Here is a 57,671-nt window from a genome sequence, read left to right on the forward strand (position 1 = left end):
GATCGGGATGAGCGACTGGCGAGTGGCCGGTGCTGCGGAGCCCCGCCACAGTTCCATTGCTGTCGGGAGCGCGAGCAGGGCGATGCCGGCGGCCAGCGCCGGTCGTACCCGGGGCGCTGCCGGGCCGGCGAGCAGGACGTACCCGATCAGGGCGGCCGATGCGACGAGAGCGCACTGTGCGACGGCGTGGTCGGCGGAGACCGCCGCCGCCAGGACCGACAGCGTGCCGGCGGCGGCGAAGACCATCAACAGGACACGGGTCGAACGCACGGTCAGCGATCATTCCATAGACGAGTCACGACGGGGGGAAGTCCTGCCGTCCGGGCCGGTCCTGAGCCGCCAGGGAACTGTGCACGCTCCATCAAGGACGAGGTGTGGGCTCGCACGCATACTGGAATCAAGCCGGCGGGGGATTCGGCCCACGTCCATCCGGCGATCTCCGCCTTGCAGGGCGGCTGCTGCACAGGAGCGGCTCTACGTGCGCGGACGGTTCCTGCTGGAATGGATGTAGCTATACCAGAGAGGACCTGTCATGTCTCGGACATACCGTCGCATCCTCGTGCGTATCGGCTTGGCCCTTGGCCTTGTACTCGCCTCGATCACGTTCATGGCCTCGCCCGCCTCGGCCCACACCCTGCGCGAAGCCGTCGTTTCGGCGCAAGGGTGCGGTTGGCCGAACGGCCAATACACGCAGCTCACCAGGGAGGATCTCTGGGACGACCGGAACAACATGCCCTTGGGCGAGGTCTATGTGTTGTGGAACGGCAGCTATCAGGAGAACTGTGTCGTCACCCTCAGGGTCGGCCGGGCAGACGGCGTCGCCAGCTACACAGAGGCCGTCTTGGAGCGTCAGGGCATGAGCACTGTAAGGGACGAAGGGAACTACGCCCACTATGCGGCGGCCAGCGGCTACGCCGCCGGCACGTGCATCAGGTGGACGGGATCCATCGGAGCGATCTACGGCGGAGGAATCTACGGCACCACCACCACCCAGTGGAGGTACTGCGACTAAGCGTACTGCCCGGTGGACCCCTTGCTGTTTGTACGAACCGTTCTGCCGCATCTTCCCGAGCGTCCCGGGCGCACCCGCACGGCGCCGTGACTCACGGGGAAACGGCGGCGGATCGGTGCCGCTTCAGCACCACCAGCAGAAAGCCCGCTATTACCAGCCCCACGAGAGAGAGCAAGCTTCCCTTGGCCACAGGCCCGAGCCAGTTGTAGTCGGCCGCGTAGGCGGTCGGTCGGGTGGCTTCGTCGTCCAGGCGCACGTCGTCGATGGTGGCCGGCATCGGGCCGTTCCTTCGGGCCCGTTCGCCCTTCAGCACCACGTCCTCCTCGGTGACCGTGCCGTCAGCGCTGGCGAACGTTCCCACCCAAGCGCAGGAGGAGTCGCCGCATTTTCTGTCGTTGGGGGCGAGCGTGCCTACCGGGCCGTGTGCCAGAGCGCGGCGGCTGCCAACACCCTCGGCGATCAGGGACGAGCTGAGTCCGCAGGACAGCACCAGGACGAACGCGATCCCGGCCCAGACGAACACCTTGTCGCGGGTGGGCAGTGGCTTTGGAGAGGTCATGTGCAGGGGATACTACTGATCGAAGGAGACCCCTGGGTCTCGGCCAGCAACTTGGTCGGCGTCGCGCCAGTTCGAAGGCGGCTTATGCATGATGGTTTACCCGCGCCATTGCTGGTCCCCGCTGCTGACCGGGCCTGTTGGGCGGGATCGCTGGCGAGCTTCCACCGGCCAGATGTGGCTGAGCCGGTAGAGCCGGCAGCGGGTCAGCACCGCGTGCACGGTCGAGGCTGGCATGCCCAGACCGCCGACCTGCACCGGCCCCAGGCGCTGCTTCCACCGCAGATGCACGATCTTACGTACGGCCGGTTGCCAGACTGTCCAGCACTCGGCGGACCAACGCCGGCGAATCAAGCCGCCGCGCTCCGTGCGGCGGGCGGGAGCGGTGGGCCGTCCGGTGGCCTCCGACGGACGCCGCTCCCGCGCCAGGCCAGAGAGATTGATGTACGCCGGCCAACTCGTCGACCACGGCCAGGATGCCGAGCATGGCGGTACGGGAAGCGGGCGCGGCTGGCCGCCGTCGAACTCATGGCTTCCGGCTCCCCCGCAGTCCAACCCCGGGACTGGCTTGCCACCGATCTACGCCCGCACCGCCAGCCTTTCCCGCCGCACCCACACCGGGCACCATGCGCCCCTACGTCCGCCGTACGCCTCGCCGTGGCACCCCGAACCGGCGCACGCCTCAGCCGGGTGCGGACACCGGGACCAAGACAACCCAGACAGCCACGCCGAACCGGCCGTCAAAGGGCTAGGGAGCCAAGACGACCTGCCCACCATCTGCCCACAACTCGCTGTGGCGGGCTGGACTCGGCTGGGCGGGGCGGGACCAAACAAGATCAGCCCCTCACCCGGTTGTCCCAGGTCGGGGGCTGATTTCGCATCTGGTGGGCGGGTAGAGGATTCGAACCTCTGTAGCTTTCGCGACGGATTACAGAGCGCCACGCCCAAGCCTTTGACCAGGGCGAACGCCGATTCACGGGGCTCCGGCGACACAGATGTGACAGGGCCGGCCGCTAAGATCCGGTCACCGACACCGGAGAGGGCCAGATGGAGACGTGGCGTGTCCTGGCGGGCGCCGTCATGAGCCTGGCCATGGGCCTCGTAGGTGTTGCCTTGGCTGCGAACTTTCGCGGTGTGACCGAGTGGCACGTGCGGCGGTCGATGTCCACCGCAAGCGCGCTACGGCGAGTGCCGCCTTGGCGCTGGCTACCAAACGTTCCCTACGAGAAGCGCGTAGCACGGTTCATCCTGCTGGAACGGGTGATCGGCGTAGCGTTCGCCACGACCAGCATCATGGTCCTTATTGGTGTCGGCCTCAGCATCTTGACGGGTCAGCCATTACAGGCAGTGAAGTAGAACTGCGGTCTATCGCCTTTGACGAGGCGCGGGCCTTCCCGACGGCACTCGAAGTCGCTAGGCTTCATGCCGGCTCCTTACTCGTCGATGGGATAGGGCAGCATGACGGCGCCCGAGATGCCACCTCGGGCGCCGCCGTCATTCTTGACTAGCCCTCCATCTGATGGGCCGGACAGATTGTGCGACGTGCTAGTCAGACCGATTTTGGCGTGCGTAATTTTGCCGAGTTTCTTGTCAGTGACGAGGGCGTAGATTGTCGATGACAAGGGGTTTGGGGATAGCTGGCCATAACCGGGATGGCCGCCTAATGCGAGTATGAGACTGATCCCGTGCTCAGAAATGACAAAGCAGGTTGATGAGCTGCAGCCACCTGCACCGGCCTCGACGACGCCGTCTCTACGACTTGACGGCATCGCCCGGTATGCCCGCTGTAAGCGCGGGGAGTCTCGCTCGGCGCGGCGGACTTCCCTGGCAGAGGCAAAACCGGTAGCTCAACGACTCAGCATCCTGCGTCTTGGGGTTCGTTACCCGCCCCACACCGACTGATCACGGAACGAGATGCCGAGACGGGCCCCCGCGAGATGACGTCAGATACCGGCCCTGTTCCCACCCTCGACGGGCCTCCGCCCTGGACTACGTCAGCAGCGACCCTGGATTGGACCAAGGCTGGAGACGGAGCCGCTGACCCCGGTTCGAGGGTCTCCCTCGGTCGCGGCTGAGGGGACCGAGTCGATACAGCCGAGACCCGTGGCCTGAAACCCAGGCAAAGACGCCACGCGGGACGTGCCGATGCCCCCGCCGCTGGAACCCGCAAGACGACCAGGGCAGACCGCCGCCTGAGCGCCCGGAAACTTCTCCGCGCATTCTCCGTTGACGCCCGTTGACGGCCGAACATCGCCGTTGACTGCTGGACAGACAGAAACAGCCCTTGACCGGCGTTTTGCCTGGTCAAGGGCCGTTTCCGCACCTGGTGGCGGGTAGAGGATTCGAACCTCTGTAGCTTTCGCGACGGATTTACAGTCCGCTCCCATTGGCCGCTCGGGCAACCCGCCAGGGCGTGCCGCCACGCGTAACGCGGCAGCGGAAGCAAGGATAGCGGTTACATCGGGCCGCCGTGCAAGCGGGTACCGTCGGCATGTCGTACCGCCGCCCGGCGGGCCCGTACATCTTCATGTCGTCCACAGCAGGAGCGGAATCATGGCAGCCAACCCGTCGTTCGACATCGTCAGCAAGGTCGACCGGCAGGAGATCGACAACGCCCTCCGGCAGACCGAGAAGGAGCTCTCCACCCGGTTCGACTTCCGGGGCACCGGCGCCGACATCTCGTGGTCGGGCGAGGAGGGGGTCAGTCTCCAGGCCGAGACGGAGGAGCGGGTCAAGGCGGCCCTGGAGGTCTTCAAGGAGAAGCTGGTCAAGCGGAACATCTCGCTGAAGTCTCTGGACGCCGGTGAGGCGCGCCCGTCGGGCAAGGTGCACAAGATCGACTGCAAGATCATCCAGGGCATCGACTCGGACAAGGCCAAGGCGATCAGCAAGAAGATCCGCGATGAGGGACCAAAGGGCGTACAGGCGCAGATCCAGGGCGACCAACTCCGGGTGACCGGCAAGAAGAAGGACGACCTGCAGACGGTGATCTCCCTGCTCAAGAGCGAGGACTTCGGCGTCGCCCTCCAGTTCACGAACTACCGGTGACACCCGCCCGATCTGTGCCCGCGACCAGGGCGAAGCACTTCGCCGAGATCGCGGGCACGGATCGGGACCGACCCGGGCCAGCAAGCCACGCACAGCCCCCAGTCAGCGGGGTCCCTGACGGACCCGCCTGTGATCATGGCTCGGGGCCGCTGGGTGGGTCCATGCCGGTGATCTGGGGAGGATGGACTCGCCGAGCGCGATGATCACGAAGAGTCGGGCCCGCTCGGGTAGCTCGGCCCGCTCGGCGCGGATGAATGCCACCAGTGCCCTTTTGGTCGACACGCCCCGAGTGCGCCAGGGTCCGGCCGAGGTCCAACCCGTACGACTGGTGCCGGGCGGAGTCGCAGCGCGGCGCTTTGCTCGACGGCGGTGGCGAGCTGGTCAACATGGCGGCCGGGCGTTCGCCGCTCACCTTCGTCGATCTCCATCAAGGCTGCGCAGATCGCCGGTACCGCGCCGGCCTTGGCCGGGTCAGTTGGATCACCCGGCTGGTCGGGCAGGTCCGCGACGGTCACCGTGAGGGCGGCGGCTGACCAGCGTGGATCGCCGGTCGATGACCCTCCGCCCTGCTTCCACCTGCGAGATGTAGGACTGCGAGGCGCCGGCCAGCCAGGCCAGAACTTGTCTGCGTCATCCCACCACGACGTAGGCGCCAGTAGCGGATGGGCGCACGGTTCCTCACCCCTCCGTGGCGAGCGCCTGCTCCAGGCGTACCTCGGCCAGCGCTTCGGCCCGGGCGATCGAGCCGGTGGGTAGCGCCGCGACCACCGCGGCGGCTGCCACCGCCATCCCGGCGAAGATGAACGCCCACGGTACGCCGACCTGGTCGGCCAGTACCCCGGCCACCGCGCCGCCGGCCGCGCTGGCGCCGACCGCGACGGTGACCACCCAGGTGTACGACTCGTTCAGCATGCTCACCGGGGAGATCCGGCCGACCATGGTGTTCTCCACGGTCAGCGCGGGCGCGATGGTCGCACCGCCGACCACCAGGGCCACGCCGAGCGCGATCGGGCTCGGCATCACCGCGAAGACCGCGAACGTCGCCGCGAGCAGGCCGAGGAGCTGCCCGAACTGGCGGGCGGCGTTCCGCGCCGGCTTGCGGGTGCCGAACCAGAGGCCGCCGAGGGCGCTGCCCGACCCCCACATCGCCAGCAGTACCCCGGCCACGCTCTGCGCGTTGGCCGGATCGTGCGCGGAGGCGTACGCCGGCACGGCCACCCCGGCGGCGCCGAACGCGATGCCGAGCCCGGCCACGCAGAACAGCAGCGCCGGGAAGCCACCGACCCGCAGCGGGCCGAGTCCCTTGGCGTGGCTGTCCCGGGGGTGTGGCCGCCAGCCGCGCATCACCCGGCCGAGCGCCACGATCGTGGTGCCGACCAGGGTCACCACGGCGGCTCCGAGCAGCGCGGCGGCGGCGTCGGCCAGCAGCACGAAAGCGGCGACCAGCAGCGGGCCGACCACGAAGACCACCTCGAAGAGGGTGGTCTCGGCGGCGAGCGCGGTGTTGCGCAGGGCGTACCGGCCGGAGGCGGGGTCGGTGAGGTCGTTCCAGGCGCCCCGGATCGCGGCGGTCAACGGCGGGTACGTCGCGCCGGCCACCGCCGAGGCGGTGAAGATCAGTGCGAGGGCGTCCGGGCCGGCGCGGCTGGCCAGCAGCAGCCCGACCAGCGCCACCGGGTGGGCCACGGCGGTGACCAGCAGCACGGGGCTCGGCCCCACCCGGTCGGCGATCCGGCCGGCGACCGGGCTGAGCGCGGCACCGGCGAGCGCGTACACCCCGCCGGCAACGGCGGCCAGGGCGTACCGGTCGGTGACCTGCGCGACGACCATCAGCAGCGCCAGCGGGGTCATGCCGATGCCGAGCCGGCCGACGATGCCGGCGATCAACAGCATCGGCGCTCCGGGAATCCGCCACACTCCCAGGTACTGACGCAGCGCGGTCACGGGTCCCAACCTCCTCGGGTCGTCGAAGCCAGATCGTCGGATGTAACGAGTGGGCGACCTTCTGACCCTAACGTGACCGGACCTCGCGTTGAACCCGGTTAGCTAGACGTCACGATCTTGACTTTGTCGTATCCGGACGAGCCTGAAGGGACCCGACATGGATCGGCCCCGGCTCCCACTCGGGGAGCCGGGGCCGGTCGACTACTGGCCTGCGGGCCGGACGTCAGCGCTGGTACTGGACCGGGCCCACGTTGGCGTTGGCCATCTGCTCCAGGCGGCGTACCCGCTCTTCCATCTTCGGGTGCGTGGAAAAGAGGTTCGCCACGCCGCCACCCTTGAACGGGTTGTCGATCATCAGGTGGGCGGTGCTGGTCAGCCGGTTGTCGGCCGGCAGCGGCAGGGCCTTCGTACCAGCGTGGATCTTGCGTAGCGCGCTGGCCAGCGCCAGCGGGTCGCGGGTCAGCGCGGCACCCGAGGCGTCCGCCTGGAACTCCCGGTTACGGCTGATGGCGAGCTGGATCACGGTGGCCGCGATCGGGCCCAGGATCAGCGTCAGCAGCAGTACGGCCGGGTTCGGCGAGTCCTCGTCGTCCCCGCCGCCCAGCGGAATGAACCAGGCGAGGTAGGCCAGCATGGTGATGATGCCGGCCAGGCCGGCGGCCACGCTGGAGATCAGAATGTCCCGGTTGTAGACGTGGGACAGCTCGTGCCCGATGACGCCCCGCAACTCCCGGTAGTCCAGGATCTGCGTGATGCCCCGGGTCACGGCGACCGCCGCGTGCTGCGGGTTGCGGCCCGTGGCGAACGCGTTCGGCTGCATCGTCGGGCTGACATAGAGCCGGGGCATTGGCTGCTTCGCCTCGGTCGCCAACTCCCGGACCATCTGATAGAGCGCCGGGAATTCGGCCTCGGTGACCGGTTGTGCCCGCATCGCGCGCAACGCGAGCTTGTCCGACCAGAAGTAGCTGGCGGCGTTCGTGGCCAGCGAGACCAGTACGGCGATCACCAGACCGCCGCTGCCGCCGAACCAGTAACCGACGCCGAGGATCAGAGCGGTGAGCAGGCCAAGAAGCGCGGCTGTCTTGAGCCGGTTGTGATGGCTATGCACGATAACTCCTTCGGTGCGCGGGCCGGTGGACCCGCTGACCGGTACAACACCGGGATACCCCGTCAACAATCCGGGTATGGCTGAGAGTTGCCTGGGAAAGGGAGGTCCCGTCGCGGCCAGGCAGAAGTCGGGACGCAAGGCACCGCGCTGTTCAGGTTGAAAAAGGTTCAGTCACAGTGCGGCGACGTCCAGGATGAGTTGTGGGGCGAACCCGACGACGATCGCGACTCCGGTGGCCAGGGCCAGTGCGGCGACAACCGCCCAGGCCGGCCGAACCGGTTCGGCCACCGGCACCGGGGCGCCGGTGGGTACGGCGGGTGCGCCCGGATCGGCGGGCACGACCGGCGCGGCGGCGGCCTCGCCGGCCCGGTCGGCGGCTGGCTCCGGGGCGTAGAGGGTGGCGGCGACCCGTACGTAGTAGGCGAGCCCGATCACCGCGTTCAGCGCCACCACCACGGCGAGCCAGCCGGCGCCGCCGGCCAGCAGCGACCGTACGACGGTGACCTTGGCGAACAGCCCGGCCAGGCCCGGCGGCAACCCGGCCAGCCCGACCAGAGCCAGCACGAACGCCGCACCGACCCACGGCCGGCGTCGGGCCGCACCCCGGTAGTCCGCGATCTCGCCGCCGTCGGCGACCGCCGGGCGCAGCGCCACCACCGCCCCGAACGCGGCCAGCTCCAGCACCACGAAGAAGACCGTGTACGCCACCGCGGCGGCGACCGCCGTGTCGATCGCCTCCGCACTCCGCCCGGAGGAGAGTGCCAGCGCGCCGAGCGGGGCGACGATGTAGCCCGCCTGGGCCACCGATGACCAGGCCAGCAGCCGGACCATCCGGCGCTGCCGGAGCGCCACCAGGTTGCCGACCGTCATCGTCAGCACCGCCACCGCCGCCAGCAGTGGGCCGGTCATCCGGGCCGGCAGCGCGGTCGCGGTGACCGCGAGCAATGCCACCACCCCGCCGAGCTTGGAGGCGGTCGACAGGTACGCGGCGACCGGCACCGGCGCGCCGTCGTAGGTGGCCGGTGCCCAGGCGTGGAACGGTACCGCCGCCACCTTGAAGGCCAGCCCGAGCACGATCAGGGCCACCGCGACCACGGTCAGCGGCAGGCTCAGCAGTGCCGGCCCGGTCGGGAAGTCGCCGCCGAGCGCCACCGGCCGGTTCGCCTCGGCGGTGAAGACCGCGTCCAGCCGGCTCAGGTGCACCGCACCGGTGACCGCGTAGAGCAGCGCGGCGCCGAGCAGGGTGACCGCGGTGGCCACCACGCTGACCACGAAGAAGGTCAGCGCCGCCTCGGCACCGGCGACGCTGCGGTGCCGCAGCCCGACCAGCACGTAGAGCGGCAGGGTCAGCGTCTCCAGCGCCACGACCAGGGTGATCAGGTCGCCGGCCGCACCGAGTACCACGCCGCCGGTCATCGAGCAGGCGAGCAGGAAGCAGTACTCCCCCGGCGGCACTTGACCGGAGCGCAGCAGCGGGGCGGAGAGTGCCAGCACCCCGAGGGTGAGCAGCGCGAAGAGGCAGCCGACCAGCGCCGCCCGGCCGTTCGCCAGATAGGAGCAGTCGGGGCCGGCGCAGAACGTCCGCCGGGATCCGGCGGCACCGACCAGCACCGCGCCGAGTGCGGTGGCGGCGGCCCCGGCCGCGAAGACCGCCACCGTCGCGCCGCGCCGGGCCACCAGCAGGTCGGCCAGCAGCACGAGTACGGCGGTGCCGGCTGCCAGGTACGCCGGCAGCAGCGCCACGTTGTCCACGGTCTGGATCACGACGTCCTCCGCCCAACCCCGTGAGGGCTCATCGGATCGCCTCCAGCAGTGCCCCGACCGGCACCTCGGCGTAGCCGAGCACCAGGGTCGGGGCGAGCCCGATGGCGAGGGCGAGCAGCACCAGCGGCCCCCAGGCGGCCAACTCGGCCCCGTGTAGTCCCGGCGTCAGGGTCAGCACCGCCGGGCTGGCCGGTCCGTGCGTGACCCGGCGCAGCAGCCGCAGCAGGTACGCCGCCGTCAGCGCGCCGCCCAGCGCCGCCAGCACCGCCAGTGTGGTCCAGAGTGGACCTCCCACCCGCCAGGCGGCCACCACCGCGAAGGCCTCGCCCCAGAAGCCCGCCAGGCCGGGCAGCCCGAGCGAGGCGATCGCGGCGAAGCCGAGCAGTCCGGCCAGCCGGGGCGTACTCTCGCGCAGCCCGCCCAGCTCGGCCAGGACCCCGGTGTGCGCCCGGTCCTTGACCGCCCCGGCGAGGAAGAAGAGCAGGCCGGTGATGACGCCGTGCGCGATGTTGCCGATCAGCGCGGCCTGGATACCGGTGCCGGTCAGCGTGGCGATGCCGAGCAGCACGAACCCCATGTGCCCGACGCTCGAATAGGCGATCAACCGCTTCAGCTCGCTCTGGGCCAGGCAGACCAGCGAGCCGACGATGATCGCCGCCACCGCCAGCACCCCGAGCACTCCGGCGGCTTCCCTCGCCCCCTCCGGCGCCACCCCGACCGCGACCCGGATCAGCCCGTACGTGCCCATCTTCAGCAGCACGCCGGCCAGGATCACGCTGCCGACCGTCGGCGCCTGGGTGTGCGCGTCCGGCAGCCAGGAGTGCAGCGGCCAGAGCGGGCTCTTCACCGCGAACGCGATCGCCAGCAGGATGAACGCGGCGATCTGGGTGCCCCGGGACAGGCCCGCGCCGCCGGTCAGCTCGATCAGGTCGGCGGTGCCGGCGGCGGTCACCACGGTGAAGACGCCGACCAGCAGCAGCACCGAGCCGAAGAGGGTGTAGAGGGCGAACTTCCGCGCCGCGTGCTGCCGGTCCTCGCCGCCCCAGACCGCGATGATCGCGTACATCGGGAGGAGCACGACCTCGAAGAAGAGGAAGAAGAGCACCAGGTCGAGGGCGAGGAAGGTGCCGAGGATGCCGACCTCGACCACCAGCAGCAGCGCGACGAGGCTGCGGCCCCGGCCCGGCGCCGGCACCCGCCACCAGGTGTACGCGCAGCAGAGCAGCGTCAGCAGCGCGGTCAGCACCACCAGCGGATAGGAAACCCCGTCGACCCCGAGCTGGAACCGCAGGTCGAGTCCGGGCACCCAGGTCAGGTCGAGTGCGTGCCAGAGGCGGATGCCGGGTGCCTCGGTGGAGTCCAGGCGGTAGCCGATCCAGGTGTCGGTGGCGCCGACCGCCAGCAGCACGGCCAGCACCAGGGTCACCGCCGCGAAGGCCGTACCGGTGATCCGGGCAGCCCGGTCGAACCGGCCCGGCAGCACGGCGAGCAGCGCCGCGCCGACCGCCGGCACCGCCAGCGTGGCGACCAGGCCGATCCCGCCGAGGGTCACGTCGTCCCCCCGAGGGCCAGTACGGCGGCCAGGCCGAGCAGCAGGGCACCGCCGAGTACCGCCACCACCGCCCGGGGCACCCCGGCCCGGTGCAGCAACTCCATCCCGCCGCCGAGTCCGGCGGTCCCCCGGCCGGTACCCTCGACCGCCCCGTCCACCAGCCCCTCGTCGCCGCGCCGGGCCAGCCGGCCGAGCGCCCGCACCGGACGTACGACCAGGGCATGCTGGGCCTCGTCGAGCCAGAAGGCCCGGGCGAAGGCCGGACGCAGCGGACCCAGTCCGGTCGCCGGGTCGGCGGCCGGGTCGGCCCGCCAGCGCCACCAGGCGAGCCCGGCACCGGCCAGCAGCAGCGCCACCGGGATGATCACGAAGCTGTCCAGGTGTGCCTCGTCCATCATCAGCGCGTCCCGGAACGGGGTGACCAAGACGGCCAGCCCGAGCGCCACGCTCGGCACCGCGAGCAGGATCACCGGCCAGCGCAGCAGCCCGGGTGGATCGTGCGGCGGGCCGGCCGGGGTGTGCGCGGGCGACCCGGCCGGTGCGTCGATCGCGGACGCCGGGCTGGCGTGCGCGGCCGGGGTGTCGACCGGGTGGGTCTGCGCGCGGGAGACGCCGAGGAACGTCCGCAGCAGCAGCCGGGTGGCGTACCAGGCGGTCAGTCCGATCCCGACCAGCCCGGCGATCCAGACCAGCCAGCCCACCCAGGCGGCGGTCGGGCCGGTGTGGTGCCGGGCCGCCTGCTCGGCGACGACCAGGATGCCGTCCTTGCTCCAGAAGCCGGCCAGCGGCGGCACCCCGGCCAGCGCGGCGAGCCCGATCGCGGTGCACCAGAAGGTGACCGGCATCGGCCGGCGCAGCCCGCCCATCGCGGACATCAGGTTGCTGCCGACGGCGTGGATCACCGCACCGGCGGCCAGGAAGAGCAGCGCCTTGAAGGCGGCGTGGCTGAGCAGGTGGAAGAGCGCCGCCGGTGGCGAGCCGACCGCCAGCGCCCCGGCCATGTAGCCGAGCTGCGAGACCGTCGACCAGGCGAGTACCCGTTTGATGTCGTCCTGGGCGGTGGCGGCGAGCGCGCCGAGCAGCAGGGTGACCGCGGCCATCACCCCGAGCACGGCGAGCGCGGCCGGGGCCCGCTCGAAGAGCGGGAAGAGCCGGGTCACCGCGTAGATCCCGGCCGCCACCATGGTCGCGGCATGGATCAGCGCGGAGATCGGGGTCGGGCCGGCCATCGCGTCCGGCAGCCAGGTGTGCAGCGGGAACTGGGCGCTCTTGCCGGCCACCCCGGCGAGCAGCAGCAGGCAGGCGGCGGTCAGCGTACCGGGGCTGAAATCGTGGGCCAGCACGTCGGAGATCCGGAAACTGCCGGCCTGCACGCCGAGGAGCACGATGCCGAGCAGGAAGCCGACGTCGCCGACCCGGGTCACCAGGAACGCCTTCACGGCGGCGCCGGGCGACTCCGGCAGCCGCCGGTCGTGGCCGATGAGGAGATAGGAGCAGATGCCCATCACCTCCCAGCCGACCAGCAGCATGATCAGGTCACCGGCCACCACCACCAACAGCATCGCGGCGGTGAAGAGGCTGACCTGGGCGGCGTAGGGGGCGTACCGGTCGTCGTCGTGCAGGTAGCCGACCGAGTAGACCTGCACGGCCAGCGCCACCGTCGCCACCGCGACCGCGACCAGGGCGGCGGCCGGGTCCAGTCGGAGGGAGAGGGTGACCGACAGCCCGCCGAAGTCGACCCACTCGGCGCTAGCCTCGGTGCCTCGGCCGTCGAGGGCGACGACCAGCCCGATCGCCGCCGCCAGCGCCACCGCCGCGCCACCGATGCCGAGCGCCGCCGCACCGGCCCGGGACCGCTGCGGCAGCAGTAGCCCGACCAGGGCCAGTCCGAAGGGTACGGCCGGCAGCAGCGCGGCGAGCGTGTGGGTCATCGGCCCGCTCCCGGTGCGTGTCCCGTCGTCGGTGCGTGTCCCGTCGTCGGTGCGGTGTTCGCGGCCGGTGTCGTCGCCCCCGACCCGGTGAGTGCCGGAGCCGCCACGATGGCCTGCGGCCCGGTGTCCGGGGTGTGCTCGTCGAGGCGTACGTCGTCGATGGTGACCGTGCCGCGCAGCCGGTAGAGCTGGAGCACGATCGCCAGCCCCACCCCCACCTCGGCGGCGGCGATCACGATGACGAAGAGCGTGAACGACTGCCCGGTGAACGGCAGCGGGGCGGCACCCTGGGCGGCCGGGGGCGGGTGACCCAGGGCTGCGTGCAGCGGGGCGGCGTCGGCGGTGACCAGCAGCAGGTTGACCGCGTTGAGCATCAGCTCGACGGCCATCAGCACCAGTACGGCGTTGCGCCGGCGGAGTACGCCGTAGACGCCCAGGCCGAAGAGCAGGGCGGCGACGACGTACGGGATGGCGGGCCTCACTGGCGCCGCCCCGGAATCCGTACGCTGATCGCGATCGCTCCGACCAGCGCGGAGAGGAGCAGCACCGAGAGCACCTCGAAGGGCAGTACCCAGGAGCGGAAGATCTCAATGCCGAGCCGTTCGGCCGTGCCGGGGTCCGGCAGCTCCACCGTGGACCACCGGTACGCGTCGACGAGCAGGGCGGCCAGGCCCAGCCCGGTCCCGCCGCCGATCAGCGCGGCCGGCCAGCCGGGCCGGTCCAGGTCGTCGGCGGCCCCGATCGGCGCCCGGGTCAGCATCACCGCGAAGAGCAGCAGCACCACCACCGCGCCGACGTAGATCAGCAACTGCACCCAGGCCACCAGTTCGGCGGTGAGCACCAGATAGAGCCCGGCGACCGCGCCCAGGCAGACCACCAGGTAGAGCCCGGCCCGGACCAGGTGCCGGGTGGAGACCACGAGTACGCCGGACCCGACCGCCACCGCACCGAGGGCCAGCATCAGCACGTCGGCGGCGCTCACGGCGGCTCCTCGTCGGCCGGAGAGCCGGAGCTGGGCCGGTCGGCTGCGGGCGGCGCGGAGGCGGGCTGGTCGGCTGCGGGCGGCGCGGAGGTGGGCGCGGCGGAGGCCGGTCGCGCGGTCGCGGGGCGGGCCGGACGGCGGGTGCGTACCGCCGGACCGGCCGGACTCTCCCCGGCGCCGCCCGGGGCGGCGGCCTTGCGCGCGGCGGCCTCCTCCTTGGCCGGCTCACCGTTCGGGTCGTGCGCGGGCGGGGGTGGCACGGTCGCCATCCACTCCCCGAGGTGCTCCTTGTCGTGCAGCAGGTCCCGGATGTCGTACTCGGCGTACTCGAACTCCGGCGACCAGTAGAGCGCGTCGAACGGGCAGACCTCGATGCAGATGCCGCAGTACATGCAGAGCGAGAAGTCGATGTCGAAGCGGTCCAGGACGTTGCGCTGGCGCGGCCGGGCCGCGCCGGGGACCGCCACCTCCTCCTTGTGGGAGTCGATGTAGATGCACCAGTCCGGGCACTCCCGGGCGCAGAGCATGCAGACCGTGCAGTTCTCCTCCAGCAGCGCGATGACGCCCCGGGAGCGCGGCGGCAGCTCGGGGGCGACGTCCGGGTACTGCTGGGTGTGCGAGCGGCGGGTCATCGTCTTGAGGGTGACGGCCAGCCCCTTCGCCAACCCCTCGCCCGGAATGCTCATGCCGGCGCTCCACAGCGTTCCGTGCCGCCGCCATGAGACTCCTCCGCGCTGAGCCCCATGATTCGCTCGCTGCGCTCGCTCATGGGCCCATCCTGCCGTGTCGACGGTTCCGGCGCGACCACCCCTGGCCAGTTGAAGCGCTACGGCGGGGTCGGGTGACCCGAGCCCGCCATCCGCGAGAGGTAGCCCGGGCACCTCCGGCGGGCCGCTGCGCGGCCGGTGTTTCCCGGTCCTGCCGCCGATGACGGACATCGAGGGTGGGGTGGGCGTTGCGGACCGCCGCACACTGCTCGGGAGAGCACTGCGGAAGGAATCCGGGTCAGGCCGGAGTGCGGCGCGGTCGAACCGGCGGACGGGCGGAGCTGCGTGCTTCCGCCCGGTCACCGGTGGGCGCATCGCGACGAGCAGATGAGGGGATGGCGGTGGAACTCGACGCACGAGAGGCACTGATCCTCAGCGGCCACCTGGACGTCGCGGCGAGCGGTCCGCCGCTACCCCACGAGGTCGTCTGGACACGCCTGGTCGAAACAATCCGGCTGCATCGGATGATCGGCGGATTGTGTCAGGCGTGTGGCGAGCGGGCCGGTACGGAGGGCCGGTGCTTCAAAGCCGCGATAGCGGTGGAATGGTGCCGGCAAAACCCGATGACGCTTCTCGATCAGTCCGCTTCCGGAGGTTCCTGATCGGCGCGTCGGGTGGTCGGCTTCCGGGGTCGTGGGGGGGGGGGGGGGGGGGCCCCCCCCCGCCCCCCCCCCCCCCCCCCCCCCCCCCCCCGGGCCCCGACCGGCCCGGGCGGCGAGGGCGGTGACATCGACTCGGCGACTGTCGAGCTGCCCCGCTTGTGCCCCCGAAGGCTGCCACTCTCGCTCCTGCCCGCAGCCGACTCTCTCGCCCGCACCCGACTCTCTCGCCCGCGCACTACGACCGGTCGGGCCGGCGTCAGGCGATCGCCAGTTTCACTCCGGCGGTCAGCACGAGCTGGCCCAGCGCCACCGGGACCAGTACCAGCCAGCAGAGCCGCTGCAACTGGTCCTCGCGCAGCCGCGGGTACGTCACCCGGAACCAGATGATCACGAATGAGACGACGAACACCTTGATCAGGGTCCAGAGCCAGCCGAGGTAGTCGTCACCGAACGGCCCCTGCCAGCCACCGAGGAAGAGCACCGTGGTCAGCGCGGCGATCACCACGATGCCGACGTACTCGGCGAGCAGGAAGAAGGCGAACCGGAGACCGGTGTACTCCGTCATGTACCCGAAGACCAGCTCCGAATCGGCGATCGGCATGTCGAACGGCGGGCGCCGGATCTCGGCGAGCCCGGCGACGAAGAAGACCACCATCGCCGGGGCCTGCCAGAGCAGCCACCACGGCTGCCACGCCTCGACGATGCCGGGCAGGCTCAGCGTGCCGGCCGCCATCGCCACGCTCGCCGCCGCGAGCACCAGCGGCAGTTCGTAGCCGAGCAGCTGTGCGGCGCCCCGGATCCCGCCGAGCAGGCTGTACTTGTTGGCCGAGGCCCACGCCGACATGAGTACCGCGACCACCCCGACGCCGACCACCGCGAGCACGAAGAACAGCCCGATGTCCAGCGGTTGCCCGACCAGGTCGTTCGGGCCCAGCGGGATGACCAGCAGGGCCAGCAGGTACGGCACCAGCGCCACCACCGGGGCGAGCCGGAACACCGCCCGGTCCGCCTCGCGCGGGGTGACGTCCTCCTTCTGCACGAACTTGACGCCGTCGGCGATGAGTTGCGCCCAGCCGTGGAAGCCGCCCGCGTACATCGGGCCGAGCCGGCCCTGCATGTGCGCCATCACCTTGTGCTCGACCTGTCCGACGACCAGCGGCAGGACCAGGAATGCCGCGACCACCCCGACGACCCGGATCAGCAGCTCCAGCCAGAGCGGCATCACGCACCCCCCTCGCTGCCGTCGTCCGCCGCCCCGGCCCCGTCGTCCGCCCGGCGCTCCTCGACCCGAGCTCCGGAGGCGGGCGCGGCCGGCGGACCCGAGGCAGGTCGGGCCGGCGGACCCGAGGCAGGTCGGGTGCGGCCCGGCGGGCCGGAGGCGGGGGCGGCGGAGACGGGTACGGCGGCGGCCACGCCCCACTCGCCCGGCGCCGGTACGCCCGGTGGGCGCACCGCCTGCCGACGGGAGGTACCGGCCTCGGACTCGCCCGGCTCCTTCGCCCCCGGCCAGGCCTTGGCCACCCGGGAGGCGAGCACGAACTCCTTGCGCAGCGGATGTCCCTCGAACTCGGGCGGCAGCAGCAGGGGCGCCAGGTCGGGATGGCCGGCGAAGTCGACGCCGAACATCTCGTGCGTCTCCCGCTCGTGCCAGGTCGCCCCCGGGAACAGGTCCACCACGGACCCGACGGTCGCGGCGTCCCGGGGCACCCGGGTCCGGAGCAGTACGCCGTGCCGGTGCCGGGTCGACCAGAGGTGCGCCACCACGTCGAACCCCTCGGCCAGCTCGTCGACGGCGGAGAGCCAGTCGAAGAAGTCGCAGGCCAGCTCGGTGTCGTCCCGGGCCGCCCGGACGGCGTCCCGCCAACGGCCGGACGGCACGTCCACGGTCGCCCGGGCGTACCCCTGGCCGCCGGACTGCCCGACGGTCACCTCCGCATCCGCGAGCAGCGTACCCAACCGGTCACCGACCTGTTCCGGGGTCATGTCCGCGATCCTAGGGCCATCCCGGACCGCGCCGCCGGGTCGCGCACCGCTTATTCGGCGACTACCGGAGTATCGGACGGTTCGGCGGGGAAGAATGACCAGGTGCGCGCGATTACCGTGACCCCGGGTCGGGCCGACTCGCTGAGGCTGGTTCAGGACTTCCCGGAGCCGAGCCCCGACGAGGGCGCGGTGCTGGTGGAGGCGGTGGCGGTCGGCATCTGCGGAACCGATCGCGAGATCATCGACGGCGAGTACGGCGAGCCGCCGCCCGGCGCGACCGAGCTGGTGCTCGGGCACGAGTCACTGGGTCGGGTGCTGGAGGACCCGAGCGGCTCGCTCGCCCCGGGCGACCTGGTCGCCGGCATCGTCCGCCATCCCGACCCCGTCCCCTGCCCCAACTGCGCCGTCGGCGAGTGGGACATGTGCCGCAACGGTCTCTACACCGAGCACGGCATCAAGTGCCTACAGGGCTTCGCTCGGGATCGCTGGCGGATCCCGCCGAAGTTCGCCGTACGCCTCGATCCGGAGCTGGCCGAGCTGGGCATGCTGCTCGAACCGACAAGTGTGGCGGCGAAGGCCTGGGAGCACATCGAGCGGATCGGCGCCCGGTCCGCCTGGGAGCCGAAGCGGGTACTCGTCGCCGGGGCGGGACCGATCGGCCTGCTGGCCGCCCTGCTCGCCGCGCAGCGCGGCCACGAGCTGCACGTGTTGAACCGGTCGGCGAACGGCGAGAAGCCCGGACTGGTGGAGGCGCTCGGCGGGGAGTTCCACACCGGTACCGTCCCCGAGCTGGGCGTCGAGTTCGACATCGTGCTGGAGTGCACCGGCGCCCCGGCGGTGGTGCTGGACGTGATGTGCCAGGCGGCACCGAACGGGATCGTCTGCCTGACCGGGGTCTCCTCCGGCGGCCGGACGATCGACTTCGACGCGGGCGCGCTCAACCGGGCCCTGGTGCTGGAGAACAACGTGGTCTTCGGCACGGTCAACGCGAACCGGCGGCACTGGGAACTCGCCGCCGAGGCACTCGCCGCCGCCGACAGGGACTGGCTGGCCAGGATGATCACCCGGCGGGTTCCGGTCGACCGGTACGCCGAGGCGTACGACGCGCAGCCCGACGACATCAAGGTGGTCCTGGAGTTCCCGCACTGACCGGCCGGCCGGGGCCGGTTCAGCTCTCGGCCGGGGCGAGCGCGGTGACGGCGGCGGCCATCAGCCGGAGCAGTTCCTCGTCCTCGCCGACCTGTGCGCTGCTCCAGCCGTTGTCCCGGGCGGTGTGCCGGCGCGCCCGTTCCCGCTCGGCCCGGAGCAGCGGCAGTGCGGCGGCGGCCGGCGTACCGATCTCGGCCCAGAGGGTCGCCACCGCCCGCCGGGTGTGCACGTTGCGTTCCCAGACCCGGGACAGCACCGGCAGCACGGTCTCGGCGTCGCCGGCCACCCGCCACACCGCTCCGGCCGCCCGCAGGTGCACCCAGCCGTGCGGGTCCGGCCGCCCGAGCAGGGCCCGGAGCCGGGGCAGCCATTCGGCGGCGGCCGGTCCGATCTCGGCGATTTCCTGGGCCGCGTCGCTGGCGTCGAACTGGTCGCCGTCGAGGAACCGGCCGAGCACCGGGAGCAGCCGGGCCGGGTCACCGGTGATCCGGTGCAGCGCGGCCGCGGCGGCGAGCGCCGGACCGCGCTGCGGGGCGTCGAGCAGCGGCCGCAGCACCGGTACGGCGTCCCGGGCGGCCGGGCCGAGCCGGCCGAGTTGGCGGATCACCCACCCGTCGGTAGCCAGCGGCAGCAGCTCGGGCAGGGCCGGCACGCCGGCCGGGCCGAGGCTGCCCACCGCCCGGGCCAGCCCGCCGCGCCGCTCCGGGAAGTCCCGGTCCGTCGGGGAGAGCCGGCGCAACTGCCGCCGGACCAGCGGCAGCAGCTCGACGGCGGCCGGGCCGAGCCCGCTCAGCGCGGCGCCAGCGTCCTTCGGCGGCTCGTCGCGCTCCAGCGCCCAGCGCAGCGGCGGGAGCGCCCGAGCGTCACCGAGCCGGGCCAGCGCGGCCAGCGTGCCGCCGACGGTTGGCCCGTGGCTCGGCCAGACCATCACCCAGGCCGGCGGGCCGGCGGCACTGTGGTGCGGCTCCTCCCGGGCCGCGCCGGCCACCGCCTCGGCGAGCGCGTCGGCCGCCGGCCGGTTCAGCTCGCCGAGGTGTACGAGGGTCCGGGCGGCCGCCCGGGAGAGCAACGGGTGCGGGTCCGCCAACTGTCGGCCGATCAGCCCGACCAGTTCCCGGTAGTCGCCCCGCCAACCGTCCACGAGCTGACCGGCGGCGGGCAGCGCGTCCAGCCGGCGTTCCCGGTCGGAGCCGTCCAGCAGCGTGCTGACCAGCCGGATCCGGTCGTCGACCCGGTCACCGAGCGCCCGGCTCAGGCTGCCGACGGCGGGCCCCAGCCGTGGACCCCGCCGGCCGGCGTCGGCCTGCTCGTGCAGGGCGCGTATGGCGCCGATCAGGGTGTCGGTGCTGAAGCCGGCCGGCTCGGGTGCGCTCGCGGGCTTCTGGTACGCCCCGTCCAGCAGTGCCAGGGCCCGGGGTACCAGGTCGGCCGGCAGCATGCTCGGCGCTCCCGCGCTGACCGAGGTGAGCGCGGTCAGCCGCAGGGCCGACGCGACGGAGGTGTCGCCGACCAGCTCCAGCAGCCAGGTCGTCGCGGCTCGCAGGCTCGACTCGGGCACGCTGGGCAGGTGGCCGGCGGCGGCCCGGCGTACCAGGCTGCCGGCCGCCTCCACCAGCGCGGTCCGGGCCTCGGCGTCCGGCTCGGCGGGCAGCCGGCGCCGCAGCGTGTCGAGCGTCCGAGGCGCCTCGGCCCGGCACACCAGCAGCGCCTCCGGCACCGCCCGGCGTACCGCCGGATCGGGATCGGTGAGCAGGTCGAGGAAGACCGGCAGCCCGGCGGCGACCACCGCCTCGGCCCGGCGGTAGTTCTCCGCCCAGTTCTCGTCGTCGTCCTCGTCGTCGCGGCCCGCCTCGGCCGACCGGACCAACTCGTCGGGGTCGTCGACCTCGGCACCGCCGATGCTGGCCAGCAGGCTCACCACCGGGCCCCGGCCCGCCCCGCCGGCCCGGGTCACCACCTCGAAGAGGTACGGCACGCAGGCGATCGTGCAGGCGTAGACGTCGCCCTGGTGGTGCACGGCGCCGTACATGCCGTCGAGGGCGATCTCCCGGGTGGCGGGGTCGGCGGAGACCAGTCCGCGGAGCAGTTCGGGCACCTCGGTCGCCGGCCCGTACGCGTGGGACATGCCGGCCCAGTCGATCTCGTCCAGTCCCGCGAACACGCCGCCTCCCGGTCCCGGTCACCGCCCCGCCGACCGTCGCCGGGGCGCGGGCCGGAGCCTATCGGCCCCGCCCGACGGAACAGGCCCCGCTACAGTCCCGGCAGCTCGCCGTTGCGGAACAGGTCCACGAAGATCTGGTGGTCCTGCCGCGCCCTGGCCCCGTACGCGTGGGCGAAGTCGACCAGGTGCCCGACGAACCCGGCCTCGTCGGCGGCGACCGCGGCGACGATCGCCTCCTCGGTGGAGAAGTCGACCAGGTCGTGGCTGGACTCGTCGTCGGCGACCGAGTGCATCCGGGCCACCGCCCGGCCCAGGTCGCCGAGGACCCCGGCCAGCTCCTCCGGCTCGTTCACGTCCGACCAGTCCAGGTCGGCGGCGTACGGGGAGACCTCGGCGACGAGCTGGCCGTGCCCGTCCAGCTCGGTGAAGCCCAGCCATGGATCGGCGTGCGCCTGCAACGCCCGCTGCGACTCGGCCGTCCGGTGTCCCTGGTGCCGGAAGTAGCTCCGGACCCCGTCGTCGGTGACGTACCGGGCCACCGCCGGAACCTGGGCCCGCTTCATGTAGATCACGACGTCGTTCTCCAGCGCCTGGGTGTGTCCCTCCAGCAGCAGGTTGTACGACGGCAGCCCGGCCGACCCGATCCCCACGCCCTTGCGCAGCACCACGTCCTTGACCTGCGCGCTCACCGGACGGTGCTCGGCGGTGGCCGGCGGCAGCGTACCCAGGTAGCGCTCGAACGCCGCCACCACGGCGGCCCGGACGTCCCGGTCGACCTGGTAGACCCCGTCGCCGAGGGAGAACCGCCGCTCGTACTGGTCGATGGTGGTCTGCTGGGCCAGCAGCTCGACCCTGGTCCGCAGCCGGGCCTGCTGGAGCACCCGCCGGAGCGCCCCGTCGGCGTTGTCCAGCCGGATCGAGCCGATCGCGTCGTCGCCGCCCCGGGCGATCGCCCGCAGCTCGGTCAGGTACGCGGTGGCGAACCGGGTGACCAGGTCGCCGATCACGATGTCGGAGAGCGCCTTGCCGTAGCCGAGCAGCGCCACGCTGGCCGCGAAGCGCTTCAGGTCCCAGGAGAACGGCCCGACGTACGCCTCGTCGAAGTCGTTGACGTTGAAGACGAGCTGCCCGGAGCCGTTCATGTAGGTGCCGAAGTTCTCCGCGTGCAGGTCGCCGTGGATCCAGACCCGGCTGGTCCAGTCGTCGAGGAACCGCTCGTCGGCGAAGTCGCCGACCATGTCGGCGTAGAAGACCGAGGCGCTGCCCCGATAGAACGCGAACGGCGAGGCGGCCATCTTCCGGAACTTGCGCCGGAACGCGGCCGGGTCGACGGCCATCGACTCGCCGAACTCGGCGATCAGGACGTCGACCAGCCACTCTGCCCGCCGACCGTAGGTGCTAGTCATGATCGCAGGCTAGTTCCGCCCCGCCACCCGTGGCTGTGGTCCGGCCAACCCGGGGGCTGTGCCGGGGCTTACCGCCGGGCCGGGGCGCCCACCGGTCAGTGCTTCGCGGCCGGCGGGGGCACCGGCGGCGCGGTGAGCGACTCGGCGCTCCGCCCGGCCGGCGGGCCGACCCGGTCGGCCGGCGAGGCCAGCTCGTCGGGGCGGGCCACCCCGCCGATGCCGGAGTTCTCGGCAGCGATCTTGTCCTGCAACCGCAGGATCCCGTGCAGCAGCGCCTCCGGGCGCGGCGGGCAGCCCGGCACGTAGACGTCGACCGGGATGATCTGGTCCACGCCCTTGGTCACCGAGTACGAGTCCCAGTACGGCCCGCCGCAGTTGGAGCAGGCACCGAACGAGATCACGTACTTCGGCTCGGGCATCTGGTCGTAGAGCCGCTTGATCGCCGGGGCCATCTTGTCGGTGACCGTCCCGGAGACCACCATCAGGTCGGCCTGGCGGGGGCCGTGCGCGAACGGGATCACGCCGAGCCGGATGAAGTCGTGCCGGCCCATGCTGGTCGCGATGAACTCGATCGCGCAACAGGCCAGCCCGAAGTTGAAGACCCAGAGCGAATAGCGCCGGCCCCAGTTGAGCACGAACCGGATCGGTTCACCGAGCACCGCGGGTAACTGCACGGCCGGCCTCCTTCCCCGTCGCCCACCCGACAGTGAACCACAGGACCGGCGCCGGCCGGCCGGCGCGCGGTGGGCCGATCCCCGTCCGGCGTGGCCGGTCTGGCTGCCCGGCCCCGCTATCCGGCCTTTCGCAGCATCTTCAGCATCTGGTCGATCTGGGCGGTCCGGGACAGGTCGATCCGCCGGGCCAGCTCGCGTACCTCCGGGTGGACGCCGGACGTCGTCTCCATCCGGGCCAGCTCGACGGCGTTGTGCTGGTGCCCGATCAGCAGGTTGAGGAAGTCCGTCTCGAACTTCGTCCCGCTGCTCCGGGAGAGCGCCGAGAGCTGCGCCGGCCCGAGTACCGGCAGCCCGCCGTGCTCGGCGTGCGCGTTCGCGTCCGGGTCCGCCGACGTGCTCCGGCCCCAGCCGCGCAGCCAGTCCCGCATGGTCCGCTGTTCGGCCTCCTGGGTGACGTCGATCGCGGCGGCCAGGATCTTCAGTTCCTCCCGCTCCGCCCGCTCGGGGGCCAGCCGGACCAACGCCAGCCCCTGGCCGTGCGAGGTCACCATCATCTGTAGGAACATCACGTCGGTCTCGTTGAAGGCGCCGCCGGGCGCGGCCGACGCCGGGGCGGAGCCGGCCGGGGCGGGCGCCGGGACCCCGACCGGGACGCCGGTCCGGGCCGGTGCGGGGGCGCAGCCGCCGAGCAGCAACAGCGTCGCGACGATCAGGGTACGGCGGAAGCGGTTCATGCCCTCTCGTCTCCAGGTACGGTCCCGGGAGCGGACCTGCGCCGGATACGGACCCGCAGGGGGTACGGGTCCGTATCCGCGCCGGGTGCGTCCCGCCGGAACGGCGTCAGACGCGCTGCCAGAGCGCCGGTACGTTCGGCGGTTCCCAGCCGGCGATCGCGGTGTGCGCCTGCAGGCAGCGGTACGTCGCGCCGCCGTAGGTCACCTGGCTGCCGACCTGGTACCCGGTGCCGGCCCGCCAGGTTCCGCCGGCCGGCGGCGGTGCGGTGGTCGGCGGCGGGGTGGGCGGGTTGGTGGTACGCGTGGGGGTGGGGTTCGGGTTGGGGTTGCCTCCACCGCCGCCGATCTGGAGGTCGACGCAGGCGTAGAAGGCGTTCGCGGTGTCGGCGATGTTCCAGATCGCCAGCAGCTTCTGCCGGCCGCTCCGGCCGCCCAGGTTGACGGTGTGCGAGACGGTGGCGCCGGGCTGCCGCCCGCCGTCGTCGAAGACGGCGATCCGGGAGCCGCCGATGTAGTACTCCCAGGTGCTGGTGGCGTGCCGGGCGGTCAGCACCCAGTTGAAGTTCACCGTCTGCCCGACCGAGGTGGCCGGCCAGGGCCGGCTGTCGTCGTTCAGCACCGCGAAGTGCCCGATGTTGGCGTGGCAGTTGCGCAGCCCCTTAGGGCCCTCCACGCTCTGCGGCTCCCACTGGATCTGGCCGCAGTCGAACGACACCGCCCGCTGCGCGCAGAGCGCCTGCCGGCTCGGTGGCGAGGAGATGTAGCCGTGCGCCTGGGCGGCCTGCGGGGCCACGAGGAGGGCGGAGACGACGGCCGCCACCGTCGTGACCGCCAGGACCACGGTTCTTCGCATCGTGGGCTCCTTACTTCATCGGGAAGGTCTCCTCAACATAAAAGAAAGATTGTTAACAGTAAATAGCCAGCGGCGACAATCATCGATGGATTGCCGGCGGCGCGGCGGCGCCGGGGGTGTCAGCCAGCCGACACGATCCGGGTGCAACCGGAGATCCGGTGGCCGACGTGTCTTGGCCGCAACACGGAACGGGCGGACGGACCGCCCTCCGATGTGGACCCGGAGGAACTGGAATGCCCATCATCAACACCCGCCGCCTGACCGTCGGCGCACTCGGTACCGCGATGGCCGTACTCGCGATGGCGCCGGCCGCGCAGGCCGCTCCGCACGGCGGCCTGGGCGAACTCGGCGAACGCAGGGACACCTCGGTCACGGTGGGTCGGCTGGTGCTGGAGCCGACCGAGCGCGGATACCGGGGCAGCGTGCCACTGACGATCTCCTATCGGGGGACGGAGACGGCGGACCTGTCGCTGACCGTCACCGAGCCGGTCGCGGGGGCCTTCGCAGCCGTCGACTCCGACTTCCCCTGCTTCTACGGGCAGCGGGACGGAGAGCTGCGCCGGGACATCAACTGCGGCGCCAACCCGATCCGGGCCGGTGAGCGTCGGGAGTACACCCTCGACTTCGAGGTGCTGACCACGACCCGGGCGTACGCCATGTCGGCCGTCGGCGGCGCGGTGACCGTGCAGACCGCCGACTCCCGGCCGGTCACCGTCACCGACAGCTTCGACACGCTGTTCCGGTCCACCACCGGCTCGCTGCGCAACCCCCGCCCGTACGTGCAGGACACCCAGACCGACGCGACGGTCACCGCCGGGGCCGCCACCCTGGTACGCCAGGACGACGGCAGCTACCTCGGCCGGGTCCCGGTCACCGTCCGGTACGACGGCGACGCCCCGCACGACGGACTCCAGCTCGAGGCGGTACTGCCGGACGGGGTGCAACTGCGGGGCATCAGCCCGGAGGCCGTCTGCCTGTTCCCGTGGTGCGAGGTGCCGGGCGGCGACTTCATGCCGGGCGAGGAGCGGTCGATGGAACTGCTGGTCAGCGCGCCGGCCGGGACGGCTCCCGGCGACCTGGGCACCGGCACCGTCCGGCTGCACACCGTCTTCTTCCTCGACGAGCTGTCCGATGTGGACCCTTCTGACAACGCGGCGGCGTTCTCCATCACCGCCGTTGACGGCGCTGCCTAGCATGACGGTCGTCGGCGCCCGGCCCCTGGCACTCCAGGAGCCGGGCGGCTCCGTCCCCGCTCTGCCGGTCACCCACCCGGCCTGTGTGGCGGGTACACGGATCACCAACGGGGAGATGGATGTGCAGACCGAGGAGTTGGTGCCACGGTTCGACGACGTCTACCGGGCCCACTTCCAGTCCCTGGTCGTCCAGCTCTACGCCTATGTGGGTGACATGACCGAGGCGCAGGACCTGGTGCAGGAGGCGTTCAGCCGCGCCTGGCCCCGCTGGGACAAGATCGCCCGGTACGACGACCCGGTGAGCTGGCTCCGCCGGGTGGCCTGGAACACGGCCACCAGCAGATGGCGCCGGCTGCGTACCGCTCGCAAATATCTGGAACGGCAGCGGCCGGAGAACGTGCCCGGACCCGGCCCGGACCGGGTGGCCCTGGCGGCGGCGCTGGCGACACTGCCGGCGAACCAGCGCCGGGCCGTGGTACTGCACCACATGGCAGACCTGTCGATCAACGAGATCGCCCTGGAGTGCGAGGTGGCGCCGGGCACGGTCAAGTCCTGGCTGCACCGGGCACGGATCGCATTGGCCGCGCGGCTGGGTGACACTGGCCCGGATGCCGCGGCGCCCGGCAGCACCGTCCGGAAGCCGCCGGAGCCGACCAGCCGGATGGAGGTGATCTGACGTGGACGAGCTGGACCCGAGCACGGCCCGCCGGCTCGACGCGGCGTTCGCCGACTTCCGCGCCGACGCACTCGACCGGGTCGTGACACCCGATCCGGATGCCCCCCGGCGGATCGCCTACCGGCGCACCCGCAACCGGATCGCCGCCGTCGGGACGCTCGCCATCGCCGTCGTGGCCGGCAGCGTGGTCGGCGTACTCGGCACCAACGGCACCAATCTGCCCGACCCGCCGGTTGCCAACACGCCCAGCGAAAGCGCCGCTCCGACAGCCACTCCGCCGTCCGCCTCACCGTCGGGCTCGCCCTCGCCCGGCAGCACTCCCACACCGAGCGCGACGCCCACCCCGACGACCCCGCCGAGCACCCCGGCCACCCCGGCGCCGCCCGACCCCGGTGACGAGGGCCGGGCTCCGGATCCCGGACCCGCCAAGCCGGCCCGGCCGACGGACCTGGTGCTGACCGGTCCGTCCGAGGTGACCCTCACTCCGGAGGATGGCCGGTACACGGGGACCCTGCAGATCTCGATCCGCAACCAGGGCCAGCAGCCGTACGACATGAACGGACTCATCCTGGTCGAGCCGCTGGAGGTGCGGACCTGGTTCGACGACGACACGTTCGGCGGCTGTGGCTTCACCGACGTGAACTCGCAGACCCGCACCTCGAACTGCGCCGGCTTCGCCGGGATGACCCCGATCGGCGGCACCCAGACCAGCACCTTCCGGATCACCGTGGACGTGGCACCGGCGCCTGGTACCCGGACGATCGACGGCTACCGGCTGACCGTGCGCAGCAATCTCCAGGGCAACTACCTGACCGACGAGACACCCGCCAACAACAGCATCGCGGTGCGGCTCCGCCTGGCCGGCGGCTGAACCCGGTCGGCCACGCCCTACCGGCGGCCCCGGGCAGTGGTGGGCCGCCGGAGCGTCCGCTCAGTAGCCAGGCCGCTGGAACAGGCCGAGTCAGTAGCCAGGCCGCTGGAGCAGGCCGAGGAACTCGGCCAGCAGCCGTTCCCGGATCGGGATCGGTGCCGCGTCCAGCAGGGTGTTGACCGGCGCCATCCGCTCCGGCGGCCGGCCGGCGGCGGCGCGGTCCAGGCCCAGCCCGGCGGCCACCCCGGCGACCAGTTCCGGGGTGAGCTGTGCCGGGGTCAGCGCGCCGAGCGTCTCCAGCAGCGCGGCGGGAAGCTGCACCGGGCCGGCCGACCGGGCGTCCGCCGCCGCGGCCTGCAGGTCCGCGCCGAACTCCGCCACCCGGGGCGCCACCGAGGCGGTCACCGACAGGTGGATGTTGGCCGGCAGACCGGCGTACGAGAGCTGGGGCTGGGTGTGCCAGCCACGCCGGCTCAGCTCGTCGGCCAGGACGAAGAGGTCCAGCCCCGGGTCGGTACCGGTGAAGCAGACCACCGTCGACTCCGGTTGGGCGAGCAGCCGCAGGCCGTCCACTTCGGAGACGGCGTCGGCGAGCCCGCGTACCGCCGTCAGGGTCCGCTCGGCCAGGGTCAGGTAGCCGGCGTCACCGAGGTGCCGCAGGGTGGCGTACGCGGCGGCGATCGGCCCGCCGGAGCGGGTGGACGAGAGCACCGGGTTGACCAGCGTGTAGCCGGGCCAGCCGGCGAAGGCGAAGTACTGCGACCGGCGCAGCTCCGGATCGCGGTGCAGCAGCACGGAGACGCCCTTCGGGGCGTAGGCGTACTTGTGCAGGTCCACCGAGATCGAGGTGACGCCGGGCAGCGCGAAGTCGAACGCCGGTACCGGTACGCCCAGCCGGCGCAGATAGGGCAGGGTCCAGCCGCCGAAGCAGGCGTCCACATGACAGCGCACCCCGGCCGCGCCGGCGACCTCGGCGATCTCGGCCACCGGATCCACCACCCCGTACGGGTACGACGGCGCCGAGCAGGCGACCAGCACGGTGTCCGGGCCGATCGCGGCGGCGACGTCCCCGGGCGCGGGGCGGAGTGTCCGCGCCGAGACCGGCACCTGGTCGAGAGTGAGCCCGAGGTAGTGCGCCGCCTTGGCGAACGCGGCGTGCCCGCTGGTCGGTACCACCAGCCGGGGCCGGGCCACCTCGGGCCGGGCGTCCCGGGCCGCCTTGACGGCCAGGATCAGCGACTCGGTGCCGCCGCCGGTGACACTGCCGACAACCTCGGGTGCCGCCGTCCCCGGCCCGCCGCCGAGCAGTTGGGCGGCCGCGCCGACGAGGGCGTTCTCCAGGGCCAGCAGGGACGGAAAGGCGGTCGGGTCCAGCCCGTTGACGTGCGCCGCCAGCGCGTACGCCGAGTTCGCCAACTCGTCCAGCCCCGGTACGGCGGGGTCGTAGACGTAGGCGAAGAGCCGGCCGCCGTGCGTCGGCAGGTCTGCGGCGCGCAGGTCGCGGAGTTCGGCCAGCACCTTGTCCGCGGGTACGCCCACCGGCGGCAACGCCTCGATCATGGCGGCCACCGTAACAGTTGTAACGGCGCAGGTGAGCGCGTCAGACACCCGGACCACGGCACGGATTCCTGCCGTGCTCCCACCCCTCCACCCCTCCAACCCCACCCTGCCCCCGAACCGCCCGCCCGCCGCCCGCCCGCCGCGCTCTGCGGTCCGGTGCGCAGATCTTGACGACTTGTTGCTGTTGAGACGACTGTTCAGTCCCATGACAGCTGTTGAGACGACAAGAAGTCGTCAAGATCCGGCTTGGGTCCGCACTTGCCGGTAGGAGGAGGCGGTGCGGGCCAGGTGGGGTGGGTAGGGCGGCGGTGGGGGGCTCAGGTGGGGTGGGAAGGGCGGCGGTGGGGATTCGCGTCGGAGGCGGTCGCCAGCCGTTCCGGGGTGAGGTCGTAGCCGCGCATGGTCAGCAGGGCGAGCCCGACCAGCAGGGCCGGCAGCACGGTGAAACCGACCAGCACCCCGGCCCGGGCTGTGCCGGACTGGGCCGCCGCCTGGCCGGTCGACGAGGAGACGTAGCCGGTCAGTTGCAGTACCAGACCGTAGATGCCCGGCCCGAGGGCCAGCCCGAACGTCTCGCCGGCCGTCCACAGCCCGGTGAAGACCCCGGCCTGGCGGCGGCCGGTGCGCGCGGTGTCGTACGCGATGCAGTCCGGCAGCATCGCCATCCCGAACACCTGCTGACCGGCGTACCCGCAGCCGATCGCCGCGACCACCAGATAGACCGCCGGGGCCGGCAGCACCGGGGCGGCGACCAGGGCCAGCGCGCCGGCCGCGAAGAGCAGCGACGCCACGGTGAACGCCCGGGGCTTGCCCAGCCGGGCACCCGCTCGGCTCCACAGCGGCATCACCAGCAGCGCCGGGCCGACGAAACACCCGAAGAGCAGCGTCGGGCCGGTCTCCGGATCACGCAGCACGTGCGCGGCGAAGTAGTTGACCCCGGCCAGCACGGTCGCGACGCCGGCCGCCTGGACCACGAAGCAGACCAGCAGCAGCCGGAACGGCCGGTTCGCGGCGGCGACCGCGAGCTGGGCCCGCAGGCTCGGTTCGCTCGCCACCGCCACCCCGGTCGGGGCGGCCCGGGTACCGAGGAACGCACCGACCGCACCGACCGCGATCAGCACCGCCACGAAGAGCCCAAGCCAGCGGTGCCCGGGTACGCCGTCGCCACCAGCGGCCACCACCACCGGGGCAAGCGCGCCGGAGACCAGGATGGCCAGCGCGAGTACCGCCACCCGCCAGGTCATCAGCCGGGTCCGCTCGGTGTAGTCGTCGGTCAGCTCGGCCGGCATGGCGACGTACGGGACCTGGAAGAAGGCGAACGCGGTCGCGGTGAGCAGGAACGCCAGCGCGACGTACCCGGCGGCGGCCGGGCCGGGCGGGAACGGCGCCGCGAAGATGGCGGCGAAGAGCACGGCCAGCCCGAGCCCGCCACCGAGCAGGTACGGCCGGCGGGCGCCCCAGCGGGACCGGGTCCGGTCGGAGATCCGCCCGGCGACCGGGTTCACCAGTACGTCCCAGGCCTTCGGCAGCAGCACCAGCAGGGCGGCCAGCCCGGCGGCCACCCCCAGCGTGTCGGTCAGGTACGGCAGCAGCACCAGGCCGGGCACCGTGCCGAAGGCGCCGGTGGCCAGCGAACCGAGGGCGTACCCGGCGTGCACCCGGCGCGGCAGGGTGGTCGGGGACGGGGAGCCGGGGGGAGCGGCACGAGTACCGGGCACGACATCCATGGCCCGGGAACGTACGCGAAGGTGGCCGGTCGACGTATCCGCCGACCGGCCACCGGCCACCCGGGTCAGGTCAGCGCTGACCGCCCAGGTACATCGCGTTGAAGAGCAGTCGGTACGTGCCGTGCGACTGGGCCCGGTGCTGCGGCTTGAAGCCGAGCAGCACCACCTGGCCCTTGCCCACCTTTGCCGTCACCACGGCGGCCTTGCCGCCGATGACGTCCTCGCCGAGCAGGAAACCGCTCTTGAGCAGGTTGCTGGTCGGCCAGGTGGCCGCCACCGATACGCCCTTGGCGCCCTCGGTGACCTCGAACGCCGGGCCATCCGCCACGAATGCCGAGGCGGTCGGGGCGAAGCCGGCCGCGACCGGGTCGCTCGCGTCGACGTTCAGGTTCAGCACCGAGCCGGGGATGTTCAGCTCGGTCTCCTCGACCCCGGCGGTGACGTCCTTCACCGGCACCCCGAACGCCTGGATCGGCAACTGGGCTGCCCGGTTCAGCGTGACGACGGTGCCGCCGGCCTCGACGAACGCCTTGAGGTTGGCGATGCCCGCGTCGGTCATCCCGCCGGTGTACGCCTCCGGCAGCGAGCCGGCCGCCCGGCCGTTGCGCATCGAGCTGTAGGTGGCGTCGGGCAGCACGATGGTGTCGTACTTCGCCCGCAGGTCACCGGCGCGCACCTGCGCGTTGGTCAGCTTGGCGTAGCCGAAGCGGAACTGGTCCAGGATCAGCCGGGTCCAGCCCTCGTCGTAGTTGTTGAAGCCGTCGTACAGGCCGATCCGGGGCGCGGCGAGCGCCTTGGCACCGGCCGGCTTGGCGTCCACCGCCGCGATCGTCAGGCCCAGCTCGGTGGCGAGCGCGCCGATCCGGTCACCGGTCTGCGGGCCGGTGCGTACCAGGAAGGTGCCGGCCGGCAGCTTGCCGGTGCGGGTGGTCACCTCGGCGGTGCTGCGGGAGACCTTCTCCCCCGCCGCCAGCAGCGCGTTCACCGCGGTCGCGCTGTCGTTGACCCGTGGGTCGAGCGCGTACGCGTGCTTCGGCGCCCCGGCCACCACCCCGGTCGGTACCTTCGGCCAGCCGACCTCGGTGGTGCTGACCCGGACGTTGCGGTCGAGCTTGTCGACGGTGACGCCCATCTGGAACGACAGGGTGTAGCCGGTGATGTCGTACGGCGGTTCCAGCGGGCCGCCCGGGTAGAGCCGCCGGTCCGGGTAGACCTGCGGGTTCAGCAGGTCCAGCACGGCCGCCCGGTAGGGCTGTGCCTCCCGGACCAGGTAGCTGCCGGCCGGGTAGGTCCGCTTGCCCACCTTGAACGAACTGAGTGCCTGCTCGACCCGGATGTTGTTCCAGCGCAGCTTGTCGACCAGCTTGGTCGCGGTCGGGAAGTCCGCCTGGTCGGCCGGGATCACGTAGGTGACGCCGGCGCCGTCGCGGGCACCGTCCCGGGCCATCTGGTACGCGCCGTAGAGCCAGCCCTCGCGGTCGTCGCTGGCCAGCCGGAGCATCGCCCAGGAGGCGGTCTTGATGTAGTCGCAGCTCTGCGACAGGTGCCACTCGCCACCCTGCCAGGGGCTCGGGTAGAACACCGACGGCTTGCTGGTCGAGGTGCCGTCGGCGAACGTCGCCGGGAAGTCCTTCGGGTCGTACACCCTCGGGGTCGCCGAGGCGTGCGCGGTCTCGGTCAGGATGCCGACCTGGTTGTGGTAGTACGGCGAGGTCCGGGCGCCGCCGTTCCACCAGATGTCGTACTGCTGCCGGGCCAGCGCGCCGACCTTGTCCTCGCGCTCCAGCCGCTGCCCCATCGCGTCGCCGACGATGTTGACGCCCCGGACCACCTGCGGGTGGATGTTCGGGTTCAGCGGGTCCTCGAACGGCGGGATGCTGATCCGGGCCGGGAAGACCGCCGTCTGGTGCACGTTGTGCATCATCTGCGGCAGCCACTCGTGGAAGAGCTGCCGGCCGACGTTCTGGGTCTCCTGGAGGTTGAACATGTACCAGTCACGGTTGTTGTCGTGCCCGGCGTACTTCTGGTACAGCTCCGGGTAGCCGGCGTCCTGGTAGGGACCGCCCAGGTTCTGCCGGTACCACTCGGCGACCTTGGTGCCGCCGTCCGGGTTGACGTTCGGCACCAGCAGCGTGACGACGTTGTCCCGGATCTCCCGGGCCTCCGGCGTCTCGCTGGTCACCAGGTCGTACGCGAACTGCGGCGCGGTCTGGTGCCCGGCGACCTCGGTGGAGTGGATGCCGAAGTCGACCCAGGCGACCGCCTTGCCGCTCTGCGCCAGCCCCCGGGCCACCGACTCGGAGAGCCCGTCGCCCTGGGAGAGCCGCACCGAGGTCTGCCGGTACCGCTCCAGGTTCTCGGCCCTGAGGTTCTCCTCGGCGGAGACGATGGCCATGAGCTGCGGCCGGCCCTCGCTGGTCTTGCCGATCTCGACCAGCTTCATCCGGTCGCTGGCCTGGTCCAGCTTGTGGTAGTAGTCGGCGATCTGCTCGTAGGTGGCCACCTTGTAGTCGGCGCACGGCACCCAGCCGAGCACCGACTGCGGCTTGGGCACCCGGCCTGCGGCGGTGGCCCCGCCCGCGGTCGCCGTGGTCAGCAACGGCGTGCCCAGCAACGCCACCGCGACCGCGGTCGGCATGGCTATTCCGGAGAGTCTTCGGTTCACCAGCAAACCCCTTCATACGACGATGTACGACGGAAAAGGGTCCGGCAGGGGCGGCCGCGCCAACTCGGATGATGTTGATCTAACGCTTCTCCCCGCAGCTCAGGGAACATCGAAACAGGGAAATTGAGCCAATCTTGAGTGTCCCGGCATTCCGCCACGCTGTGTTCAGCCGCGTCGATGCGGGATGATCGCAGCGGCTGGTACGACAGATTAGGAGCGGCCGGCATGCGCATCCTGTTGGTCGAGGACGACGCCCGGGTGGCCGGCGCGATGGCCTCTGCCCTGTCCCGACGGGGCTACGACGTGGAGCGGGCCGGCACCGCCGCCGCCGCGCTCGCCGCCGCCCCCTGCGACCTGGTGCTGCTCGACCTCACCCTGCCGGACGGCGACGGGGTGGAGGTGTGCCGGGTGCTTCGGCAGCGCAGCGCGCAGCTCGGCATCATCGCGGTGACAGCACGCGGCGAGGAGCGCGACCGGGTGATCGGGCTGCGGATGGGCGCCGACGACTACGTGGTGAAGCCGTTCTCGATGGCCGAGTTGGAGGCCCGGATCGTCGCGGTGCTCCGGCGGGCCCGGGCCGGCGCGCCCCGACCGGAGGTCGTCGAGGTCGGCCCGATCTGGATCGACGTCGCCGCCCGGCTGGTCACGGTACGCAGCGCCGGGGTGGCGCTGACCCGCAAGGAGTTCGACATCCTGGTCTCGCTGGCCCGGCAGCCGGGCGTGGTGGTGCCGCACGAGCGGATCGTCCTCGACGTCTGGCCGACCACCGGCGCCGCCCGGCACACCGTGGAGGTGCACGTCGGCTCGCTGCGCGGCAAGCTCGGCGATCCCGACCTGGTGCAGACCGTGCGCGGTGTCGGCTACCGGCTCCGGGCCGAGTGACCGGAGCCGTTCCGTGCGCCGCCGCCTGGTCTTCAGCTACTCGCTGCTCATGATCCTGGTCCTGCTCGCCCTGGAGACCCCGCTGGCGATCACCCTCGCCAACCGGGAGACCGAACGGATCCGGGCGGACCGGCTCGCCGACGCCAACCGGTTCGCCTCGCTCTCCGGCCCCGCGCTGCGTACCGGTGCGGTCAGCGCGATCGACGACGAATTGCAGCGCTACCAGGAGCTGTACGGGATCAGCGCCGCGGTGATCGACCGGGAACGGCGTCAGGTGGCCGCCCCCGGTGGGCCGCGACTGGACACCGAGCTGACCGACAGGGCGATTTTCGGCGCCCTCGCCGGCCGGCAGATGACCGTGCCGGAGGTGCTCTGGCCCTGGCAGGTCGGCCCGCTGGTGGTAGCCGTACCGGTGAACGACGGCGGTGAGGTGATCGGCGCCGTCATCACGGTCTCCGCCACCGAGCGGGTACGCCGGACCGTCACCGTCTGGTGGGCGGCGCTGGCCGCGGTCGGGCTGCTCGCGGTCTCCGCCGGGGTGATGACGGCGTTCCGGCTGGCCGGCTGGGTGCTGCGCCCGGTGACCGTACTCGACGTGGTGACCCACGACATCGCGGCCGGCGACGGCCTGGCCCGGGTGCCGACCCAGCAGGGTCCGCCCGAGCTGCGCCGGCTCGCCACCAGCTTCAACGAGATGGCCGACGCGGTCGCCGACGCCCTGGAACGGCAGCGGGCCTTCGTCGCGCACGCCAGCCACCAGCTCCGCAACCCGCTGACCGCGCTGCGGCTGCGGGTCGAGGAACTCGGGCCGAGCCTGACCGACGAGTACGGCCGCGACGAGCACAGGCTGGCGCTGGAGGAGACCGACCGGCTGGCCCAGGTACTCGACGGGCTGCTCACCCTCGCCCGCGCCGAACGGGCCCAGCACACCATGGTGGTGGTGGACGCGGCGGCGGTGGCCGCGTCCCGGGTCGCCGCCTGGCAGCCGCTGGCCAACCACCGGGGCATCACCCTCACCCTCGCCCCGGTGACCGGCCCGCTGCCCGCCCGGGCCGTGCGTACCGCCGTCGACCAGGTGCTGGACGCGCTGATCGACAACGCGGTCAAGTTCGGCCACCCGGGTGGCCGGGTCGAGGTCTCGGTGCACCGCGCCGACGACGGGGTGGTGGTCCGGGTCACCGACGACGGTCCGGGGATGACCGGCGCCCAGCTCCAATCCTCCACGGAACGCTTCTGGCGGGCCCCGGACACCCAGAACATCGACGGCGCGGGGCTCGGCCTGACCATCGTGGCGGTACTGGTCGACGCCTCCGGCGGTCGCCTCACCATGCGTCCCGCCGAGCCGACCGGGCTCACCGCCGACGTCTGGTTCCGGCCCGGCGAGGCGTGAACGCGCTGGTCAGGGCTTGTGCGTCTGGTAGTAGCGGGCGGCACCCGGGTGCAGCGCCAGCGGGGTGGTGGTGATCGCCGACTGCACGTTCAGCCGGGCGGCGGCCGGATGGGCGCTGCTCAGCTCGTCCCGGCGCTGCATCAGTAGCCGGGTCACGTCGTAGACGAGCTGCTCCGGCATGCTGGTGGCCACCACCAGATAGTTGGGCACCGCCACCGTGGTCACCGGCGCCGACCCGTACGCCGAGGCGGGGATGTCCCGCTGGACGTACACCTCACGGTAGGACTGGCGCAGCGGCTCGACCCACTGGCCGAGGTCGACGAAGCGGGCCCGGGTCTGGGCGGCGAAGTCCGCCACCGCCTTCACCGGCAGGCCACCGGAGAAGAAGAACGCGTCGATCCTGCCGGCCCGTAGCGCGGCGACCGAGTCGTCGATGCCGAGCCGGAGCGTCTCGGCCAGTTTGTCGCCGACCCTGGCCACGTCGAGCAGGCGTTCGGCGGTGATCGCGGTGCCGGAGCCCGGCGCGCCGATCGCCACCCGCTTGCCGCTCAGGTCCGTCAACTGCCGGATCGGCTCCTGGGTCAGGGTGACCAGGTGCAGCAGGTCGTCGTAGACCCGGGCAACGGCACTCAGTCCGGTGCCCTCGCCCGGCTCGGTGGCCAGGATGTCGGCCTGGGTGAAGCCCAGTTCGGCCCGACCGGTGGAGACCAGCGAGACGTTCTCCGCCGATGCGGCGGTCACCACCACGCTCGCGGTGACGTCCGGCAACTCCCGGTTGAGGATGCCGGCCAGGGACTGGCCGACGGCGTAGTAGACCGCGGTGGCGCTGCCGGTCGCGATGCGCAGCCTGGTCGGCTCGGCGGGCTGCGAGGTGCATCCGGCGGTGGCCGGCAACGCGATGGTGACCACGGCCAGCGTCACGGCGAGCGTGCCGAGCCGCCGGCCGGGCAGTCCCCGGCCGACGCGTCGGTGCCACCGTGCCCCGCCCACCCCACCACCACCCCGGCGATGATCGACACTCAGCGCAAATTTTGCTCAAGCCTTCAACCGATGTCTACCGCCTCGGCGCGGTAACGGCCACCGTTGAACGTAGTTGGTCGTCGCGAATACGGGGGGCGACAGGAATGGTCTGGAGCACCGGGGCGTACGCCTCAACGCGGCCGCCCCTACGGCCGTCCGGCAGAACCAGCCTGCTGGACCGAGCTTCGCTGGCGGACGCCTTCGAGGCGGCGTGCCTGGTCAGGTGCATCCGGGTGGAGGGAGTGCGGCAGCCGACCACAATGGTGGCCGAGTTCAGCTCGGAGGCTGCCGCCACTCGTCTCGCCGAACTGCTGGCCCGGCTCGGCACACCGGCCCGGTCGGAGCGGATCACCGCAGGCGTCCGCCGCCGCTACGAACTGCACCGGCTGCACCTCACCGAGCCCGGGCAGCCCGCCGTACTGTCAATGGGCTGGCGGCAAGGGCGGACGGCCCTGCTCGATCCGGCCGCCGTCGGCGCCTCCGCGCCCCGGAACGCCCGCCGGCAGGCGCTGGCCGCCGCCGCCTGGCGCGCCGCGCTGCTGGCTGCCGGCCGGCACGTCCGGACCACCATCCTCGGGGTACGCATCTGCGACACCGAGCTCGCCGCGGTGCTGGTACGTAGCGCCCAACTGCTCGGCTCGCCGGCCTCGGTCGCGCCCCGCTCGGGTTGCCTGCTGGTGACGGTGCCGGGCGGCCCGGACAAGGAACGCATCCTGCGCCGCAGCGCCCAGTCTGTCCCCCTGGCGGGCTGACCGCCGCACACCCGGTGCCGGTCGCCGCCGCCGCACACCCGGTGCCGGTCGCCGCCGCCGCACACCCGGTGCCGGTCGCCGCCGCCGCGCACCCGGTGCCGGTCGCCGCCGCCGCACCGGGGCGGGGACCGGATCGGCGGCCGGTCGCGGCCCCCTCAGTCGGTCGGCTGCCAGTCGGCCGCCGACATGTCGACTCCGGCGCCGCGCAGCGGTGTCCCCTCGGCACGCAGCCGGGCCCGGGCCTCACGCTCGTGCCCCGGCGGCAGGCGTCCGGCCGAGTTGACCACCCGGTGCCACGGGACCCCGCCACCGTGCCGAGCCATGATCGAGCCGACCAGTCGGGCCGACGCCCGGCCGGACCGCTCGGCCAGGTGGTCGGCGATCGCGCCGTACGACATCACCCGGCCGGGCGGGATCCGCTCGACCAGCGTGAGCACCTCTTCGACGTACTCCTCGGGCGTCATGAGCTGCCACGATATGGGAGTACGGGACGGGCCGGCGGGGCGGGCCGACCCGGGCACCGCAGAATGGGCGGGTGCGGGAAGCAGTTACCACAGCGCGCCGGATCGTGGTCAAGGTCGGCTCGTCCTCGCTGACCACCGCCGCCGGTGGCCTGGACGCGGCGCGGATCGACGCGCTGGCCGACGTACTCGCCGGCTGGCTGGCCGACGGTCCGGCCGGCGCACCGGTCCCGGAGTCCGGTACCCGACCGGCCGGGCCGGGCCGCAAGCGGGTCGGCCCGGCGGACCGGCGGGAGCTGGTGCTGGTCTCGTCCGGGGCGATCGCCGCGGGCCTGGCCCCGCTCGGGCTGGCCGCCCGCCCCCGTGACCTGGCCACCCAGCAGGCCGCAGCCAGCGTCGGGCAGGGCCTGCTGATCGGCCGCTACTCGGCCGGTTTCGCCCGGCACGCCCGTACGGTCGGCCAGGTGCTGCTCACCGTCGACGACGTGACCCGGCGAGCGCACTACCGCAACGCCTATCGCACGCTGCGCAAACTGCTTGACCTCGGCGCGGTGCCGATCGTCAACGAGAACGACACCGTGGCGACCGACGAGATCCGGTTCGGCGACAACGACCGGTTGGCGGCGCTGGTGGCCGCACTGGTCCACGCCGACCTGCTGGTGCTGCTCTCCGACGTGGACGCGCTCTACACCGGCGACCCGGCCCGTCCCGGCACGGTCCGCATCGAGGAGGTCCGCGACGAACAGGATCTGGCCGACGTGGCGATCGGCCGGGCCGGCCGGGCCGGGGTCGGCACCGGCGGCATGGTGACCAAGGTGGAGGCGGCCCGGATCGCGACCGGCTTCGGCATCCCGGTGGTGCTGACCTCCGCGCCGCTGGCGCCCGCGGCGCTGGCCGGCGAGCCGGTCGGCACCTTCTTCCACCGGGTACGCCAGCGCCCGGCGGCCCGGCTCTTCTGGCTGGCCCACGCGACCTCGCCCCGGGGTCGGCTGCATCTGGACCCCGGTGCGGTGCAGGCGGTGGTGGCCCGGCGCAAGTCCCTACTGCCGGCCGGGATCACGGCGGTGGACGGCACCTTCACCGCCGGTGATCCGGTCGACCTCGTGGACGACGCGGGGTCGGCGGTCGCCCGTGGACTGGTCAACTACGACGCGGTGGAGTTGCCCGGCCTGCTCGGCCGCTCCACCTCGGAACTCGCCGCCGCCCTCGGCCCCGGCTACGAGCGTGAGGTCGTGCACCGCGACGACCTGGTGCTGCTGGTCTGATCCGCTGATCGGCGGGTACCCGTACCACCGCTCTCCCCGACCGGCCCGGCCCGGCTCCGAGGTGTCCGCCCGCGACGCTGTCGAGCTGGGTGCACAGACGGGGCAACGGTATCCGCCCGCCCATCGAACCGCGCCCGGCCACCGGCGCCACCCCAGTTTTCCGCACTGTCGAGCTGGGTGCACGGACGGGGCACGCGAGATCGTGGCCGGCTTCAGTGGCGAGAAGACGCTCCTGGGCTGAGTCGGGAGGGCTGGCGATCCAGCCGGCTCCGGTCGATGAATCGCGTGTGCGGGGGCGCCCGGTCCGGTCCGACTGCGCCGTCCCGGTCCGGATGCACCGCCCGGCCCGGAGGGCACCACCCGGCCCGGAGGGCACCACCCGGCCCGGAGGGCACCGAGTGGGTGCACAAGCGGGGCAGCTCGACAGTGCGCGCACGGCAGTGGTGGCGGCAGGCAAACGTCGTCTCTGCAGCGATCCGGCGCGTGGCCTGCGTGGCCGACGAGGACCATCCGCCGCACCGAACCGGCGCTGCACCGGCACCGCCCGGCGGCTGCCGGGTCAGGCCGTGGCGCGTTCGGCGGCGCCGATCCGGGGGAAGGGCTCGGTGGAGAAGACCACCTCCACCGAAACCTCGAAGTACTGCGCGATCCGCAGCGCCAGGTGCAGGCTCGGGTTGTATTCGCCGCGTTCCAGGTAACCGATCGTCTGGTAGTGCACCCCGAGCGCGTCGGCGAGATCCCGTCGGGAGATCCCGCGCTCGGCGCGGAGCACCGCGATGCGGTTGTAGATCGCCTCGCTCATCAGTTGATCCTCTGCATCGCCTTCTCCTTCCGAGCGGCGACGCTCGAACCGGATTCCCGCCGGGCCATCCGGCGCAACACGATCGGCGCCACCACCAGGCCCAGCACGGCCCAGCCGGCGAGCATGCCGAAGGTCTCCAGGTGTCGCCAGGACCCGCCGATCTCCACCGCCGCCAGCTCGGGCGGCAGCAGGGCCGAACGCGTGCCCAAGCCCAGCCAGTAGACCGGGAACGCCTGGCCGATCCACTGCAGCCAGACCGGGAAGGTGGTGATCGGATAGAAGATCCCGGAGGTCGCGACGAGGCCCATGATAGGCAGCATGATGACGCCGACGTTGCGGGGATTGGCGAAGAGCGAGCCGAGGATCGCACCGAGTGGCAGGCAGGCGACCAGGCCGAGTACGAGGACCGAGAGCAGGGTCAGCCAGGCGCCCGGGCCGCGCAGTTCCACCCCGTTCACCAGCAAGACTCCGGGAATCACCAGGATGACGGAGCTGATCAGCGTCATCCCGGAGACCTGCACCACCTTGCCGACCAGATAGCCGAGCATGCCGTTCGGGATCGCCTTGGCCCGCAGCAGGGTGCCGTCCTCGCGTTCGACGGTGAGGGCCATCATCATCGTCACCAGCGCGCCGAACGCCAGCCCGCCGCCGAGCACGCTGGGCAGCGTACGGGCGCCGAGCGAGAAGTTCGTGCCGGGCACCGTGGCGTCCCGCATGAAGAACATGACGACCAGGAACGCCAGATTGGGGAAGAAGTAGTTCCACAGGTCCTGCACGCTCACCAGGCTCTGCCGCACCTCGATCCCGCCGCGCCGTACCCCGGCCCGGAGGGCGATCACCGTCGGGTTCACCGGCCCGCCTCCTCGAACTCGCGCAGCGTGGCGAGGCTCCGGCCGGACTCGAACTCCCGGACCAGCGCCATGTAGGTGTCCTCCAGACTCGCTCGCCGGACCTCCAGGTCGGCGACGCCGTCGCCGTACTGCTGGAACAACTCCCGGACGAACGTGGTGGCATCGGTGGTGGCGTGCACGAACCGCTGCCCGTCCCGGCTCCACTTGACCTCGGCCTCCGAGGACATCCGCCGGGAGAGTTGGTCTGCCGAGCCGTCGGCGATGATCGAGCCGCCGGCCAGGATCAGGATCCGGTCGGCCAGCTTCTCGGCCTCGTCCAGGTCATGCGTGGTGAGCAGGATCGTGGTCTGATCCAGGTCGGTGAGCCGGTGCACCAGGTCGTGGAACTCGCGCCGGGCCTCCGGGTCGAACCCGGCCGTGGGCTCGTCGAGGAAGAGCAGCTCGGGACGGCCGACGATGCCGATCGCGACGTCCAGCCGCCGCCGCTGCCCGCCGGAGAGCTGGCCGACCCGCTTGGTGGCGTGCGGGTTGAGCCCGACGGCGTCGATCAGGTCGTCGACGTCCCACGGCCGCCGGATCTGGTCGGTGGAGTAGGGCAGGTAGTACGAGCCGAGGTGGCCGAGCAGCTCGCGCACCCGCCACTTGGCGTGGTCGCGCCAGGACTGGAGCACCACGCCCAGCCGGGCCCGCCACCGCTCGTCCCCGTGTGCCGGGTCCACACCGAGCACGGCGACCTCGCCGGCCGACCGCATCCGGAACCCCTCCAGGATCTCGATGGTCGTCGTCTTACCGGCACCGTTGGGGCCGAGCAGCACCAGCACCTCGCCGGGCCGGGCCGTGAACGTGACGCCGGTCAGCACGTCGGTGCTGCCGTAGCGCATCCGCAGATCACGGACGTCCAGCACGGGCTGCTCGACCGGCGACCCGGCGGGCTCGGAGGTCCGGCCCGGAGTCTCGGCGATGGTCATAGATCTACACCCCCTCGTCCAACCTCTACGCGAGGAGATAGTACATCTGCTACACAACTGAGCAACCATATTGCCAACGCGAAGCGGGGCAGCTCCGGGAGGGAGCTGCCCCGCTTCGGGGTACCGGGTCGGGCCCGGTGCGAGGTTGGGAAGGTTCAGTAGGCAGGCAGCGAGGGGTCGATCTGCTTGATCCAGGAGAGCACCCCGCCCTGCACGTGCACCGCGTCGCGGAAACCGGCGGCCTTCACCGCGGCCAGCGCCTCGGCGGAGCGTACGCCGGACTTGCAGTGCAGCACGATCTGCTTGTCCTGCGGCAGCGTGGCCAGCGCCGTACCGGAGAGGATGTCGCCCTTCGGGATCAGCGTCGCGCCGGGGATGCGGACGATCTCGTACTCCGCCGGCTCCCGGACGTCGACCAGGAAGATGTCCTTGCCGGCGTCCTGCCACTCCTTCAGCTCCCGGGCCGTGATGGTCGAGTCCGCCACCGCCTCCTCGGCCTCCGGCGAGACCGCGCCGCAGAAGTCCTCGTAGTCCTCCAGCAGCTCGGTGACGGTCGGGTTCTCCCCGCAGAGCGCGCAGTTCGGGTCCTTGCGGACCTTGATCTTCCGGTACGACATCTCCAGCGCGTCGTAGACCGTCAGCCGGCCGACCAGCGGCTCGCCGATCCCGGTCAGCAGCTTGATCGCCTCGGTGACCTGGATCGAGCCGATCGACGCGCAGAGCACGCCGAGCACCCCGCCCTCGGCGCAGGACGGCACCATGCCGGGCGGCGGCGGCTCCGGGTAGAGGCAGCGGTAGCAGGGGCCGTGCTCGGCCCAGAACACCGACGCCTGCCCGTCGAACCGGTAGATCGACCCCCAGACGTACGGCTTGCCGAGCAGTACCGCCGCGTCGTTGACCATGTAGCGGGTGGCGAAGTTGTCCGTACCGTCGACGATCAGGTCGTACTGGCCGAAGATCTCCAGCACGTTGTCCCGGTCCAGTGCGGTGTTGTGGATCTCGACCTGCACCAGCGGGTTGATCTCGCGGATGCTCGCCGCCGCGGACTCGGCCTTCGACCGGCCGACGTCCGACTGACCGTGGATGATCTGCCGCTGGAGGTTCGACTCGTCGACGGTGTCGAAGTCGATGATGCCGAGCGTGCCGACCCCGGCCGCGGCCAGGTACATCAGGGCGGGCGAGCCGAGGCCGCCGGCACCGACGCAGAGCACCCGGGCGTTTTTGAGCCGCTTCTGCCCCTCGACCCCGACGTCCGGGATGATCAGGTGGCGCGAGTAGCGGCGAATCTCGTCAACGGTCAGCTCGGCGGCGGGCTCGACGAGCGGGGGCAGTGACACGGTGGACTCCCCGGTTCGGATCCTCGCTCAGCCGGCGGCTGAGCGCATCGACAGTGGCATGTCCGGCCATTGTTCCTCGCCGGAGTGCGAATAGACCATGAGCTGAAACACCTGCCCGAAATCCGGGAGCGGGGAATACGACCGCCGGTCAGGGGATCGGCGGACCGACGTACCGCCGCCCGTCCACGTACGGCCGGCCGTTCGGCGCGCAGCCGCGCAGCCCGTACGTCTGCTGGAGCATCACCGGCGCCGGTGCACCGGGCCGGGGACAGCCCTGGTGCTCCTCGCCGAGTTCGTGCCCGACCTCGTGGTTCACGGCGAATGCCTGGTAGACCTCAAGTGACGCACCGTAGTCGGGCACCGCGGTCAGCCAGCGCGCGACGTTCAGCACCACCTGCCCCGGCAGCCGGCACGAGCCGTACCGCTCGGTGTGCAGGCCGGCGGTGCCGCACATCCGCTCCGAGGTCCCCGGGGTGGCCAGGAAGACGGTGAACTGGGCCTTCGTCGCCTTGGCCACCCGCTGGAGCCGGAGCTTCCCGGACGCCGTCCAGCCCCGTGGGTCGCCGAGCACCGCGTCGACGGCGGCGGCGAAGGTGGCCACGTCCTGCCCCATGCCCTGCTCCACGGCGACGTGGTACCGACGCAGCGTACCCGCCTTGCCGAGCACCCGGCCGGCGGCGGCGTACCCGAAGGTGCCCGGCCCGGTGGTCGGATAGCCGGCGCCGGGATCGGTGGTCGGACCGCTCCGCCCGGCCGCCGTGCTCGCCGCCCCGGCGACCACCCCACCCCGGCCGGCCGCCGCCACGGTCGACCCGAACCCGCCCGGCCGGGTGTGCACCAGACCGACCGTGAGCAGGCCGGCGGCGACCGCCAGCAGGGCGAGCGCGACGGTACGGCGGCGCCGTCGACGGGCCTAGGCGGCGGCGACCCGCTGCCGTTCGAGCCGGCCGCCGGAGCGCGCGGGAAAACGGCCATGGTCGGGAGGGTTTGCCGGATTCGTCATGGCGGGCCTCAGCCTTCCATGCCGGCGGGTCAGCGTCCAGGGTCGCTTTCTTCATGCCGGCGGGTCAGCGTCCAGGTCGCTTTCCCACCGCCTACAGCGAGGGACCGGCGTACCGTTCGCCCTCCAGGTACGGCCACGGGTTCGGCACGCAGCCGTTGAGGAAGAGCGTCTGCTGCATCATCACCGGGGCGGCCCGACCCCGGCGGGGACAGCGCTCGTGCCCGTGCCCCAGCTCGTGTCCGACCTCGTGGTTGACCACGTACGTCCGATACCGGTCCAGCGGCACACTGGCGGACACGTAGTGCGGGACGGAGCGCATCCAGCGGTCCAGGTTGATGATGACCCGTCCGGTGCCCCGGCAGGAGGTGTACGGCTTGCCGCCGACCCGGATGTCCACTCCGGACGCGGCGCACATCTGCCGGGCCGTACCGGCGGTGACCAGGTACACCGTGAAGTCGTGCCCGGCCTTGTCCGGTACCCGCTGCAACCGCAGCCGCCCGCTGCCGATCCAACTGCGCGGATCGGCCAGCGAGGCGTCCACCTTCGCGGCGAACTCCGCGACGTGCTCGTCGACGTTCCGCTCCACCGCCACCCGGTAGCGCCGCACCGCCCCGGCCCGGCCCAGCACCTCGCCCCGGCCGGTGGCGTAGCTGAAACTGCCCGGCCCGGTCGACGGCACCGGGTCGGTGAGCCGCAGCACCGGCGCGGGCGGCCGGCTCGGTGTGGGCGTCGGGGTGGCGGTCGCGACGGCGGCCGGCGTCGTCGCCGGTACGGCCGGCTGGGCGGCGGCCTGCGGCTCGTCCCCGGTCAACCGGTCGGCCGGTGGCACCAGGACCCCGACCACCCCGACCGCGCCGGCCACAGCCAGCATGAGCACCGCCAGCCTCCGGCCGCGCCGGAACCGCCGGGCCCGGCGCCGGTGCGGCGAGTCGGAAGCCGGCGGTACGGCACCCGGTGCCGGGGGTTGGCGACGCTCGCTCTTCCACACAGTTACTTAGTACGCCCGGCCCGCCCGGTTGGTTGCACCCATGACTCCAGATCACCCGCCGGAGTCGGCCGTGGTCACGGGGCGGCGGTCAGCGGGGGGCGGTCGGCAGCGGGCTGGTCTCGTCCAGCAGCGCCAGCGCCGCCCGGGCGACCGTCCGGGGCACCTCGAGCTGCGGGACGTGCCCGACACCGGCCAGCAGCAGCAGTCGACTGTCCGGGATCACCCGGGCCACCTGCGCCGGTACCCGGACGTCGACCAGCCGGTCCTGCCCACCGCCGATCACCAGCGTCGGGGCGGTGATCATGGTGGCGATCCGCCACAGCGAGCCGGACCCGGGCAGGTACGCCCGGACGAAACTGCCGACCAGGCCGCGCAGCGTACGCAGATAGGCCGCCGCGTAGTGCTCCGTCGTGTACCGGATCCGGATCTCCTCGATCGCCTCCAGCCGGCGCTGGTCGCAGATCCGGGTGGTGTCGGCGACACACGCTTCCATCACCTGCCGGGCCATCTCCTCCGGCGCCAGCTGGGTCAGCCAGCGCGAGGCGAACCGTTCCGCCATGGGCACCGCCAGCAGTGGCAGCACCCGGCCCTGGAGGGACCGGCGCGGGTCCAGGAACGGCATCGCCGGTGAGACCAGGGTGAGCGTACGGACCAGGTCGGGGCGGAGACCGGCGACGCGTACCGAGACCGCACCGCCGAGCGAGTTGCCGAACAGGTGCACCGGCCCCCGACCGGAGTGCTCGATGTACCGGATCACCCGGTCGGCGAAGGCCGGGATGGTGTATTTCCGGGCCGGGTCGCTCCGTCCGAAACCGGGCAGGTCGATGGCGTGCCCGTCGAGCCGGTCGGCGAGCAGACCGGCGAGGTCGGTCCAGTTCTGGGCCGAGCCGCCCAGCCCGTGCACGTAGAGCGCCGGCTCGGCGTCCGACCGGGTGGCCGGGGTTTCCCGGACGTAGGTGATCGAGCCGTCGACCCGTACGCCCCGGCCGGGCCAGGGTGGCGGCACCTCGTCCCGGGCGATCGACTCGTCCGCCGCCAGCAGCGCACGCTTCATCAGTCAAGTGTGCCGGCCGTACGGAGATCACGCGGCGGGCCGGGCCAGGCCGGGCCGGGAACGGGTCCGGGGCGGAGGCCCGTCTGGATGCCTCCGCCCCGGTTCGTTCCGTTTGCCCCGCCGGTCGGGTCAGGTGAGCAACGCCTCAAGCCGGCGGTTCACCGCCGCCAGGGTGGCCCGGACCACCGCCTGCCGCGGGTCGCCGGAGACCAGCGCCGAGCCGGCGAGCTGCTCGACCCAGCCGTCGCAGACCAGCAGCACCACCACGGTGGCGACCTCGCAACTGCCGAACGGCACCACCGCCGCGTGCTCGACGAAGCAGCGGCCCCGCTCGGTGACCCGGGTGGAGGCGCTGAGCAGCTCGTCGATGGCCGCGGCCGCCGCCACGGCGCAGAGCCGCAGCACGTACCCGTCGACGGCGGGACCGGTGGCCAGCCCGGCCGCCGGCTGCCTCCCGGCGGCCAGCCGTACCTCGACGGTGGCGTCCAGGCCGAAGGTGCTCACCTGCACGTGGTCGATGATCACCCGGGGTCCGGGCGGCGAACCCGGGTTCAGCGGCCGGGACGGCGCGGTCTCGGTGGTGGTCACCGGGCTTCCGGAGTAGGAGCTGCCGACGGTGCTGGGGTTGGCGCCGAGCGGCGAACCGCCCCGGCCGGCCTCTCCGGGCGGCGACACCGTCGGCGGCTCGCCGACGGTGGCCCGGCCGCGGTGACCCGGTGCCTGGTGCCGGCGACGCGGCTCCTCGATCACCGGCTCGGCCCGGGGCTCCGGCTCGGCCGGCGGCGCGTGCCGGGGCTGCCCCGCGGGCCGGGTCGGCGCGGCGGTCCCGGTGAAGCCGGGCGGGGTCGGTGCCGGTGCCGGCGCGCCGGGCAGGTTCTGCGGGGCGGCGGCCAGTCCCATCCGCTCCTGGAGCAGCCGTGCCACGTGCCGGCTCACCTCGGCGGGATCGGCACCGTCGGCGAGGTCCAGGCGCAGGCTGTGCGCCCCGGCCGGGGTGGTACGCAGCGAGGCGTCGCGTACCCCGGCGACTCCCCGGACCGCGTCCAGGATCGCGTTGACGTCGAAGCCGTCCGGTCGCTCGCGCAGCTGTGCCGCTCCGTCCTCCCGACGCAGATGGGTGGCGATCCGGGCCAGCTCGGGCGTCTCGGCGGGCGGCTCCACGGCGGGTGGCTCCGGCACGGTGGGCACGTCTGGCTCGGCCGGGACGCGTTGCGGCAACACGTCACCGGGGTCCGCCGGCCGCGCGGCGGGCGCGGGCTCCGCCGGGGCCGACTCCGGATAGCGGTACGGCGCGCCGGGGTAGCTCGGCCCGGTCGGCAACGCCAGGGCCTCCCGCCGGTACGGATATCCGGGTGCCTGCCCGACCGGCGGATAGCCGGCTGGTTCGGCACCCGGCGGCGGGCCGGTCGGCCCGGACGGATAACCGGAAGGCTCGACAGCGGGGGCGGGCCCGGGCGACGGATGGCCCGCCGACTCCGCACCCGGGGCGGGTCCCCGGGGCGGGCCTGGTGGGCCCGACTGCTCCGCGCCCGGCGCCGAGGGGGCCAGCCCGGCCGGGCCGGGCAGGTAGCGGGGCGACTCCGGCCCGGTCGGACCGGACAGCCCGCCGGGACCCGGCAGGTAGCCCGGCGCCTCCGGCCCGAGCGCGGCCGGCCCGGGATAGCCGCCGGGCTCGTTCGGCGCGGACCGCCGGCCCGCGGTCTCCGGCGCCGCCGGGACGTGCCGGGCAGCCGCGGGGTTCGCGAAGCCCGGGTTGGCCGACGGCGGCAGGGCGTGCCCCTCCCGGGGGATCGGCCCGGTCGGCGATTCGGGTACCCGCTGCGCCGGCTGGTCGGCCCAGCTCGGCGACCAGTGCTGCTCCCGCCCGCCGGGGATCTCCGGCTCGTGGGCCGGCTCGGGCTGCGCGACGGCCTCTGCGGCGTGCTGGCTCTCCGGCTGCCGGCCGCCCTCCTGCTCCAGGGGTACGCCGGCCGGGGCCCATGGCGGGGCCCAGCCGGATGACCAGTTCGCCGGCTCCTGAGCACGGACGTCGGCCGGATGGACCGGCGCAGGTCCGCGCTCGTCGATTTCCGCCGGACCCCAGCCCGGTCCCGCCGGCCCGGCCTGCTCCGGAACGGGCGGCGGGGCCGGGGAACGGTCGGGCTGGCGGGGTACGGCGGGCATCAGCGCGGTCATCTCGGTCACCGGCGGATGGTCCTGCTCGGCCGGTGGCCGGAAAGCGCGGCCGCGCTCGAAATCCGCCGCGACCAGGTGCTCGGGCGGCGCCCCGCCGCCCACCTGCCCGGGCTGCGCAAACGGCGGCCCGGAGGTCACGGCCGGCGGTCCGGAGATGGCGGCCGGCGGGCCCGATGTCACCACCGGCGGTGCCTGTGCCGTGCTGGGCGGTCCCGAGACCGCGGCCGGCGGTCCGGAGGTCGGTCCGGGGTAGGCCGGTGCCGCCGGCTCCCCCCAGCGCGGCGGGTGGCCGGTCGGTCCGATGCCGGCGCGTTCCGGCTCTGCGTAGCCGGGCTCGCCGAAGGCGTGCCGGGCGGCACCGGACTGATCCGGCTCGCCCGGCGGGAGTTGCCCCGGCTGCCCGGGATAGTCCGTGACGGCGGCGCCCGGCAGCTCCGGCCCGACTCCCGGCCGGCCGGTCGGATCGGCCGCCTCCACCTCGTACGGATAGCCCGGTCCGCCGCTCCAGCCCCGCTCCGGCTCGGGCACCTCGCCCAGGTGCACGCCGTTGACCGGTTGCCGAAGCTCGCGGATCGGGATGCTGGGCGAGACCGGCAGCGGGCGGGGGCTGTAGGCCGAGTGGTCAGCCCAGCCGCGGCTCACCGCCGGCTCGACCGGCTGGTGCCACTGCCGTCCGTTCGGATCGACGCCGACCTCGGCGCCGGACCAGCCCGTGTCGGCCGCCCAGCCGTTGGCGGGACGGGCCGGGTCACCCTGCGGACCTGCCCCGTTACCGTGTTCTCCCGGTGTGGGGGCTCCGGGTTGCCCTGTTTCGTCCACCGTGCGCTCCTTGGTCGCCCCCGCTGAGGCTACCGTGTGGTGGCAGTGCCGATAAGTTACAGCGGCGGGCCAATTCGGCAGTCGAGTGATGGATCCCTGCTCCGGTCGGAACGAGTCGACGGCGTGCGAGGTGAAGCGGAGGTGACCATGACCCAGGTGGGAAACGGCGCGCACACGGCCGGCCGCCCAACGCGGCTGCCGCGCTCGGCACGGCGTAAGCAACTGCTGGCGGCGGCCCAGGACGTGTTCGTCGCCCAGGGATACCACTCGGCCGCGATGGACGACATCGCCGAGCGGGCCGGGGTCTCCAAGCCCGTTCTCTACCAGCACTTTCCCGGAAAGCTGGAGCTCTATCTGGCGCTGCTGGACACGCACTGCGACGCGATCGTGGCCAAGGTCCGGGAGGCGATGGCGGCGACCACCGACAACAAGGAACGGGTCAGCGGGGCCGTCCGGGCGTACTTCGACTTCGTCGACCACGAGAGCGGCGCGTTCCGGCTGGTGTTCGAGTCGGACCTGCGCAACGAGCCGGCCGTACGCGAGCGGGTCGAACGGGTGGAGCAGGGCTGCATCGCCGCCATCACCGATGCCATCATCTCGGACACCGGGGTGAGCCGGTCCCGGGCCGAACTGCTCGCCTCCGGGCTGGTCGGCGCGGCCGAGACCGCGGCCCAGTTCTGGCTCGCCGGCGGGCGGCAGGTGCCGAAGGCCGAAGCCGAGGCGCTGCTCACCGGGCTGTCCTGGCGCGGGATCGCGAGCTTTCCGTTGCAGGGCGAGTCAGCCTGAACGGTTGCAGGGCGAGTCAGCCTGAACGTAACCGGCGCGGATCGGATAGCCTTTCCGACGGCGGATCTTTCGCCCCGAACGAGGAGGCCACGTGGAGGTCAAGATCGGCGTGCAGTACGCGCCGCGCGAGCTGGTCCTGGAGAGCGCGCAGACGCCGGCCGAGATCGAGCAGATCGTGACCGACGCCCTCAGCAGCAACGACGGCACGCTGTCGCTGACGGACGAGAAGGGCCGTCGGGTCATCGTGCCGGTCAGCAAGGTGGCCTACGTCGAGATCGCCGAGGCATCGCCCCGGGCGGTCGGCTTCGTCGCCCGCTGACCCGCGCTCGCCCCGGCACCGTCCGGGGCGGAACACCGCCTGGTCGCCACCACCGGCAGCACCGGGGCCGGGTCGCCGTGGACGACCTGCGGCCGCGGGTACCGGGGCGCAGCATCCGGGCGGCGGTCGCGGCCAACCCGGGACGGAAGTTGTTCGCCCCGACCGGGCTCAGTTGTTCAGCCCGACCGCCGACATCCTTGCGGTGTGCGCGGCGGTCAGTCGCTTGAACAGCGCCTGCACCCCCGACTGGTCGTCGAAGCCGGTCGCGATCAGGGCGGTCAGCGCCACCCGCTCGCCGGCGGTCCGTCCCGCCTGGGACAGCCCCTCGCCGACCAGCCGCCGGGCCCACATCGAGAGCCGGTTCGCGATCTTCGGGTCGGCCTGGATGGCGAGCCGGATCTCCTGACCGGCGAACTCGTCGTACCGGGAGCCGTGCAGCACGTCGAGCACGAGCTGCCGGTCGGGCTCGGCCAGGAACCCCGCCATCTCCCGGAAGAAGTCGTCGGCGACGGCGTCCCCGACGTACGCCTTGGTCAGCGCCTCCAGCCAGTCCTTCGGCTCGGTCGAGTCGTGGTACGACTGGAGCGCCGGCACGAACGGGGCCATCGCCTCGCCGGGCGGTACACCGAGTTCGGTCAGCCGGTCGGCGAGCCGCCGGTAGTTGGCGATCTCGACGGCGGCCATTTCGCTCAGCACGGCACGTCGACCCAGATCAGGGGCCAACCGGGCGTCGGCGGCCATCCGGTCGAAAGCCACCAGTTCGCCGTACGCGACCAGGCCCAGCAGGTCGACGACGGCGCCCGGGACGGTCGGGCCGGTCGGCTCGGCGGGGGTGCGGGACGGGATCGGGGCGGGCTCTGCGGGGGCGGACACGCCCGCAGGGTACCGCCCGGCCGCCCGGGCCGGGCCCGCCGGAAGAGGACGCCCCGCACCGAGCGGCACGCCCCGCCGGCCCGGCAGTCGCCGGGTACGTGGGCCATCCGCTGGAGCCGATGTGTAACGTATGTCACATCGCCGGACCCCGGTCGGCGGCCGCGTCCCGGGACCGGAGACGTCGTTTGCCGGGCTCAGGTAGCATGGATCAGTTGCCGAAGGAGGCAGAGGCCCGGAAGACCTCGATCGTTTCCGGAAATTCTGCCCTGCGGCGCGCGCGTGCGGCCCGGTCTTCTACTCGGCGTTCAGCCGTCGACCGTGTGGCCCGCGCCATACCGACATCGCGCCCTACGGACGAACGGGGCGCACCACGAGAGGGCACCCCCACAACCACATGAGCGATCACATCGAAAACATCATGGCCGGCCAGGCGCTGGCCGCCGACGCACCGGTCCGACCCGAGGCGCCCACCTTCGCCGAACTCGGCGCCCGTCAGGAGACCGTGGCCGCACTCGAAGCGGTGGGCATCACCCGGGCGTTCGCCATCCAGGAATACGCCGTGCCGATCGCGCTGCGCGGCACCGACCTGATCGGCCAGGCGCCAACCGGCACCGGCAAGACGCTCGGCTTCGGCGTACCGCTGCTGGAGCGGCTCTTCGCGCCCGGCGAGGGCAGCGACGGGCTGCCGCAGGCGCTGGTCGTCGTACCGACCCGGGAGCTGGGGCTCCAGGTCGCGAAGGACCTCGCCGCGGCGGGCAAGACCCGGGGCGTACGGGTGCTGCCGATCTACGGCGGCGTGGCGTACGAGCCGCAGGTCGAGGCGCTGCGCAAGGGCGTCGAGATCCTGGTCGGTACGCCGGGCCGGCTGCTCGACCTGGCCAAGCAGAAGCAGATCCGGCTGGACCGGGTGCACGCGCTCGTCCTGGACGAGGCGGACCGGATGCTCGACCTGGGCTTCCTGGACGACGTCGAGAAGATCCTGGCGATGCTGCCGGAGGACCGGCAGACCATGCTCTTCTCGGCCACCATGCCGGAGCCGATCGTCGCGCTGTCCCGCCGGTTCCTCCGGCACCCGGTGAACATCCACGCCGGGCACACCGCCGAGACCGGTCCGTCGCCGTTGACCGAGCAACTGGTCTACCGCACCCACTCGATGAACAAGATCGAGATCGTCGCCCGGATCATGCAGGCGCGCGGGCGCGGACTGACGATGATCTTCACCCGTACCAAGCGGGCCGCCGACCGGGTCGCCGAAGACCTCGACTTCCGTGGGTTCGCGGTCGCGGCCGTACACGGTGACCTGGGTCAGGGCGCCCGGGAGCGGGCGCTGCGGGCGTTCCGGGCCGGCAAGATCGACATCCTGGTCGCCACCGACGTGGCGGCCCGGGGCCTGGACGTCACCGGGGTCACCCACGTGGTCAACTACGACTGCCCGGAGGACCAGGACACCTACACGCACCGGATCGGCCGCACCGGTCGGGCCGGCGCCACCGGGGTCGCGGTGACCTTCGTCGACTGGGACGACATGCCCCGCTGGCGGATCATCGACAAGACCCTCGGGCTGGAGATGCCGGAGCCGCCGGAGACCTACCACACCTCCGCGCACCTCTACACGGACCTGGACGTCCCGACCGACGTCGCCGGCACCCTGCCGTCCGCCGAGCGGACCCGGGCCGGGCTGTCGGCCGAGGTCGAGGAGGACCTCGGCGGCCGGTCCCGGAGCACCGGTGGCCGGCGCGGGCCGGGTCGCGGCGACGGCGCCGGCCGGTCCCGCGACCGGCGCGCCGGCGGTGGCCGCAGCGCCGGCACGGCCGACCCGGCGGTCCCCGAGGCCGAGGTGACCGGCGAGGACGAGCCGCGCCGCCGGCCGCGCCGCCGGCGCCGGGCGGGCGAGGTCGTCGCCGGCACGCAGGGCGCGCCCGAGCCGGCCGAGGCCGGCGCGACCAGGGCCGAGGCGACCAGGACCGAGGCGACCAGGACCGAGGCGACCGAGGCCGGCAGCGGTGGCGGCGCGTCGACCGCGGTCGAGGCCGACGGGTCCGCCAAGCCGCGCCGCCGGCGCCGCCGCAGTCGCCGGGGTACCGGTGGCGACGCCGCCACCGGCGAGTAGATGCCGCAACAGCTTGACGCAGCGCTCGCGCAGGTGCGGGCGCTGCTGCTCGATCCCGGGTTGACCCGCGCCGTCGCCGCCGGGCGGCGGCGCGGGCAACTTCCCACCGTGGTACGCGCCGAACTGCGCCCGGTCGCCCTCAAGTCGGGCGCCCGGCTCCAGATCGTCACCGACGACGGCGCCCGGCCGTTCACCCGGAACGTGGCACCCGGCCCCGAGGCGGACGCGGCGGTCGACGCGCTGCTGGCCGAGCCGTTCGGCAACTGGCACGTCGAGACCGCGACCGCCACCCTGCAACTGCGGGTCACCAAGCGGGGCGAGGCGCAGTTGCACCAGGTCGCCGCGGAGCGGCCCGCGACACCGGCCACCTCGCACGACCGGGCCCGGGAGCACCTGCTCGACCCCGGTGACCCGCTGTTCGCCGCGATCGGTGGCAGCGCGGCCAAGCGCCGGCAGGTCGACGCGTTCCTGCGCGCCCTCGCGGCCACCCTGCCGGAGGAGCTGACCGGCCCGCTGCGGGTGGTGGACCTCGGCTGCGGCAACGCGTACCTGAGCTTCGCGGCGTACCGCTACCTGGCCGGGCGGGGTATCGAGGTGGAACTGGTCGGCGTGGACGTACGCGAGGACCAGCGACGCCGCAACACCGCGCTCGCCGAGCAGCTCGGCTACGCCGACCGGGTACGCTTCGTCGCCGGCACCATCCTGGAGGCGACGGTCGAACCCGCTCCCGACCTGGTGCTGGCGCTGCACGCCTGCGACACCGCGACCGACGAGGCGCTGGCCCGGGCGGTGCGCTGGGGAGCCCGCTGGATCCTCGCCGCCCCGTGCTGCCACCACGACCTCGCCGCGCAACTGCGGGAACACCCGGCCCCGGGCCCGTACGACCTGCTGGTCCGGCAGGGCATCCTGCGGGAGCGCTTCGCCGACGTACTCACCGACGCGCTGCGGGCGGCGCTGCTCCGGCTGCACGGCTACCGGGTCGAGGTGGTGGAGTTCGTCGACTCCCAGCACACCCCGCGAAACCTGCTGCTCCGGGCCCGGCACACCGGCGCCGAGCCGACCGACCGGCAGCGCGACGACTACCGGGCGCTGATCGGCGACTGGCAGCTCACCCCACGGTTGCAGACCCTGCTCGGTTCGGCCTGACCCGCACCATCTGCCCCGGCAGCGGTCCGGGACCGGCGGGGACCGGTGGCGACGATCGCCCGGACCGGGGCGGCCACCCGGGCTGACCCGCACCGCCGGCCGCCTCGTGCTGCGCGCACGCCCGGCCGCCGTTCGTGCTGCCGCCCGGCCCCGGCCGCCACCCGTGCCGCCGCACGGCCACGGGGGAGGCGGGCCGCAGCGCCCGGGGCCGGGCCACCGACCGGCGGTTCATCGGCCGTACCGGCGGAACTCTTCGGACGATCGGGTAGCCGGGGCCGATGCCGGCCGACCGTTGGTACGGGCGGGGTGGGTGCGATCAGTCGGGTTGCCGGCCACGCTTCCGGATTACTCTCGAAAGACCACCCGAAGTCCGGGCGAAAGGGTTTTCCGCTGAGCATCGGTGCCGCACAGGAATCGCCGCAGGCGGCCTTCGCCCGCTTCGTCCGGCGTGCCATCGACGACGCCAAGAGCGAGCGCGGCTGGACCGTCAGCGACGTCGCCGCGCACACCGGTGTGGGCCGCTCCACCCTGTTCCGCTGGCTCGCCGGGGACTGGCAGGACTATCCGGAGCTGGCCAAGGTACGCGGATTCTGCACCGCCCTGGACGTACCGGTCGGGGTGGCCTTCCGGGCGCTCGGCCTGCCCGACGGCGAGCAGCCCGGCCCGCCCCGGAGGGACCGGATCGAGTCGCCGGTGGACGCCGACCTCCGGGTGATCATGAGTCGGCTCGCCGACCCCGGCGTACCGCCGGAGGAGAAGAAGCTGATCCGGGACATGCTGCGCTATCTGGCACACCGGCCGGTCCGCCGCGCCGGCTGACCGGAGGTGTCATCGCCGCTGGACAGGTTCCCGGGCGGCAGGGTCTCGGGCCGGGCTTCCGGCTCAGGGCACCGTCAGGGTGAACTCGGCCGTGTGCACCGCGCCGGCCACCTGGAAGTCGAAGTACATCCGGTACCGCCCGGAACTCGGCGCGGCGAGCCAGAACTTCACCGCCCCGCCCACCAACTCGGGCTCCGGATGGACGTGCACGTAGCCCAGGTCGCCTTCCCGCAACACCACCAGGTGCCCGTACGCGCCGAGGTAGGGCTCCAGCGCGGCGACCGGGTTGCCGCCGGAGAAGACCCGGAACAGCAGCGGCTGGCTGGCCCCGACCTGCGGGGTGCCCTCGTAGGTGACGGTGAACCCGTCAACCGTCGCCTCCCGGGCCGCCGCCGGCAGCGGTCGGGGGGCGTAGTCGCCCGCGACCACCAGGTCCACCCCGAGGGTCAGCGGCAACTGCCCGCCGCTGCCGTCCAGCGCGGTGAAGTCGGCGTACGCCCGCCAGACGCCGGGGGCGGGCAGGGTCAGCGGCACGCTCCAGGTGCCGTCCATCGCCATCGTCGGATGCAGGTGCTGATAGCCGCCGAGGTCCCGACGGATCACGATCATGTGCAGCGGCTTCTCGTGCACCACCGCGTACCCGGTCACCGGCTGGCGGTCCGGGCCGCGTACCTGGAACCGGAAGTCCTGGGCCCGACCGGCGGTCAGGGTCGTGCCGGTCGGCACCAGGGTGTAGCCGCTCGCGCTCACGCTCAGGCCGCCCGGCTCGGCACCGCCGGCCGGACCGCCGGGCGCCCCGGTGGGATGCTCGTGCGGCCCCGTCCCCGGCGGATGGCTGTGGTCGGTGGCGCCGGCCGCCGGCTGCCCGCCACCGCCGGCCGCCGGAGTGCCGCCGCCGTCCATCCGGCCGAGTCCGAACCCGGCGAGCAGGGCGAGCACCAGGCCACCCACGGTGAGCGCGAGGCGTACCGTGCCCCGGTCCGGCACGGCCGATTCGGCGGATCCGGCAGGGTCGCCGGCCGGTCGACGGTCCCGGGAAGGGCCGTCCGCCGCCCGCCGGGCAGCGCCCGACACCGGCCCGGTCCGGCCGGTCTCCCGCGCCGCTGGCTGCTCACGCGTCACGACCGGCAGGTTACCGTCCCGGTCCGGCGGCTGACCGTCCCGGGCCGGCGGTCCAGGCGCGTCAGGTCGACGACGTCGACCACCGGGATCCTTGCGGCGCCGGCCACCGACGATCTCCGGCGAGCGACAGGCATCACGGTACGAAACCGAACGACTTCTATGCGTGGCCTCCGGTCGGCATCGATCGTTAGATAGATCGTGCCGACCACCGCATTGCCACGTCGCGCCGCAGCACTCGCCGTCGGGATGACCGTGGCGTTGTCGCTCGTCCCCGCACCAGGCCGAGCCGCACCGCCCAGCGACCCCGCCGAGCGGATCGCGGACGCGGCGGAGCAGTTGGAGATCGTCGTCGAGCAGTACAACGACCTGCGGGAGACGTTGCGGGAGACCCGGGCGCGCAGCGCGGCCCTGCACGCCGGGATGGGGCCGCTGGAGCGCGCGATCGAGGCGCACCGTACCGAGGTCAGCCTGATCGCCGCCCGGGCGTACCGCACCGGCGACACCCACGCGCTGGGAGTGGTGGGCAGCCTGCTGGGCGCCGCCACTCCGGAGAACCTGATGGACCCGCTGCTCCTGCTCGACCGGCTGAGCCGGGAGCAGCACCGGGTGATCGCGGCGCTGACCGAGGCGCACGACCGGCTGGCCAGGGCGCGCCGCACCGTCGAGGCGCTCGCCGCCCGGCAGCGGAGCCAGGAACGGCAGCTCGCCGCGCGGAAGCTGGCGATCGAGACCGAACTGGCCCGGCTCGCCCGACTGCCCGGCCCCGACGAGCCGCCCGCCGGGGCCGCGTCCCGGCTGCCCGAGCCGCCGGCCGGGGCCGCCGGCAAGGCCGTCCGGTTCGCGTACGCCCAGCTCGGCAAGCCGTACCGGTGGGCCGGGGACGGTCCGGACGGGTACGACTGCTCCGGGCTCACCTCGGCCGCCTGGGCGGCTGCCGGCGTCCGGCTGCCGCACAACGCGGCTCGGCAGTACCGGGCGGTGACCCGGATCAACCGCGCCGCCCGGCAAGCCGGTGACCTGGTCTTCTACTACCGTGACCTGCACCACGTCGCCATCTACGTCGGCGACGGGAAGATCATCCACGCGCCGCGTACCGGCACCCGGATCCGAATCGACCGGGTCGACTACCAGCCGATCGTCGGATACGGCCGACCTCGCTGAGCCCCACCCCGCACTCGGATCGGTCAGCCGGCGACGGCGAGCGCGAACGGGAGCACGCCTGGGGCACCGGCCTGGCGCAGCAGGCGGGCGACGACCGTCATGGTCCAGCCCGAGTCGACGAGATCATCGACCAGCAGGACCGGGCCGGTCAGCCCGGCCAACGCCCCGACCAGTGGTTCGGGTAGCGGGAAGGCGCCGTGCAGCGCGCGTACCCGCTGGGCGCTGTTGCCGCGCGGGCCGGCACCGGTCGGGCTGTCCCGGGCCGGCACCTCGCCGAGCAGCGGCAGCCGGCCGACCCGGGCGATCCGGTCGGCCAGCCCGTGCACCAGCCGGGGCCGCCGCCGCGAACCGAGCGCGAGTACGGCGACCGGCCGGGCCGGCCACGGGTCGTCGCCGTGCGCCCACGCCTTCAGCACCTCGACCACGGCGGTCGCCACGTCCTCCGGCAACTCCGCGTCCGGCGCCTCCGGCCCGGTCAGCGCGCGCAGCCGGCCACCCCAGCCGAGATCGGAGAGCCGCCCGACCGCCCGCCCCGGGTACGCCTGCTCGGCCGGCCCGATCTTGCCGCGCAGCGGTACGCCGACCGCCTCCAGCCCGGTCGGCCAGAGCTTCTTCGCCGGGATCTGCACCCCGGGGCGGCCGAGGAACGC

The 57,671-nt window shown here is 72.9% G+C and carries 51 protein-coding genes, 1 tRNA gene and 2 pseudogenes (2 of these 54 cut by a window edge); 18 read left to right on the plus strand and 36 right to left on the minus strand.

Features of this window, described 5'->3' with window-relative positions; genetic code table 11:
• Positions 1-270: the start of a hypothetical protein gene (locus R6Y94_RS12560; protein WP_318395974.1), read on the minus strand. The gene continues 609 nt to the left of window position 1, outside the view; the window shows 270 of its 879 coding nt (coding positions 1-270); the start codon lies at positions 268-270; the stop codon falls past the left edge of the window.
• Positions 271-559: 289 nt separating this feature from the next.
• Between R6Y94_RS12560 and R6Y94_RS12565 the strand changes: the two genes are divergently transcribed.
• A complete protein-coding gene (locus R6Y94_RS12565) occupies positions 560-1,012 on the plus strand; it encodes a hypothetical protein (protein WP_318395975.1) in 453 nt (150 codons plus the stop codon).
• 91 nt (positions 1,013-1,103) lie between these two features.
• On the opposite strand, the gene R6Y94_RS12570 is transcribed toward R6Y94_RS12565, so the two are convergent.
• Together R6Y94_RS12570 and R6Y94_RS12575 are read right to left on the minus strand one after the other, a co-directional pair.
• Positions 1,104-1,571: a hypothetical protein gene (locus R6Y94_RS12570; RefSeq protein WP_318395976.1), complete on the minus strand. Its 468-nt coding sequence runs from the start codon at positions 1,569-1,571 to the stop codon at positions 1,104-1,106.
• Between the two features lie 171 nt (positions 1,572-1,742).
• Positions 1,743-1,868, minus strand: a pseudogene (locus tag R6Y94_RS12575) (IS481 family transposase); the annotation flags it as partial.
• Between the two features lie 747 nt (positions 1,869-2,615).
• Between R6Y94_RS12575 and R6Y94_RS12580 the strand changes: the two are divergent.
• Positions 2,616-2,924 (plus strand): hypothetical protein, encoded by a 309-nt coding sequence (locus R6Y94_RS12580; protein ID WP_318395977.1) that lies wholly within the window; start codon positions 2,616-2,618, stop codon positions 2,922-2,924.
• 968 nt (positions 2,925-3,892) lie between these two features.
• On the opposite strand, the gene R6Y94_RS12585 is transcribed toward R6Y94_RS12580, so the two are convergent.
• A tRNA-Tyr gene (locus R6Y94_RS12585) sits at positions 3,893-3,976 on the minus strand.
• 145 nt (positions 3,977-4,121) lie between these two features.
• Between R6Y94_RS12585 and R6Y94_RS12590 the strand changes: the two genes are divergently transcribed.
• Positions 4,122-4,616 carry a YajQ family cyclic di-GMP-binding protein gene (locus R6Y94_RS12590; protein WP_107269378.1) on the plus strand — a complete coding sequence of 165 codons (495 nt, stop codon included), beginning with the start codon at positions 4,122-4,124 and terminating at the stop codon, positions 4,614-4,616.
• Between the two features lie 409 nt (positions 4,617-5,025).
• On the opposite strand, the pseudogene R6Y94_RS12595 reads toward R6Y94_RS12590, so the two are convergent.
• From R6Y94_RS12595 to R6Y94_RS12635, 9 genes and pseudogenes are all read right to left on the minus strand, one after another.
• Positions 5,026-5,250, minus strand: a pseudogene (locus R6Y94_RS12595) (helix-turn-helix domain-containing protein); the annotation flags it as partial.
• Positions 5,251-5,294: 44 nt separating this feature from the next.
• Positions 5,295-6,560, minus strand: coding sequence for an MFS transporter (locus R6Y94_RS12600; protein WP_318395978.1), 1,266 nt, complete (start codon positions 6,558-6,560; stop codon positions 5,295-5,297).
• A 223-nt stretch (positions 6,561-6,783) separates the two neighbouring features.
• Positions 6,784-7,668, minus strand: a complete 885-nt coding sequence (gene htpX, locus R6Y94_RS12605) for a zinc metalloprotease HtpX (RefSeq protein ID WP_318395979.1) — start codon at positions 7,666-7,668, stop codon at positions 6,784-6,786.
• 171 nt (positions 7,669-7,839) lie between these two features.
• Positions 7,840-9,432, minus strand: coding sequence for an NADH-quinone oxidoreductase subunit N (locus tag R6Y94_RS12610; RefSeq protein ID WP_318395980.1), 1,593 nt, complete (start codon positions 9,430-9,432; stop codon positions 7,840-7,842).
• 28 nt (positions 9,433-9,460) lie between these two features.
• Positions 9,461-10,984 (minus strand): NADH-quinone oxidoreductase subunit M, encoded by a 1,524-nt coding sequence (locus R6Y94_RS12615; protein ID WP_318395981.1) that lies wholly within the window; start codon positions 10,982-10,984, stop codon positions 9,461-9,463.
• Positions 10,981-12,915, minus strand: coding sequence for an NADH-quinone oxidoreductase subunit L (locus tag R6Y94_RS12620; RefSeq protein WP_318395982.1), 1,935 nt, complete (start codon positions 12,913-12,915; stop codon positions 10,981-10,983). Before R6Y94_RS12620 ends, R6Y94_RS12615 begins: the two co-directional genes overlap by 4 nt.
• Complete coding sequence (nuoK, locus tag R6Y94_RS12625; RefSeq protein ID WP_318395983.1) at positions 12,912-13,397, minus strand: NADH-quinone oxidoreductase subunit NuoK; 486 nt, start codon at positions 13,395-13,397, stop codon at positions 12,912-12,914. Before nuoK ends, R6Y94_RS12620 begins: the two co-directional genes overlap by 4 nt.
• Complete coding sequence (locus R6Y94_RS12630; protein WP_318395984.1) at positions 13,394-13,897, minus strand: NADH-quinone oxidoreductase subunit J; 504 nt, start codon at positions 13,895-13,897, stop codon at positions 13,394-13,396. The genes nuoK and R6Y94_RS12630 overlap by 4 nt, the downstream gene beginning before the upstream one ends.
• Entirely contained in the window at positions 13,894-14,583 is a 690-nt protein-coding gene (locus R6Y94_RS12635) for an NADH-quinone oxidoreductase subunit I (RefSeq protein WP_318395985.1), read from the minus strand. The genes R6Y94_RS12630 and R6Y94_RS12635 overlap by 4 nt, the downstream gene beginning before the upstream one ends.
• Positions 14,584-14,999: 416 nt before the next feature.
• Here R6Y94_RS12635 and R6Y94_RS12640 point away from each other — a divergent pair, with 416 nt between their 5' ends.
• Positions 15,000-15,266, plus strand: coding sequence for a hypothetical protein (locus R6Y94_RS12640; RefSeq protein WP_318395986.1), 267 nt, complete (start codon positions 15,000-15,002; stop codon positions 15,264-15,266).
• Positions 15,267-15,522: 256 nt separating this feature from the next.
• On the opposite strand, the gene nuoH is transcribed toward R6Y94_RS12640, so the two are convergent.
• Positions 15,523-16,488, minus strand: a complete 966-nt coding sequence (gene nuoH / locus R6Y94_RS12645; RefSeq protein WP_318395987.1) for an NADH-quinone oxidoreductase subunit NuoH — start codon at positions 16,486-16,488, stop codon at positions 15,523-15,525.
• On the minus strand, positions 16,488-17,249 hold the full coding sequence (locus tag R6Y94_RS12650) for an NADH-quinone oxidoreductase subunit C (protein WP_318395988.1): 762 nt from the start codon (positions 17,247-17,249) through the stop codon (positions 16,488-16,490). Before R6Y94_RS12650 ends, nuoH begins: the two co-directional genes overlap by 1 nt.
• A 102-nt stretch (positions 17,250-17,351) precedes the next feature.
• Here R6Y94_RS12650 and R6Y94_RS12655 point away from each other — a divergent pair, with 102 nt between their 5' ends.
• Complete coding sequence (locus R6Y94_RS12655) at positions 17,352-18,398, plus strand: glucose 1-dehydrogenase (RefSeq protein ID WP_318395989.1); 1,047 nt, start codon at positions 17,352-17,354, stop codon at positions 18,396-18,398.
• Between the two features lie 19 nt (positions 18,399-18,417).
• Here R6Y94_RS12655 and R6Y94_RS12660 read toward each other — a convergent pair whose 3' ends face one another.
• The 5 genes from R6Y94_RS12660 to R6Y94_RS12680 form a co-directional block, all read right to left on the minus strand.
• On the minus strand, positions 18,418-20,559 hold the full coding sequence (locus tag R6Y94_RS12660; RefSeq protein ID WP_318395990.1) for a HEAT repeat domain-containing protein: 2,142 nt from the start codon (positions 20,557-20,559) through the stop codon (positions 18,418-18,420).
• An 89-nt stretch (positions 20,560-20,648) separates the two neighbouring features.
• Positions 20,649-21,965, minus strand: coding sequence for a DUF2252 domain-containing protein (locus R6Y94_RS12665; protein WP_318395991.1), 1,317 nt, complete (start codon positions 21,963-21,965; stop codon positions 20,649-20,651).
• A gap of 95 nt (positions 21,966-22,060) precedes the next feature.
• The gene (locus R6Y94_RS12670) at positions 22,061-22,639 is read right to left on the minus strand and encodes an NADH-quinone oxidoreductase subunit B family protein (protein ID WP_318395992.1); all 579 of its coding nucleotides are present in this window, start codon (positions 22,637-22,639) and stop codon (positions 22,061-22,063) included.
• A gap of 116 nt (positions 22,640-22,755) precedes the next feature.
• Positions 22,756-23,373, minus strand: a complete 618-nt coding sequence (locus R6Y94_RS12675) for a DUF305 domain-containing protein (RefSeq protein WP_318395993.1) — start codon at positions 23,371-23,373, stop codon at positions 22,756-22,758.
• A gap of 106 nt (positions 23,374-23,479) precedes the next feature.
• Positions 23,480-24,226 carry a lytic polysaccharide monooxygenase gene (locus R6Y94_RS12680; RefSeq protein ID WP_318395994.1) on the minus strand — a complete coding sequence of 249 codons (747 nt, stop codon included), beginning with the start codon at positions 24,224-24,226 and terminating at the stop codon, positions 23,480-23,482.
• A 233-nt stretch (positions 24,227-24,459) separates the two neighbouring features.
• Here R6Y94_RS12680 and R6Y94_RS12685 point away from each other — a divergent pair, with 233 nt between their 5' ends.
• The 3 genes from R6Y94_RS12685 to R6Y94_RS12695 all read left to right on the plus strand — a co-directional run bounded on the left by R6Y94_RS12685 (position 24,460) and on the right by R6Y94_RS12695 (position 26,966).
• Positions 24,460-25,419, plus strand: coding sequence for a hypothetical protein (locus R6Y94_RS12685; protein ID WP_318395995.1), 960 nt, complete (start codon positions 24,460-24,462; stop codon positions 25,417-25,419).
• A 115-nt stretch (positions 25,420-25,534) separates the two neighbouring features.
• Entirely contained in the window at positions 25,535-26,095 is a 561-nt protein-coding gene (locus R6Y94_RS12690) for a SigE family RNA polymerase sigma factor (protein WP_318396101.1), read from the plus strand.
• 1 nt (position 26,096) lies between these two features.
• Positions 26,097-26,966, plus strand: a complete 870-nt coding sequence (locus R6Y94_RS12695; protein ID WP_318395996.1) for a hypothetical protein — start codon at positions 26,097-26,099, stop codon at positions 26,964-26,966.
• A gap of 90 nt (positions 26,967-27,056) precedes the next feature.
• Here the strand turns inward: R6Y94_RS12695 and R6Y94_RS12700 are convergent, their stop codons facing one another.
• The 3 genes from R6Y94_RS12700 to R6Y94_RS12710 form a co-directional block, all read right to left on the minus strand.
• Positions 27,057-28,526, minus strand: a complete 1,470-nt coding sequence (locus R6Y94_RS12700) for an aspartate aminotransferase family protein (RefSeq protein WP_318395997.1) — start codon at positions 28,524-28,526, stop codon at positions 27,057-27,059.
• Between the two features lie 317 nt (positions 28,527-28,843).
• On the minus strand, positions 28,844-30,184 hold the full coding sequence (locus R6Y94_RS12705) for an MFS transporter (RefSeq protein ID WP_412102756.1): 1,341 nt from the start codon (positions 30,182-30,184) through the stop codon (positions 28,844-28,846).
• 139 nt (positions 30,185-30,323) lie between these two features.
• Entirely contained in the window at positions 30,324-32,918 is a 2,595-nt protein-coding gene (locus tag R6Y94_RS12710; protein ID WP_318395999.1) for a M14 family metallopeptidase, read from the minus strand.
• Positions 32,919-33,143: 225 nt separating this feature from the next.
• Here R6Y94_RS12710 and R6Y94_RS12715 point away from each other — a divergent pair, with 225 nt between their 5' ends.
• Positions 33,144-33,800 carry a response regulator transcription factor gene (locus tag R6Y94_RS12715; protein ID WP_318396000.1) on the plus strand — a complete coding sequence of 219 codons (657 nt, stop codon included), beginning with the start codon at positions 33,144-33,146 and terminating at the stop codon, positions 33,798-33,800.
• A gap of 13 nt (positions 33,801-33,813) precedes the next feature.
• Positions 33,814-35,190 carry a HAMP domain-containing sensor histidine kinase gene (locus R6Y94_RS12720; RefSeq protein WP_318396001.1) on the plus strand — a complete coding sequence of 459 codons (1,377 nt, stop codon included), beginning with the start codon at positions 33,814-33,816 and terminating at the stop codon, positions 35,188-35,190.
• A 9-nt stretch (positions 35,191-35,199) separates the two neighbouring features.
• Here the strand turns inward: R6Y94_RS12720 and R6Y94_RS12725 are convergent, their stop codons facing one another.
• Positions 35,200-36,180, minus strand: coding sequence for a TAXI family TRAP transporter solute-binding subunit (locus R6Y94_RS12725; protein WP_318396002.1), 981 nt, complete (start codon positions 36,178-36,180; stop codon positions 35,200-35,202).
• 134 nt (positions 36,181-36,314) lie between these two features.
• Between R6Y94_RS12725 and R6Y94_RS12730 the strand changes: the two genes are divergently transcribed.
• Complete coding sequence (locus R6Y94_RS12730; RefSeq protein WP_412102746.1) at positions 36,315-36,962, plus strand: hypothetical protein; 648 nt, start codon at positions 36,315-36,317, stop codon at positions 36,960-36,962.
• 155 nt (positions 36,963-37,117) lie between these two features.
• On the opposite strand, the gene R6Y94_RS12735 is transcribed toward R6Y94_RS12730, so the two are convergent.
• The gene (locus R6Y94_RS12735; protein ID WP_318396004.1) at positions 37,118-37,426 is read right to left on the minus strand and encodes an MGMT family protein; all 309 of its coding nucleotides are present in this window, start codon (positions 37,424-37,426) and stop codon (positions 37,118-37,120) included.
• A gap of 71 nt (positions 37,427-37,497) precedes the next feature.
• Here R6Y94_RS12735 and proB point away from each other — a divergent pair, with 71 nt between their 5' ends.
• Positions 37,498-38,688 carry a glutamate 5-kinase gene (gene proB, locus R6Y94_RS12740; protein WP_318396005.1) on the plus strand — a complete coding sequence of 397 codons (1,191 nt, stop codon included), beginning with the start codon at positions 37,498-37,500 and terminating at the stop codon, positions 38,686-38,688.
• 559 nt (positions 38,689-39,247) lie between these two features.
• On the opposite strand, the gene R6Y94_RS12745 is transcribed toward proB, so the two are convergent.
• From R6Y94_RS12745 to R6Y94_RS12780, 8 genes are all read right to left on the minus strand, one after another.
• Complete coding sequence (locus tag R6Y94_RS12745) at positions 39,248-39,490, minus strand: helix-turn-helix transcriptional regulator (RefSeq protein ID WP_318396006.1); 243 nt, start codon at positions 39,488-39,490, stop codon at positions 39,248-39,250.
• The gene (locus R6Y94_RS12750) at positions 39,490-40,341 is read right to left on the minus strand and encodes an ABC transporter permease (protein WP_318396007.1); all 852 of its coding nucleotides are present in this window, start codon (positions 40,339-40,341) and stop codon (positions 39,490-39,492) included. The genes R6Y94_RS12745 and R6Y94_RS12750 overlap by 1 nt, the downstream gene beginning before the upstream one ends.
• The gene (locus R6Y94_RS12755) at positions 40,338-41,309 is read right to left on the minus strand and encodes an ABC transporter ATP-binding protein (protein WP_412102747.1); all 972 of its coding nucleotides are present in this window, start codon (positions 41,307-41,309) and stop codon (positions 40,338-40,340) included. The genes R6Y94_RS12750 and R6Y94_RS12755 overlap by 4 nt, the downstream gene beginning before the upstream one ends.
• A gap of 155 nt (positions 41,310-41,464) precedes the next feature.
• Positions 41,465-42,667 (minus strand): adenylyltransferase/sulfurtransferase MoeZ, encoded by a 1,203-nt coding sequence (gene moeZ / locus R6Y94_RS12760; RefSeq protein WP_318396103.1) that lies wholly within the window; start codon positions 42,665-42,667, stop codon positions 41,465-41,467.
• Between the two features lie 127 nt (positions 42,668-42,794).
• Positions 42,795-43,484, minus strand: coding sequence for a DUF3152 domain-containing protein (locus tag R6Y94_RS12765; protein WP_318396008.1), 690 nt, complete (start codon positions 43,482-43,484; stop codon positions 42,795-42,797).
• Between the two features lie 256 nt (positions 43,485-43,740).
• Positions 43,741-44,520: a DUF3152 domain-containing protein gene (locus R6Y94_RS12770; RefSeq protein WP_318396104.1), complete on the minus strand. Its 780-nt coding sequence runs from the start codon at positions 44,518-44,520 to the stop codon at positions 43,741-43,743.
• Between the two features lie 205 nt (positions 44,521-44,725).
• A complete protein-coding gene (locus R6Y94_RS12775; protein WP_318396009.1) occupies positions 44,726-45,691 on the minus strand; it encodes an alpha/beta hydrolase in 966 nt (321 codons plus the stop codon).
• Positions 45,692-45,820: 129 nt separating this feature from the next.
• Entirely contained in the window at positions 45,821-48,685 is a 2,865-nt protein-coding gene (locus tag R6Y94_RS12780) for a hypothetical protein (protein ID WP_318396010.1), read from the minus strand.
• Between the two features lie 147 nt (positions 48,686-48,832).
• Here R6Y94_RS12780 and R6Y94_RS12785 point away from each other — a divergent pair, with 147 nt between their 5' ends.
• Complete coding sequence (locus R6Y94_RS12785; RefSeq protein WP_318396011.1) at positions 48,833-49,471, plus strand: TetR/AcrR family transcriptional regulator; 639 nt, start codon at positions 48,833-48,835, stop codon at positions 49,469-49,471.
• 91 nt (positions 49,472-49,562) lie between these two features.
• On the plus strand, positions 49,563-49,790 hold the full coding sequence (locus R6Y94_RS12790) for a DUF3107 domain-containing protein (protein WP_318396012.1): 228 nt from the start codon (positions 49,563-49,565) through the stop codon (positions 49,788-49,790).
• Positions 49,791-49,958: 168 nt separating this feature from the next.
• Here R6Y94_RS12790 and R6Y94_RS12795 read toward each other — a convergent pair whose 3' ends face one another.
• Positions 49,959-50,663: a ferritin-like fold-containing protein gene (locus R6Y94_RS12795; protein ID WP_318396013.1), complete on the minus strand. Its 705-nt coding sequence runs from the start codon at positions 50,661-50,663 to the stop codon at positions 49,959-49,961.
• Positions 50,664-51,057: 394 nt separating this feature from the next.
• Here R6Y94_RS12795 and R6Y94_RS12800 point away from each other — a divergent pair, with 394 nt between their 5' ends.
• From R6Y94_RS12800 to R6Y94_RS12810, 3 genes are all read left to right on the plus strand, one after another.
• Positions 51,058-52,773: a DEAD/DEAH box helicase gene (locus R6Y94_RS12800; RefSeq protein WP_318396014.1), complete on the plus strand. Its 1,716-nt coding sequence runs from the start codon at positions 51,058-51,060 to the stop codon at positions 52,771-52,773.
• Positions 52,774-53,919, plus strand: coding sequence for an SAM-dependent methyltransferase (locus R6Y94_RS12805; RefSeq protein ID WP_318396015.1), 1,146 nt, complete (start codon positions 52,774-52,776; stop codon positions 53,917-53,919).
• 396 nt (positions 53,920-54,315) lie between these two features.
• On the plus strand, positions 54,316-54,738 hold the full coding sequence (locus R6Y94_RS12810) for a helix-turn-helix transcriptional regulator (RefSeq protein WP_318396105.1): 423 nt from the start codon (positions 54,316-54,318) through the stop codon (positions 54,736-54,738).
• Positions 54,739-54,801: 63 nt separating this feature from the next.
• Here the strand turns inward: R6Y94_RS12810 and R6Y94_RS12815 are convergent, their stop codons facing one another.
• Complete coding sequence (locus tag R6Y94_RS12815; protein WP_318396016.1) at positions 54,802-55,860, minus strand: hypothetical protein; 1,059 nt, start codon at positions 55,858-55,860, stop codon at positions 54,802-54,804.
• A 198-nt stretch (positions 55,861-56,058) separates the two neighbouring features.
• Between R6Y94_RS12815 and R6Y94_RS12820 the strand changes: the two genes are divergently transcribed.
• Positions 56,059-57,021: a C40 family peptidase gene (locus R6Y94_RS12820; RefSeq protein ID WP_318396017.1), complete on the plus strand. Its 963-nt coding sequence runs from the start codon at positions 56,059-56,061 to the stop codon at positions 57,019-57,021.
• A 23-nt stretch (positions 57,022-57,044) separates the two neighbouring features.
• Here the strand turns inward: R6Y94_RS12820 and R6Y94_RS12825 are convergent, their stop codons facing one another.
• A protein-coding gene (locus tag R6Y94_RS12825) for a RecQ family ATP-dependent DNA helicase (protein WP_318396018.1) crosses the window boundary here: on the minus strand, positions 57,045-57,671 show its final stretch. 1,575 nt of this gene lie beyond the right edge of the window; the window shows 627 of its 2,202 coding nt (coding positions 1,576-2,202); its start codon lies beyond the right edge, outside the window; the stop codon is at positions 57,045-57,047.

This window comes from Plantactinospora sp. KLBMP9567 (assembly GCF_033446045.1).
Lineage (GTDB): Bacteria > Actinomycetota > Actinomycetes > Mycobacteriales > Micromonosporaceae > Plantactinospora.

Bases quoted from the DNA above. Each gene is read 5' to 3' on its own strand.
- R6Y94_RS12570 (WP_318395976.1), bottom strand. From the start codon at position 1,571: ATGACCTCTCCAAAGCCACTGCCCACCCGCGACAAGGTGTTCGTCTGG.
- R6Y94_RS12580 (WP_318395977.1), top strand. From the start codon at position 2,616: ATGGAGACGTGGCGTGTCCTGGCGGGCGCCGTCATGAGCCTGGCCATG.
- R6Y94_RS12590 (WP_107269378.1), top strand. From the start codon at position 4,122: ATGGCAGCCAACCCGTCGTTCGACATCGTCAGCAAGGTCGACCGGCAG.
- R6Y94_RS12620 (WP_318395982.1), bottom strand. From the start codon at position 12,915: ATGACCCACACGCTCGCCGCGCTGCTGCCGGCCGTACCCTTCGGACTG.
- R6Y94_RS12635 (WP_318395985.1), bottom strand. From the start codon at position 14,583: ATGAGCATTCCGGGCGAGGGGTTGGCGAAGGGGCTGGCCGTCACCCTC.
- R6Y94_RS12640 (WP_318395986.1), top strand. From the start codon at position 15,000: ATGGCGGTGGAACTCGACGCACGAGAGGCACTGATCCTCAGCGGCCAC.
- nuoH (WP_318395987.1), bottom strand. From the start codon at position 16,488: ATGCCGCTCTGGCTGGAGCTGCTGATCCGGGTCGTCGGGGTGGTCGCG.
- R6Y94_RS12650 (WP_318395988.1), bottom strand. From the start codon at position 17,249: ATGACCCCGGAACAGGTCGGTGACCGGTTGGGTACGCTGCTCGCGGAT.
- R6Y94_RS12665 (WP_318395991.1), bottom strand. From the start codon at position 21,965: ATGACTAGCACCTACGGTCGGCGGGCAGAGTGGCTGGTCGACGTCCTG.
- R6Y94_RS12675 (WP_318395993.1), bottom strand. From the start codon at position 23,373: ATGAACCGCTTCCGCCGTACCCTGATCGTCGCGACGCTGTTGCTGCTC.
- R6Y94_RS12680 (WP_318395994.1), bottom strand. From the start codon at position 24,226: ATGCGAAGAACCGTGGTCCTGGCGGTCACGACGGTGGCGGCCGTCGTC.
- R6Y94_RS12685 (WP_318395995.1), top strand. From the start codon at position 24,460: ATGCCCATCATCAACACCCGCCGCCTGACCGTCGGCGCACTCGGTACC.
- R6Y94_RS12690 (WP_318396101.1), top strand. From the start codon at position 25,535: ATGGATGTGCAGACCGAGGAGTTGGTGCCACGGTTCGACGACGTCTAC.
- R6Y94_RS12700 (WP_318395997.1), bottom strand. From the start codon at position 28,526: ATGATCGAGGCGTTGCCGCCGGTGGGCGTACCCGCGGACAAGGTGCTG.
- R6Y94_RS12715 (WP_318396000.1), top strand. From the start codon at position 33,144: ATGCGCATCCTGTTGGTCGAGGACGACGCCCGGGTGGCCGGCGCGATG.
- R6Y94_RS12730 (WP_412102746.1), top strand. From the start codon at position 36,315: ATGGTCTGGAGCACCGGGGCGTACGCCTCAACGCGGCCGCCCCTACGG.
- R6Y94_RS12735 (WP_318396004.1), bottom strand. From the start codon at position 37,426: ATGACGCCCGAGGAGTACGTCGAAGAGGTGCTCACGCTGGTCGAGCGG.
- R6Y94_RS12745 (WP_318396006.1), bottom strand. From the start codon at position 39,490: ATGAGCGAGGCGATCTACAACCGCATCGCGGTGCTCCGCGCCGAGCGC.
- R6Y94_RS12755 (WP_412102747.1), bottom strand. From the start codon at position 41,309: ATGACCATCGCCGAGACTCCGGGCCGGACCTCCGAGCCCGCCGGGTCG.
- R6Y94_RS12770 (WP_318396104.1), bottom strand. From the start codon at position 44,520: ATGCTGGCTGTGGCCGGCGCGGTCGGGGTGGTCGGGGTCCTGGTGCCA.
- R6Y94_RS12775 (WP_318396009.1), bottom strand. From the start codon at position 45,691: ATGAAGCGTGCGCTGCTGGCGGCGGACGAGTCGATCGCCCGGGACGAG.
- R6Y94_RS12785 (WP_318396011.1), top strand. From the start codon at position 48,833: ATGACCCAGGTGGGAAACGGCGCGCACACGGCCGGCCGCCCAACGCGG.
- R6Y94_RS12800 (WP_318396014.1), top strand. From the start codon at position 51,058: ATGAGCGATCACATCGAAAACATCATGGCCGGCCAGGCGCTGGCCGCC.
- R6Y94_RS12805 (WP_318396015.1), top strand. From the start codon at position 52,774: ATGCCGCAACAGCTTGACGCAGCGCTCGCGCAGGTGCGGGCGCTGCTG.